The sequence below is a fragment of the Paraburkholderia sp. genome (assembly GCF_036488795.1).
Lineage (GTDB): Bacteria > Pseudomonadota > Gammaproteobacteria > Burkholderiales > Burkholderiaceae > Paraburkholderia.
In genome coordinates, this window is the sequence record NZ_DASXHA010000096.1 from 1 (window position 1) to 56,507 (window position 56,507).

56 protein-coding genes, 2 tRNA genes and 1 pseudogene (1 of these 59 running past the window's edge) are annotated in these 56,507 nt (G+C 63.7%); 27 read left to right on the forward strand and 32 right to left on the reverse strand.

What is annotated here, in order from left to right; all coding sequences use genetic code 11:
* The coding region (locus VGH41_RS12915) for a hypothetical protein (RefSeq protein WP_331597844.1) at positions 1–814 on the forward strand (814 nt) is incomplete at its 5' end.
* A gap of 83 nt (positions 815–897) precedes the next feature.
* Here VGH41_RS12915 and VGH41_RS12920 read toward each other — a convergent pair.
* Together VGH41_RS12920 and dusA are read right to left on the reverse strand one after the other, a co-directional pair.
* Positions 898–973: transfer RNA gene (locus VGH41_RS12920), tRNA-His, on the reverse strand.
* Between the two features lie 88 nt (positions 974–1,061).
* Complete coding sequence (gene dusA / locus VGH41_RS12925) at positions 1,062–2,078, reverse strand: tRNA dihydrouridine(20/20a) synthase DusA (RefSeq protein WP_331597845.1); 1,017 nt, start codon at positions 2,076–2,078, stop codon at positions 1,062–1,064.
* A gap of 388 nt (positions 2,079–2,466) precedes the next feature.
* Here dusA and VGH41_RS12930 point away from each other — a divergent pair, with 388 nt between their 5' ends.
* Entirely contained in the window at positions 2,467–2,724 is a 258-nt protein-coding gene (locus VGH41_RS12930; protein ID WP_331597846.1) for a hypothetical protein, read from the forward strand.
* Between the two features lie 241 nt (positions 2,725–2,965).
* On the opposite strand, the gene VGH41_RS12935 is transcribed toward VGH41_RS12930, so the two are convergent.
* Positions 2,966–3,352, reverse strand: a complete 387-nt coding sequence (locus VGH41_RS12935) for a hypothetical protein (RefSeq protein WP_331597914.1) — start codon at positions 3,350–3,352, stop codon at positions 2,966–2,968.
* A 181-nt stretch (positions 3,353–3,533) separates the two neighbouring features.
* Positions 3,534–3,776: pseudogene (locus VGH41_RS12940) on the reverse strand (SH3 domain-containing protein); the annotation flags it as partial.
* Positions 3,777–4,443: 667 nt separating this feature from the next.
* Between VGH41_RS12940 and VGH41_RS12945 the strand changes: the two are divergent.
* Together VGH41_RS12945 and VGH41_RS12950 are read left to right on the forward strand one after the other, a co-directional pair.
* Complete coding sequence (locus VGH41_RS12945) at positions 4,444–4,836, forward strand: hypothetical protein (protein WP_331597847.1); 393 nt, start codon at positions 4,444–4,446, stop codon at positions 4,834–4,836.
* A 171-nt stretch (positions 4,837–5,007) separates the two neighbouring features.
* Entirely contained in the window at positions 5,008–5,292 is a 285-nt protein-coding gene (locus tag VGH41_RS12950; protein WP_331597848.1) for a hypothetical protein, read from the forward strand.
* 69 nt (positions 5,293–5,361) lie between these two features.
* On the opposite strand, the gene VGH41_RS12955 is transcribed toward VGH41_RS12950, so the two are convergent.
* The 4 genes from VGH41_RS12955 to ssuD form a co-directional block, all read right to left on the reverse strand.
* Positions 5,362–5,577 (reverse strand): molybdopterin-binding protein, encoded by a 216-nt coding sequence (locus VGH41_RS12955; RefSeq protein ID WP_331597849.1) that lies wholly within the window; start codon positions 5,575–5,577, stop codon positions 5,362–5,364.
* A 48-nt stretch (positions 5,578–5,625) separates the two neighbouring features.
* Positions 5,626–6,654 carry an ATP-binding cassette domain-containing protein gene (locus VGH41_RS12960; protein ID WP_331597850.1) on the reverse strand — a complete coding sequence of 343 codons (1,029 nt, stop codon included), beginning with the start codon at positions 6,652–6,654 and terminating at the stop codon, positions 5,626–5,628.
* Positions 6,651–7,457 carry an aliphatic sulfonate ABC transporter permease SsuC gene (gene ssuC / locus VGH41_RS12965; protein WP_331597851.1) on the reverse strand — a complete coding sequence of 269 codons (807 nt, stop codon included), beginning with the start codon at positions 7,455–7,457 and terminating at the stop codon, positions 6,651–6,653. Before ssuC ends, VGH41_RS12960 begins: the two co-directional genes overlap by 4 nt.
* Positions 7,458–7,522: 65 nt before the next feature.
* Entirely contained in the window at positions 7,523–8,686 is a 1,164-nt protein-coding gene (ssuD, locus tag VGH41_RS12970; RefSeq protein WP_331597852.1) for an FMNH2-dependent alkanesulfonate monooxygenase, read from the reverse strand.
* A gap of 516 nt (positions 8,687–9,202) precedes the next feature.
* On the opposite strand from ssuD, the gene VGH41_RS12975 reads away from it, so the two are divergent.
* Positions 9,203–9,628 (forward strand): hypothetical protein, encoded by a 426-nt coding sequence (locus VGH41_RS12975; RefSeq protein WP_331597853.1) that lies wholly within the window; start codon positions 9,203–9,205, stop codon positions 9,626–9,628.
* Between the two features lie 94 nt (positions 9,629–9,722).
* On the opposite strand, the gene VGH41_RS12980 is transcribed toward VGH41_RS12975, so the two are convergent.
* Positions 9,723–10,853, reverse strand: a complete 1,131-nt coding sequence (locus VGH41_RS12980) for an enoyl-CoA hydratase/isomerase family protein (RefSeq protein WP_331597854.1) — start codon at positions 10,851–10,853, stop codon at positions 9,723–9,725.
* A gap of 46 nt (positions 10,854–10,899) precedes the next feature.
* Positions 10,900–11,730, reverse strand: coding sequence for a TetR/AcrR family transcriptional regulator (locus VGH41_RS12985; RefSeq protein ID WP_331597910.1), 831 nt, complete (start codon positions 11,728–11,730; stop codon positions 10,900–10,902).
* A gap of 159 nt (positions 11,731–11,889) precedes the next feature.
* Between VGH41_RS12985 and VGH41_RS12990 the strand changes: the two genes are divergently transcribed.
* Complete coding sequence (locus tag VGH41_RS12990; RefSeq protein ID WP_331597855.1) at positions 11,890–12,858, forward strand: NAD-dependent epimerase/dehydratase family protein; 969 nt, start codon at positions 11,890–11,892, stop codon at positions 12,856–12,858.
* 50 nt (positions 12,859–12,908) lie between these two features.
* On the opposite strand, the gene VGH41_RS12995 is transcribed toward VGH41_RS12990, so the two are convergent.
* Positions 12,909–13,196, reverse strand: coding sequence for a DUF1488 domain-containing protein (locus VGH41_RS12995; protein ID WP_331597856.1), 288 nt, complete (start codon positions 13,194–13,196; stop codon positions 12,909–12,911).
* 192 nt (positions 13,197–13,388) lie between these two features.
* On the reverse strand, positions 13,389–13,664 hold the full coding sequence (locus VGH41_RS13000; RefSeq protein ID WP_331597857.1) for a hypothetical protein: 276 nt from the start codon (positions 13,662–13,664) through the stop codon (positions 13,389–13,391).
* Between the two features lie 210 nt (positions 13,665–13,874).
* Here VGH41_RS13000 and VGH41_RS13005 point away from each other — a divergent pair, with 210 nt between their 5' ends.
* Both VGH41_RS13005 and VGH41_RS13010 read left to right on the forward strand, forming a co-directional pair.
* Entirely contained in the window at positions 13,875–14,072 is a 198-nt protein-coding gene (locus tag VGH41_RS13005) for a hypothetical protein (protein ID WP_331597911.1), read from the forward strand.
* Between the two features lie 97 nt (positions 14,073–14,169).
* Complete coding sequence (locus VGH41_RS13010; RefSeq protein WP_331597858.1) at positions 14,170–14,568, forward strand: hypothetical protein; 399 nt, start codon at positions 14,170–14,172, stop codon at positions 14,566–14,568.
* 30 nt (positions 14,569–14,598) lie between these two features.
* Here the strand turns inward: VGH41_RS13010 and VGH41_RS13015 are convergent, their stop codons facing one another.
* Both VGH41_RS13015 and VGH41_RS13020 read right to left on the reverse strand, forming a co-directional pair.
* Positions 14,599–14,931, reverse strand: coding sequence for a DMT family transporter (locus tag VGH41_RS13015; protein WP_414696647.1), 333 nt, complete (start codon positions 14,929–14,931; stop codon positions 14,599–14,601).
* 10 nt (positions 14,932–14,941) lie between these two features.
* A complete protein-coding gene (locus VGH41_RS13020) occupies positions 14,942–15,439 on the reverse strand; it encodes a heme-degrading domain-containing protein (RefSeq protein WP_331597860.1) in 498 nt (165 codons plus the stop codon).
* A gap of 218 nt (positions 15,440–15,657) precedes the next feature.
* Between VGH41_RS13020 and VGH41_RS13025 the strand changes: the two genes are divergently transcribed.
* Positions 15,658–15,734: transfer RNA gene (locus VGH41_RS13025), tRNA-Met, on the forward strand.
* Positions 15,735–15,827: 93 nt separating this feature from the next.
* Here the strand turns inward: VGH41_RS13025 and VGH41_RS13030 are convergent.
* Together VGH41_RS13030 and VGH41_RS13035 are read right to left on the reverse strand one after the other, a co-directional pair.
* On the reverse strand, positions 15,828–16,151 hold the full coding sequence (locus tag VGH41_RS13030; RefSeq protein ID WP_331597861.1) for a hypothetical protein: 324 nt from the start codon (positions 16,149–16,151) through the stop codon (positions 15,828–15,830).
* Between the two features lie 31 nt (positions 16,152–16,182).
* Positions 16,183–16,356 (reverse strand): hypothetical protein, encoded by a 174-nt coding sequence (locus VGH41_RS13035; protein ID WP_331597862.1) that lies wholly within the window; start codon positions 16,354–16,356, stop codon positions 16,183–16,185.
* Positions 16,357–16,590: 234 nt separating this feature from the next.
* Between VGH41_RS13035 and VGH41_RS13040 the strand changes: the two genes are divergently transcribed.
* The 6 genes from VGH41_RS13040 to VGH41_RS13065 all read left to right on the forward strand — a co-directional run bounded on the left by VGH41_RS13040 (position 16,591) and on the right by VGH41_RS13065 (position 21,753).
* Positions 16,591–17,136 (forward strand): NUDIX hydrolase, encoded by a 546-nt coding sequence (locus tag VGH41_RS13040; RefSeq protein ID WP_331597863.1) that lies wholly within the window; start codon positions 16,591–16,593, stop codon positions 17,134–17,136.
* An 11-nt stretch (positions 17,137–17,147) separates the two neighbouring features.
* Positions 17,148–17,885 carry a leucyl/phenylalanyl-tRNA--protein transferase gene (aat, locus tag VGH41_RS13045; RefSeq protein WP_331597864.1) on the forward strand — a complete coding sequence of 246 codons (738 nt, stop codon included), beginning with the start codon at positions 17,148–17,150 and terminating at the stop codon, positions 17,883–17,885.
* 72 nt (positions 17,886–17,957) lie between these two features.
* The gene (locus tag VGH41_RS13050; protein WP_331597865.1) at positions 17,958–18,782 is read left to right on the forward strand and encodes an arginyltransferase; all 825 of its coding nucleotides are present in this window, start codon (positions 17,958–17,960) and stop codon (positions 18,780–18,782) included.
* A gap of 152 nt (positions 18,783–18,934) precedes the next feature.
* Positions 18,935–19,957, forward strand: a complete 1,023-nt coding sequence (locus VGH41_RS13055; protein WP_331597866.1) for a quinone-dependent dihydroorotate dehydrogenase — start codon at positions 18,935–18,937, stop codon at positions 19,955–19,957.
* A gap of 156 nt (positions 19,958–20,113) precedes the next feature.
* Positions 20,114–20,911, forward strand: coding sequence for a transporter substrate-binding domain-containing protein (locus VGH41_RS13060; protein ID WP_331597867.1), 798 nt, complete (start codon positions 20,114–20,116; stop codon positions 20,909–20,911).
* Between the two features lie 182 nt (positions 20,912–21,093).
* Positions 21,094–21,753 (forward strand): amino acid ABC transporter permease, encoded by a 660-nt coding sequence (locus VGH41_RS13065; protein WP_331597868.1) that lies wholly within the window; start codon positions 21,094–21,096, stop codon positions 21,751–21,753.
* Between the two features lie 85 nt (positions 21,754–21,838).
* Here VGH41_RS13065 and lepB read toward each other — a convergent pair whose 3' ends face one another.
* The 6 genes from lepB to VGH41_RS13095 all read right to left on the reverse strand — a co-directional run bounded on the left by lepB (position 21,839) and on the right by VGH41_RS13095 (position 28,366).
* Positions 21,839–22,531 carry a signal peptidase I gene (gene lepB / locus VGH41_RS13070; protein WP_331597869.1) on the reverse strand — a complete coding sequence of 231 codons (693 nt, stop codon included), beginning with the start codon at positions 22,529–22,531 and terminating at the stop codon, positions 21,839–21,841.
* Positions 22,532–22,687: 156 nt separating this feature from the next.
* Positions 22,688–23,662, reverse strand: coding sequence for a Gfo/Idh/MocA family oxidoreductase (locus VGH41_RS13075; RefSeq protein WP_331597870.1), 975 nt, complete (start codon positions 23,660–23,662; stop codon positions 22,688–22,690).
* Positions 23,663–23,765: 103 nt separating this feature from the next.
* Positions 23,766–24,485 (reverse strand): FadR/GntR family transcriptional regulator, encoded by a 720-nt coding sequence (locus tag VGH41_RS13080; protein ID WP_331597871.1) that lies wholly within the window; start codon positions 24,483–24,485, stop codon positions 23,766–23,768.
* Positions 24,486–24,840: 355 nt separating this feature from the next.
* Positions 24,841–25,410, reverse strand: coding sequence for a flavin reductase family protein (locus VGH41_RS13085; protein ID WP_331597872.1), 570 nt, complete (start codon positions 25,408–25,410; stop codon positions 24,841–24,843).
* A complete protein-coding gene (locus tag VGH41_RS13090) occupies positions 25,382–26,986 on the reverse strand; it encodes a mannose-1-phosphate guanylyltransferase/mannose-6-phosphate isomerase (RefSeq protein ID WP_331597873.1) in 1,605 nt (534 codons plus the stop codon). Before VGH41_RS13090 ends, VGH41_RS13085 begins: the two co-directional genes overlap by 29 nt.
* A gap of 54 nt (positions 26,987–27,040) precedes the next feature.
* Positions 27,041–28,366 carry a hypothetical protein gene (locus VGH41_RS13095; protein ID WP_331597874.1) on the reverse strand — a complete coding sequence of 442 codons (1,326 nt, stop codon included), beginning with the start codon at positions 28,364–28,366 and terminating at the stop codon, positions 27,041–27,043.
* 270 nt (positions 28,367–28,636) lie between these two features.
* Between VGH41_RS13095 and VGH41_RS13100 the strand changes: the two genes are divergently transcribed.
* Positions 28,637–29,401, forward strand: a complete 765-nt coding sequence (locus VGH41_RS13100; protein ID WP_331597875.1) for a hypothetical protein — start codon at positions 28,637–28,639, stop codon at positions 29,399–29,401.
* 83 nt (positions 29,402–29,484) lie between these two features.
* Here VGH41_RS13100 and VGH41_RS13105 read toward each other — a convergent pair whose 3' ends face one another.
* From VGH41_RS13105 to VGH41_RS13135, 7 genes are all read right to left on the reverse strand, one after another.
* Positions 29,485–30,300, reverse strand: a complete 816-nt coding sequence (locus tag VGH41_RS13105) for a class I SAM-dependent methyltransferase (protein WP_331597876.1) — start codon at positions 30,298–30,300, stop codon at positions 29,485–29,487.
* A gap of 2 nt (positions 30,301–30,302) precedes the next feature.
* Positions 30,303–32,222 (reverse strand): alpha/beta hydrolase, encoded by a 1,920-nt coding sequence (locus VGH41_RS13110; RefSeq protein ID WP_331597877.1) that lies wholly within the window; start codon positions 32,220–32,222, stop codon positions 30,303–30,305.
* Between the two features lie 165 nt (positions 32,223–32,387).
* On the reverse strand, positions 32,388–33,905 hold the full coding sequence (locus VGH41_RS13115; protein ID WP_331597878.1) for a flippase: 1,518 nt from the start codon (positions 33,903–33,905) through the stop codon (positions 32,388–32,390).
* Between the two features lie 239 nt (positions 33,906–34,144).
* A complete protein-coding gene (locus VGH41_RS13120) occupies positions 34,145–35,299 on the reverse strand; it encodes a glycosyltransferase family 4 protein (protein WP_331597879.1) in 1,155 nt (384 codons plus the stop codon).
* The gene (locus tag VGH41_RS13125; protein ID WP_331597880.1) at positions 35,296–36,477 is read right to left on the reverse strand and encodes a glycosyltransferase family 4 protein; all 1,182 of its coding nucleotides are present in this window, start codon (positions 36,475–36,477) and stop codon (positions 35,296–35,298) included. The genes VGH41_RS13120 and VGH41_RS13125 overlap by 4 nt, the downstream gene beginning before the upstream one ends.
* On the reverse strand, positions 36,474–38,051 hold the full coding sequence (locus tag VGH41_RS13130; RefSeq protein ID WP_331597881.1) for an O-antigen ligase family protein: 1,578 nt from the start codon (positions 38,049–38,051) through the stop codon (positions 36,474–36,476). The genes VGH41_RS13125 and VGH41_RS13130 overlap by 4 nt, the downstream gene beginning before the upstream one ends.
* A gap of 71 nt (positions 38,052–38,122) precedes the next feature.
* Positions 38,123–38,659, reverse strand: coding sequence for a GNAT family N-acetyltransferase (locus VGH41_RS13135; protein ID WP_331597882.1), 537 nt, complete (start codon positions 38,657–38,659; stop codon positions 38,123–38,125).
* A gap of 248 nt (positions 38,660–38,907) precedes the next feature.
* Between VGH41_RS13135 and VGH41_RS13140 the strand changes: the two genes are divergently transcribed.
* The 10 genes from VGH41_RS13140 (at position 38,908) to VGH41_RS13185 (ending at position 52,592) form a co-directional block, all read left to right on the forward strand.
* Positions 38,908–39,159, forward strand: a complete 252-nt coding sequence (locus VGH41_RS13140) for an acyl carrier protein (RefSeq protein WP_331597883.1) — start codon at positions 38,908–38,910, stop codon at positions 39,157–39,159.
* The gene (locus VGH41_RS13145; protein ID WP_414696645.1) at positions 39,156–40,454 is read left to right on the forward strand and encodes an acyl-CoA dehydrogenase family protein; all 1,299 of its coding nucleotides are present in this window, start codon (positions 39,156–39,158) and stop codon (positions 40,452–40,454) included. Before VGH41_RS13140 ends, VGH41_RS13145 begins: the two co-directional genes overlap by 4 nt.
* Position 40,455: 1 nt before the next feature.
* Positions 40,456–41,487, forward strand: a complete 1,032-nt coding sequence (locus VGH41_RS13150) for an amino acid--[acyl-carrier-protein] ligase (protein ID WP_331597884.1) — start codon at positions 40,456–40,458, stop codon at positions 41,485–41,487.
* Positions 41,488–41,567: 80 nt separating this feature from the next.
* The gene (locus VGH41_RS13155) at positions 41,568–42,560 is read left to right on the forward strand and encodes a DUF1839 family protein (protein ID WP_414696648.1); all 993 of its coding nucleotides are present in this window, start codon (positions 41,568–41,570) and stop codon (positions 42,558–42,560) included.
* Positions 42,561–42,584: 24 nt separating this feature from the next.
* Positions 42,585–45,137 carry a glycoside hydrolase family 2 protein gene (locus VGH41_RS13160; RefSeq protein ID WP_414696646.1) on the forward strand — a complete coding sequence of 851 codons (2,553 nt, stop codon included), beginning with the start codon at positions 42,585–42,587 and terminating at the stop codon, positions 45,135–45,137.
* A gap of 621 nt (positions 45,138–45,758) precedes the next feature.
* Entirely contained in the window at positions 45,759–46,493 is a 735-nt protein-coding gene (locus tag VGH41_RS13165) for a Crp/Fnr family transcriptional regulator (protein WP_331597886.1), read from the forward strand.
* A 28-nt stretch (positions 46,494–46,521) separates the two neighbouring features.
* A complete protein-coding gene (locus tag VGH41_RS13170) occupies positions 46,522–47,907 on the forward strand; it encodes an undecaprenyl-phosphate glucose phosphotransferase (protein ID WP_331597887.1) in 1,386 nt (461 codons plus the stop codon).
* A gap of 22 nt (positions 47,908–47,929) precedes the next feature.
* Positions 47,930–48,862, forward strand: coding sequence for a glycosyltransferase family A protein (locus VGH41_RS13175; RefSeq protein ID WP_331597888.1), 933 nt, complete (start codon positions 47,930–47,932; stop codon positions 48,860–48,862).
* Positions 48,863–48,900: 38 nt separating this feature from the next.
* Positions 48,901–50,163: a polysaccharide biosynthesis/export family protein gene (locus VGH41_RS13180; RefSeq protein WP_331597889.1), complete on the forward strand. Its 1,263-nt coding sequence runs from the start codon at positions 48,901–48,903 to the stop codon at positions 50,161–50,163.
* A gap of 23 nt (positions 50,164–50,186) precedes the next feature.
* Positions 50,187–52,592: a polysaccharide biosynthesis tyrosine autokinase gene (locus tag VGH41_RS13185; protein ID WP_331597890.1), complete on the forward strand. Its 2,406-nt coding sequence runs from the start codon at positions 50,187–50,189 to the stop codon at positions 52,590–52,592.
* Between the two features lie 179 nt (positions 52,593–52,771).
* Here VGH41_RS13185 and VGH41_RS13190 read toward each other — a convergent pair whose 3' ends face one another.
* On the reverse strand, positions 52,772–53,503 hold the full coding sequence (locus VGH41_RS13190) for a class I SAM-dependent methyltransferase (RefSeq protein WP_331597891.1): 732 nt from the start codon (positions 53,501–53,503) through the stop codon (positions 52,772–52,774).
* 352 nt (positions 53,504–53,855) lie between these two features.
* Between VGH41_RS13190 and VGH41_RS13195 the strand changes: the two genes are divergently transcribed.
* Positions 53,856–55,112 (forward strand): glycosyltransferase family 4 protein, encoded by a 1,257-nt coding sequence (locus VGH41_RS13195; protein ID WP_331597892.1) that lies wholly within the window; start codon positions 53,856–53,858, stop codon positions 55,110–55,112.
* A gap of 92 nt (positions 55,113–55,204) precedes the next feature.
* Here VGH41_RS13195 and VGH41_RS13200 read toward each other — a convergent pair whose 3' ends face one another.
* On the reverse strand, positions 55,205–55,627 hold the full coding sequence (locus tag VGH41_RS13200) for a transcriptional regulator (RefSeq protein WP_331597893.1): 423 nt from the start codon (positions 55,625–55,627) through the stop codon (positions 55,205–55,207).
* Positions 55,628–55,827: 200 nt separating this feature from the next.
* Positions 55,828–56,507 carry the 3' portion of a glycosyltransferase family 4 protein gene (locus VGH41_RS13205; RefSeq protein WP_331597894.1) on the reverse strand. 499 nt of this gene lie beyond the right edge of the window, so the window shows 680 of its 1,179 coding nt (coding positions 500–1,179); its start codon lies off the right edge, out of view — the gene reads right to left on this strand; it ends in the stop codon at positions 55,828–55,830.

Genomic DNA, 56,507 nt, shown 5'->3' on the forward strand with positions numbered 1-56,507 from the left:
TCAATACCTCGACGTCCGTGCAAAGGCCGGCGCACCGATCGGCGCAAACAAGGATATGGCGCTGATGCAGACGGTGTGCAATTACGCGGTCCGCTGGGGCGTCGTCAAGAGCAATCCGTTCGTCGGCATGATGCAGAACACGGCCGAGAAGGATGTCCGGACGGTCGAGCGAGGACAGGTGGTCAAGTTCTATCTATGGGCGCTCCGGCAGGATCAGGCATACCGGACGATGGGCCTCGCCGCGATGTTCTGCTATCTCACGGGTTTTCGTGCGGCCGAAATCCGCCCATTTCATCTCTCTGGCATCACCGACGCTGGCGTGCGTGTCGCGAGCGCGAAGCGCAAGCGCGGCGAGGCCGAAGTCCAGAAGCTGCGTCAGTGGTCGACGCGTCTGCGCGTGGTTGTCGAGCGCGCGAAGCGCGATCGCAAGGTGGCCAGCCTCTTCCTATTCCCCAATCGACGCGGGCAGCCTTATTCGAAAAGCGGCTGGGGATCGGTTTGGCAGGACGCCATGTATGCCTACATCGGGGCATTCGATAAGGCGATTGCTCGCGAGTTCGAAGCGAAGAAGATGCGCGAGGCCGCGCAGCGGATTGCGAACCGAGTGAACAGTCCGATCCGCGGTGGTATGGAGCTGCAGATCACGAACCATCCGGCTTATTTTTCTTTGCTCGATATCAGGCCGACGGCGATCACGGCGAAGCTCGAGCAACGCGATGAAGATGCCTACGATTTTGCAGCTCACGCAAACCCGTCGACTACCCACGCGCACTACGATCGACGCAAGGTCAAGGTCGCGAAAGCTACCGAGTAAATTCCGAAATTGGATTTTCCGTTCCGAATATCGCTATATGGAATCTAGCGGGAAACGTAAGAGACTGAAGGGGAAGGTTTTTTTGGGGTGGCTGATGGGACTCGAACCCACGACGACAGGAATCACAATCCTGGACTCTACCAACTGAGCTACAGCCACCACTGGAACATCTGCTTGGCTCACCGAGAACTGGCTTGCCGATCAAGAAGCGAGATTATACAAACATGATTTGCATTTGCCTAGCCCTTTATTCAAAGATTTCGGCTGGCTCACGCAAGACTGCCTCGCGCAGATGCTGTCTTGCTTCATCAAAAATGGCGAGATCGCGCGCAGCGAGTTTCTTGTTGTCCGACAGCACACGACGCCATCCACGCGCGCCCGCCACACCGCGATAAAGACCCAGCGCATGACGCGTGATCGCGCCAAGGAACGTACCGCGCGCGAGCTCCGCCGCACAGTATTCGATCAGTTTCGCTTCGGCCTGCTCGCGCGTGAGCGCCGGCTCGGCGGACCCATAGAAGCGCGCGTCGACGCCGGCCAGCACATACGGATTGTGATAGGCCTCGCGGCCGAGCATCACGCCGTCGACGTGCTGCAGATGCTGCGCCACTTCATCGAGCGTCTTGATACCGCCGTTGATGATGATCTCGAGCTGTGGAAAATCGCGCTTCAGCTGATAGGCGTAGTCATATTTGAGCGGCGGAATCTCGCGATTCTCCTTTGGACTCAAACCTTTCAGGATTGCGTTGCGCGCATGCACGATGAACACGTCGCAACCCGCGTCGGCGATCGTGCCGACGAAATCGCGCACGTAGCCATACTCTTCAACCGCGTCGACGCCGATCCGATGCTTCACCGTCACCGGCACCGAGACCGCATCGCGCATTGCCTTCACGCAGTCGGCCACGAGTTGCGGCTCGTTCATCAGGCATGCGCCGAATGCGCCGCGCTGCACTCGCTCGGAAGGACAGCCGCAGTTCAGATTGATCTCGTCATAGCCCCACTGCTCGCCCAGTTTTGCTGATCGTGCGAGGTCGTCGGGTTCACTGCCGCCGAGTTGCAGCGCGACCGGCGCTTCGTCCGGCGTGAATGCCAGATGACGCGCAACGTCGCCGTGCAGTAACGCGCCCGTGGTCACCATTTCGGTATACAGCCAGGTATGGCGCGACAGCACGCGATGAAGCGAACGACAATGACGGTCGGTCCAGTCCATCATAGGCGCCACGGAAACGCGGCGAGGACTGGGGGGCAGAGCTGGAGACATGGGAAACGGCCGGCGGCATCAATCAAACCGCGATTTTACCGCAAGCTGGCTCGCCGCCTGGTGCTGCGGGCCGGATTGCCCTGGAATCGCAGCATTTGGGCCTCAAATGACGCCGAAGCCGCCTATTAGGACTGCTCGTAGTGGGGTCTTTGCTGCGGCGAACGATGAAATTTTCTTTACACGCGCCGACCTGACCCCCTTGTCGGCCACGCCTTGCAAGGCACCGGATGATTGTTTCAATCCAGAGAATAGTAATTTCGGATTATGGATACAAATATTCGATAGTAAGGGAATACACTTATTCCATCGACGTTACAGATACACCCCTAGCGGTCCATGTCGCGACGTCTTCCTGAACCCGAAGTCCGAAACGTTTACTGGAGTCATCATGAAGAACAAGCTTCTTGCCGCCCTGCTGGTTGTCGCCTCTGCCTCGATCGCTGCTCCCGCTTTTGCTAGCGGCTACGGCCCGGCACCGTTCTATAGCCCGTCCGTCGGCGCGCCCGCTTCGCAACAAGGCCAAAGCGTGCAAACCGTTGCTGCCGAACGTGCTGCTGAAGACAACAACGCGTACGGCGGTGTGAAGAATAACGCATCGCAAAGCGGTGCGCGTCAGTCGGCTTCGCAATCGGTCTCCGGTAACTAATCGGAACGACGCTGGGCGCTTCACAAGAGCGCCGTGCGTGGACGCCAGATGGTGAGGGCATGTTGCCCGAACCCTCTGGCGTTTTCATTTGTGCGGTCACTTTGTCCGTGGATGCGGCGGCTGCGGGGGAATTCAACCTGCACTGTGGCGATGCCGTTTCGCTCGCGTTGTCATCAACGCATAGGGCGAAGACTGGGCGGAGGCCGCCTGATTCGCCGCCCCGCCCGTGTTCCGCTTTCGCTTACGCGCGGCTAATTGTGCTGCTCGTGGTTGTCATGACCACCGCCTCCACCCCCGTGCTGCTCACCGCCGCCATGCCCGGCTGGCGGTGCCGGATGACCGCCTGCGCCGCCCGCACCGGGTGGTGGTCCTTGATGCTGCCCGCCGCCGGGTGGCGGTCCTTGATGTTGACCTCCTCCGCCTCCCGGTGGTGGCGCCATATGCTGGCCGCCCCCGCCTTGAGGCGGACGCTCAGCTCCATGCGTAGGCGGTGGGTTGCCGTGCTGCGGCGGCGGTCCACCGTGCCCGGGCGGCGGCCCACCGTGTCCGGGTGGCGGTCCACCATGTCCAGGCGGCGGTCCTCCGTGTCCGGGCGGCGGTCCTCCGTGTCCGGGCGGCGGTCCACCATGGCCCGGTGGCGGAGGCGGGTGATGGGCCCAATGCGACTCGTTGTTATACCAGGGGCGCCCACGGTAGTGGCTTCCCCAATACGCGCCAATCGAGAATGTCACGATCGGCAGGCCGATCGCCGTCCCGTAGGTCAGCAACGGTACATTACTGCCCTGATAGGGATAGTTGAGACTGCCCGCGTAGACCCAGCCTCGCAGATCCGGCAGCGCTACATCGCACCATGTGTAGCCGCTCACGCAGCCCATCAACGTGACCGGCTGACCGCCAGGCAACTGGGTCACCACAGGGTAATCGTCTGCAGGACCGGCAAACACGTTGACCGGGGCGTTGGTGTAAGCCTGCGACTGCGCGACAGCCACACCCGGTGACGCCAACAGAACCGCGGCTCCGGCTAGCAATCCACTGACAACTCGTTTTCGCATTGATCCTCCGTCTGGCAAAGCGGTCTTTACATTTTTATTCTGTGGGCGCGCTTCATGGCTGCCCCTCACCGCGCTTCAGCAAGATCCGTTCCCCGAAAAAACGCATGTGGACGGTTAGGGGCAACGCGCGGGCTGACCTCTTCGCGTGACGCAAGCGCAGCCGCGATCACAAGCCACTCAGACGGGTTCGCGCTGTGCAGGTCGGGTTTCCATTACTTTGGATTACCTGAACTCGGCCAATGCTACGTACGTGGATTTTCGTCAGCGTCCGATGCACGCACCATTCACTCAGGATTCCTGTTCAATATAAGATCGAGAAACCCTGCTACGTGTCGCACCAAAGCCACTTCAGCGGCGGCATTGCTCGCAGCCAGCCGTGCATCCGTGAACCCGCAAAGACCGGGCAGGCATGAAGTCGCCCTTCGCTGCGATAGACCCGGTAAGACATGTAAGTGCGTCTGAAATCCGAATCGCCGCCCCGCACCGTACACTGAGTCCTCCTCTTTCCCTGAGAGGAATTGTCTCTCGTCAAACTTGTGGCCCACTTCCCCAAGTGGGCCTTTTTTTGCGCACGCAACAGCAAGTCCGATTGCACACGCCAATCTTCGTAGAGCCGCCCGCCTGCCCTACAATGGCGGGTTAAATAATCCGGTGTGAGGTTGCAACAATGCAATTAAAGACGATGGGAACGACGGCGCTGGCTTTGCTTATGGCGTGTTTCGCGCTGAACGCGAACGCCGAAATGACGGCCCAGCAGTACAAACAATGGGCTCACGCGGACAACAACTCGGTATATGCCGCATACATTACCGGCGCGGTGAACGAACTGGGGTGGGCGAACGGCGATCTGGTCGCGAAGAAACGCCCTCCGCTCTACTGTCCGCCGGAGCAGTTGCCGATCGGCGCACAGACGCTATACCCGCTGCTGGATGAGTTTTTCACCAACCACCCGGGCCTCTCCGACGACTTTCCAGTCGGCCTCGCAATCCTTCGCTCGCTGCAAGCTGCATTCCCGTGCCCGACGACGGGCGGCGGAACCGGTAAGAGCAAGGGCAAGTAACGCGGGCATGGTGCAGAGGGTTGCAACCTCTGCAGAGGCCGCGGCGCGTGCGCCACTACGCAGTTGCGGCCAACTGAAAGCGGCACGCAAATGGGTCGATCAAGCGAATTTTCCGAGCGTCACGCGGTCTACGCGAAAGCGGACCTCACCAGGACGACCAAGGAGGATCGGATGAAACGGATCAAACCCGCCCCGCTCACAACGGTGCATGCCCCTTATCCGGCGGCTTATGCAACTCTCGTGCTTGTCGCTCTGGTAGCAAGTGCCGCGACTGCCGTGCCGGCTCGTGCGCAGTCGGCGCCGAAGGATAGCGGCGCCCCCATGGTGAAGGCACCGGACGCGGCCAGCGCGAGCAACCCCGCCAATCCCGACCATATGCCGGTCAAGCGCCCCGACAAGCCGACCAACGACCGGATGACCCACACGCCGCCCGCCAGCGCGGCCAACGCAAAATAGCGCGGCCAGCGCCGGCAGCAGCGCATATCCGAACGGCGCGCATGACGCGCGCCGAGCCGGTCTCAGACCTTAAAGCCGCGCGATCGAAACCTCCGTCGACTTCACGAGCGCGACCACTTCCGAACCGACCGCGAGTTCGAGTTCGTCGACCGAACGCGTCGTGATCACGGACGTGACGATACCGAACGGTGTATCCACGTCCACCTCGGACACAACCGGCCCGCGGATGATTTCCTTGACCTTGCCTTTGAACTGATTACGTACGTTGATAGCGGAAATGCTCATATCGGGTGACTCCAGTGAATCGATAAGAAACGAAAAAGGCAAGGCATGTCAAACAGCCCAACGGACTTCCGTCGGCCGCACGAGGCGGTCGTCGTGATGCGCACCGGCACGAGGCGCCAATGCGTGATGCGCCAACGCGTCGTCGTTCGGCGATGTCTTCAGCACGCGTTGCAACACATGTTCTTCCAGCGCCGCAAAACCCGCGGATGCGCGCGCCCGGGGCCGGGCAAGCGGCACCGGCTGATCGAGCGCAATACGCCCTTCTTCGATCAGCAGAATCCGGTCGCCGAGTGCCACGGCTTCATGCACGTCGTGCGTCACGAGCAGCGCGGTAAAACGATGTTCGCGCCACAGCCGTTCGATCAACGCATGCATTTCGATGCGCGTCAGCGCGTCGAGCGCACCGAGCGGTTCATCGAGCAACAACAATTGCGGCCGGTGCACCAGCGCACGCGCGAGCGCCACCCGCTGACGCTGGCCGCCCGACAACTGTGCGGGCCAGTCGTTGGCGCGTTCCAGCAAGCCCACTTCAGCCAGCACCGCACGCGCATCTTCGCGGGCCCCGCGTCCGAGACCGAGCATCACGTTTTGCAACACGCTCTTCCAGGGCAGCAGGCGCGCGTCCTGAAACATGATGCGGGTATCGAGCGGCTCGCCGTCCTCGGTGCGCTTTTCGAGCACACCGGCGCTCGGCTGTTCGAGTCCGGCCACGAGCCGCAACAAGGTGGACTTGCCGCAGCCGCTGCGTCCGACGATCGCCACGAAACTGCCCCGCTCGATGGACAGATTGAAATCGCTCAGCACCGTGCGGTCGCCGTATTGCTTGCCGACGCCGCGCAACTCGACCGAGTGATCCGCGCTGCGCTGTGCGTCGCGCACTAGCGCGGCGGCGCCCGGCGAACGCGGGTCGCATCCGGCATCGCGCAGTTGCAGCGCAGCGTCGAGCAACGTGGCGTCACGTTCGAGCGACGCGGCTTCGGTAGCGTCGTGATCGAGCGTGCGCGGCTGAGCCAGTTCCGCTTCGAGATCGACGCCAGAGACGCCGCCGAAACTCGTCGACAAGGTTGTCGCACTCATACTTTTGCTCCTCGTTGATAGGCGGGATGCCAGCGCAGCGAGACGCGCTCGAGGCTCTTCGCCAGCAGATCGGCAAGCTTGCCGAGCCCCGCGTACAGCAGGATGCCGACCACCACTACATCGGTTTGCAGGAATTCGCGGGCGTTCATCGTCATATAGCCGATGCCCGACTGCGCAGAGATCGTTTCCGCAACGATCAGCGTGACCCACATCAGCCCGAACGCAAAGCGCACGCCGACCAGAATCGACGGCAACGCGCCCGGCAGAATCACGTCCCAGTACAGGCGAAAGCCCTTGACGCCGTAGCTGCGCGCCATTTCGACCAGATTCGCGTCGACCGAACGGATGCCGTGAAACGTATTCACGTAGATCGGAAAAAACACACCCAGCGCCACCAGAAACACCTTCGCTTCTTCTTCGATCCCGAACCAGAGGATCACGAGCGGGATCATCGCCAGCGCGGGAATATTGCGCACCATCTGCACGGTCGAGTCGAGCGCAACCTCAATGGGCCTGAACAAGCCGGTCGCCAGCCCCAGTACGAGACCGATGCTGCCGCCCACCGCAAACCCCGACACCGCGCGCCAGGTGCTGACCTTGACGTCGGCCGACATTTCGCCCGACTGGATCAGGGACCACGCCGCCTTCACCACCGCGAGCGGTTCGGGCAGCACGCGCGTCGACAGGATGCCGCTGCGCGCGGCGAACTCCCACGCGAGCAGGATTACCAGCGGCGCAATCCACGGCGCAAGGTGGCCGCCGAAACGCCGGATCAAACTTTCGCTTTTACTGGATCGAGCCATGATCGCTTACTCCACTCTTTCTCATTACGTGTGCTGCGGCCGGCGAGGCGCAGGTGCGCGCGCCGTCAGCTTTGACTCACCGCGGCAGCCGGCAACTGATCGACGCCGACGACCTCGCCGAACGGTCCCGACAGCGGCCCACTCGAACTCTTGCGCAAACGGTTCGGCAGCAGCGGAAACACCAGTTCAGCGAAACGGTACGACTCTTCCAGGTGCGGATAGCCGGACAAAATGAACGTCTCGATGCCGAGTTCCTCGTATTCCTTCATCCGTGCAACGATCTGTTCCGGACTCCCGACGAGTGCCGTGCCCGCCCCGCCGCGCACGAGCCCCACGCCGGCCCACAGATTCGGCGACACCTCGAGCTGCTCGCGGCCACCACGCTTGCCGCCATGCAACGCGGACATGCGGCGTTGGCCTTCCGAATCCATCTTCGCGAACGAGGCCTGGGCGCGCTCGACGGTTTCGTCGTCGAGCTTGCTGATCAGCTTGTCGGCGGCGGCCCATGCTTCTTCTTCGGTTTCGCGCACGATCACGTGCAGCCGGATGCCGAACGAAATCTTGCGGCCGTGTTCCGCGGCCCGCGCACGAATGTCGGCCACCTTCTGTGCGACCGCTGCAGGCGGTTCGCCCCACGTGAGATACGTGTCGATGTGTTCGCCGGTGATTTCATGCGCAGCCGGCGAGGAGCCGCCAAACCACAGCGGCGGATGCGGATCTTGCACCGGCGGATACAACACCTTGCCGCCCTTCGAGGTGAGATGCTTGCCCTCGAAATCGATCGAATCCTTGGTGTGCGAGGCCGTCAGCACATCGCGCCAGATGTGCAGGAATTCATCGGTGATTTCGTAGCGCGTGTCGTGATCGACGAACACGCCGTCGCCTTCCAGTTCATTCGGCGCACCGCCCGTCACCACGTTGATCAGGAGGCGGCCGCCCGACAGGCGGTCGAAGGTCGCGGCCATGCGCGCTGCGAGTTGCGGTGACGACAGGCCCGGGCGAATCGCGACCAGGAATTTCAGCCGGCGCGTCACCGCAATCAGCGAAGACGCCACCACCCATGCGTCTTCGCAAGAGCGGCCGGTCGGCAGCAGGACACCGTCGTAGCCGAGCGTGTCGGCGGCGATGGCAACCTGCTGGAAGTAGTCGAAATCGGCTGCGCGTGCGCCTTGGGACGTACCGAGGTAGCGGCTATCGCCGTGAGTCGGGATGAACCAGAACACATTCATTTGCTGCTCCTGCTTGTTCGAGACTGGATTGATGAAGAGGCGCGAAGGCCGGAGCGCGCGCGTCACCACTCCGGCAACGCGGGCACAGCCGCTCAGCCAGGCTTACGGTGACGCACGGACTGCAACACCCGCCCGCCGCACGAATAGATCGGGAAAACGCGTCGTCAGCGTGGACAACAAGGCTGACAGCGCGTGCGCGCCGCAGCGGGGATGGCGAAGATCGGCTTGAAACAGGACATCGCGACAGCTTCCCTTGACGAAACCTGCGCCGCACCGGCGCACGGTAAGTGGGCGACGGCAGCAATGCCGTCTACATGGAGAAACAGTCTATGGATCGGACCCAGGCTTTTGAACGATTTTTTTTAGCTTAGGTTTTCCACTTTCGTGATTAGCCCGACGCTTTAGCATACGACGGGGTGCCGGAAATCGCCCAAGCCGTCTATATAATGACGCGACTTTCGATAATCCGGCCCGGGCAGCACTTGCTGCGCCCCCGTGCCCTTGGCGTTGCATTGCATGCAAAAAATTATTCTGCCGTTCGTGTCAGGCTTTCTGGCGTCCCTGTTTTTTCATGAATCGACGCTCGGGCTGCTGCACGCCGCCGGGCTGATCGACCCGGCGGGATTCTCCACCGCGCCGTTCCTACCGCTGGGACTGCCGGAGTTCATCGCGAATGCAATCTGGGGCGCCGTGTGGGCGGTGCTGATGGCGTGGCTCTTGCGCGTCTCGCCCGAGCGCCGCGCGCCGTGGATTCAGGCATTCGTGTTTGGCGGAATTGCGCTGACGGCGGCCAGCGTGTTCGTGGTCGATCCGCTGCGCGGTATCTGGCCGAGCGGCAACATGTTGCCGCGCCTCGCGGTCGGCTTTGCGGCCAACGCCATGTGGGGCTGGGGCGCCTTGGTGTTCATGCGCGCCTTCATGGCGCTGGATGACGGTGAATAGGCAGCGAATAGCCGGTATGTAGCCGGTATGTAGCCGGCAAACTGGCGGCAGGCAAGCCGGCGGCAGGGGCTTGACCCTGCCCTCGCCCTGGCCTTTAACCCTGCAAGTCGCGCAGCGGGTGTTCCGCGAGCGTCCACGGGCTCTCGAACATTTTCGCCACGTCGTCCGCGCGCACGTCTTCGATACGGGCGAAGCGCCAGTTGGGCGCGTTGTCCTTGTCGATGATCCTTGCGCGAATCCCTTCGACCACGTCGCCGTGCTCGAAGCTCGTGCGCGTCAGATCCAGGTCGCGGCGCAGCACATCTGCCATGGTTGCCTCGGCACGCGTCACGACTTCAAGCGATACCGCCATCGACAGCGGCGAGCGCTCGCGCAGCACGCCGACCGTCTGCTCGGCCCACTCGGCGGCCTCGCAGTCGCGTTCCGCATCGAGCGAAGCCAGAATCTGCGGCATATCCGGCAACGCAAAGTGCCGGTCGATCAGGGCGCGGGTGTCCGCCAGCGAAGACGTATCCGGCGTGGGTACCACCTTGTGCGCCGCGGTCTCGCGCGCGATGCACTCCACCACTTGCGAGCCGCGCTCGAACCCCTCGCGGCGCAGCGTATCGATGAGCGCAGGCAGCGCCGCATCGTCGATGTAGGCATCGGCAAGACCTGCGTACAGCGCATCGGCCGCGCCGATCGTCTCGCCGGTCACTGCCAGGTAACGCCCCAGCGCGCCCGGCGTGCGCGCCAGAAACCAGCCCGCCCCCACGTCGGGAAAGAGCCCGATGCGCGTTTCCGGCATCGCCATGCGGGTCGAACCGGTGACGACTCGCAGACCGCCCGTGCGATGCGCGCCTTGCGAAATGCCCATACCACCGCCCATCACCACGCCGTTCATCAGCGCAATGTAAGGCTTCGGGTACGTGAAGATGGTGTGATTGAGCCGGTATTCCTCAGTGAAAAAGGTGTCCCGTGCCGCCTCGTCGCCACGCTGAACCGACTCGTACAAGAAGCGGATATCGCCGCCCGCGCAAAACGCCCGCGCATGCTGGCTGCGCACCACCACCGCAAGCACGTCGGGGTCTTCGCGCCAGATTTCGAGCGCGGCGTGCATGGCGCGGATCATGCCGGTCGATAACGCGTTCAGCGCTTTGGGCCGCTCCAGTTCAATGAAGCCGATGCGGTTGGCAATGTACGTGTTGATTTCGTCGCTAAGAACTGGCGATGCAGGAGTTGACATGACGGAACGGGTGAAGAAGCGGAGTCGGTTGGAAGGCTGAACGTTATCACGCGCCGGAGGCTTTCGGCTTGCGCTGCGCACGTGAAGGGTGCGCTGAAGGTGCCCCTCCCGGCGCAGATTCAGAAGCGGCTGGCGGCGCCGCTGGGGTGTCCTGCGCCCGACTGCGCGGGCCGAACCATGCGTCCAGAGCAACGTCAACGATCGTGTCGAGCGGTGCCGTGGGAAACACCGGGCAGGTGAGATTGAGCGCCACGATGCCGTGCAGCGTCGCCCAGAAGGCTTCGGCCAGGACCTCGCCTGCCGCTGAAGCCGGCAAACGCCCTTGCGCCTTCAGTTCTTCGAGCGCGCTCACCATCAGACGCATGGCCGCGTCGCCGGACTCGTGACCGGCGGCGGGATTGATGGCGATGGCTTTGCCGGAATGTGCGGTTGAGTTTCCGGCAGCAGCCTCCCCTGAGCCGTGGCCAGCGGTTTCGTCAGCGCTCCCCTCGCTTGCCTCAGCCGAGCCGGCGAGCGCCGCGACCATATAGGTCGGATCTTCCATAAAGATCAGACGATAGGTCTGCGGATGCGCCACGCCAAACGCAACGTACGCCCGAGCCAGCCCCTTCAGCCGCTCAGCCGGATCGGCGATCTGCGCAAGCGGCTCGAAGGTGCTCAAAAGCTGCGCATACCCCTGCGCGCACAGCGCCCGCGCGATCTCGTCGCGGCTCGCAAAGTGCAGATACAGCGTAGCGGGCGAATATTCGATGGCGTCGGCAATCTTGCGCATCGACAGCGCGGCGAATCCTTCGCGCACCACGATACGCCGCGCCGCATCCAGGATGCGTCCGCGCAAGGCCTGCTTCTGGCGAGTCTTTCGTTCAGTAATTCCCATGCCCTGAATTCTCCGGTTGACAAACTGAAAAGTCAAATTAAACTGAACACTGTTTACTGAACAATGTTCATAAAATATTTCGACGTCAGCACCGGAGTTCGCAGAGTCACCCACCAGGCGGCGCGTGCTGCGCCTCTCGTACACATTGAAGGAGTGGTCATGCAAGACACAGGGAAAGTGGGACTGTTCGGCGCCGCCGGCGCGACCGGCCGCAGCATCACCGCCGCGCTGAGCGCCGCCGGGAGGGATTATCGGGTCGTCGGACGCACGCGTGCGCCGCTCGAAGCGTCGTTCGGCGCTGATCCACACGCTGAAATCGTCACGTGGAATCCGGACGACCCCGCCTCCATTGCAGCCGCCGCAAGGGGATTACAGACGGCCGTGTATCTGGTCGGCGTGCCGTACGACCAGTTCCAGACCCACCCGCCGTTGATCGAAAAAACGCTCGCGGGTCTGACCGCTGCGGGGGTCGAAAGACTGATCCTGATCGGCACCGTCTATCCGTACGGCCGCGCGCGTAGCAACCCGGTGACCGAAGCCCATCCACGCGAGCCGCATACGTTCAAAGGCCAGATGCGCCTTGAACAGGAGAGCCGCGTGCTCGACGCGCACGGTCGCCACGGACTTTCCACGCTCGTGCTGCGTCTACCTGATTTCTATGGCCCCAGCATAGAGCGTAGTCTCCTGCACGGCGTATTCGAAGGCGCGGCGCGCGGCACACGTGCGCAGATGATCGGCCCGATCGACGTGCCGCATGAGTTCGTGTTCGTGCCGGATGTCGGGCCGGTGGTCGAAACGCTCACGCGCACGCCCGAGGCGTACGGCCGCTGGCTGCATCTGGCCGGGTCCGGCACGATCACGCAGCGCGAAATCGTCACCAGGGCTTATGCGCTGGCGGGGCGCGAGCCCAAACTGATGGTCGCGGGCAAGCCGATGCTGCGCGTGCTCGGCCTCTTCAATCCGATCGTGCGGGAACTGGTGGAGATGAACTACCTGATGACCGAGCCGCTCGTCCTCGACGATACCGCGCTGCGGGCGCTGATTGGCCCGATCAGGAAGACGTCATATGACGAGGGTATCCGGCAGTCGTTTGCAGCTGCACGGCAGGCGCTGCAGGTAGTGCCGTGAATGAATGAAGGGCTTAGGGCGCCCTCAGGCGCGCCGCCACCCCCCGGCTATCACAAGCCGACGACGTTGCCTGGTGGAAAATGCCCGCTCTTCAGCAGCACAGGGGTGCCATTGCTGATCTGCAGATGTTCGCGGGCAACGGCCTCGATATGTCCGCGCCCGGCGTCGAACGCGCGCATCCAGCCTTCGCGGTCCTCGGAGCAGGCGCCGAAATGATCTTCGAGCGCTTCGACCGAGATGGCGCACGGCACCGTTTCGCCGTCCACCAGCGCCCGGAACACAACTGTCAGATTGGAGTCGCGGTAAGCGGGTGCATCCGCGGGAAACCGAATTTCCATGGTCGCCTCATCAGAAGAATCCGTCGAAGAATCTGCCGCCGGCACGGGGTGGCGCGACGAGATTCCTATCGCGCATATGGTACTCGCGCAGGGGTACGCCGGTCCACCCTGCGGCGTCACCGGTTGTCACGCCGAACGGCGCTCCACGCGCCCACGTATGGGCGGACAAGCAACAGTCGCGACGCGCCACCGTCAGGCGTTCGCGAGCAGCTGGTCGATGTACGCGCGCGCCGCCTGCTCGACGTGTTCGAGCGCGTCATCCTCCGTGGCGAAGCGATGTTCGCTGCCGAGGTCCAGCAACGTCTCGATGCGATGAGGATCGTCAGGCCCGCGCTGCGACAGACTCACCGACCCTACGTAAATGCCATCCGGGCCGCCAGCCTGCGCCGCCGGCTCGTATGTGGCGACAAGACGCGCGGCCGCGCTGATGTAATACCCGCGGTATGGACCGCTCACACGTTCTGCCATGTTCGTTCTCCTCTTGTAACGCGTCTCGCCTCGCGACTATCGGAGCGAGCGCGGCATGCATTCAAACCAGTCGCGTGCCTGACAGGTATAAGTCGCATCCAGAGGCGATAAGTTCGTTTCAAAAAAAACGCACTTGCTACACTCGACGCGGTCGAACTGCGGATCAGGCACGTCCCGTGCATGCGCGAACGCGAACTCGAGGCCTGCAATATGGGAAAATATTTTTTGCAGAACAGCGAAGTACCCGAACCGGATGCGGCCAACGAGTGGTTCGCCTATGCGGGCAACCACGGCATCGATATTCCGCGAGCCATCAGCATCTGGGAAGATGCGGCGACCGCAAATGGTGACGAAAGCCGCCGCATTGTCGGCAATGCCGGAATCAGCATCGACCCGGACCTCTCATAGCCAGGCGGCCTGGGTTGGCCGCAATCTTCCGGTGACCGTGAGGCTACCGCTTGAGCCCCCGCTCTCAAACCCGCTTAAACCAAGCAAAGGAAACACCATGAAGTGTCTTACGTGGCGCTTTCGCCCGCGATCGCAGTCATTCAATCCAGCCGGCGAGGCCGCAGCGACCCATGCGTTCTCACGCGCGATCGCCCGCACAGCCGCCCTGCCCGCCGTTGCGCTGATCGCTGTCGGCTTGAGCGCATGCGCGTCGTCGAATACGACTTCGTTGATCAACCTGCCGAACGGCCAGACCGGTTTCGCGGTGAACTGCAGCGGCGCGGATGCCGGCTCGAGTTGGGCCTCATGCTACGTGCAAGCAGGCAAGGCATGTGGCGCGACGGGCTACGACATCGTCTCGAAGGATAACGACGAAGGCGGTGCTGCAGGCGGTAGCGTGACCAACGTCGTCTCGGCGAACGTAAAGAACCGCTCGATGATCATTCGCTGCAAGTAAGCCTCAGCAGGCCCAGAGTGCGTGACGAAGTCAGTGCGCCTGCATCTTCGAGAACAGGTTGAGCACCACCACGCCTGAGACGATCAACCCCAGCCCGATCACCGCGGGCAGGTCGGGCACCTGGCGATACAGCACGACGGCAACGAGGCTGATCAGCACGATGCCCACGCCCGACCAGATTGCATAGACGATGCCGACCGGAATGCTTCGAAGCGTAAGCGACAGACAGTAGAACGCGATGCCGTAACCCATCACGACGATCAGGGCGGGCCACCACCGCGAGAAGCCCTCCGACGCGCGCAGTGCGGAGGTGGCAATCACTTCGGCAACAATAGCGATGGCGAGTAATGCATACGGAGGCAAACGCATTGCTTCAGGCCTTTGCAAGCGCGAGCTTGCTGTAGTCCTGACCGAGATGCGCGCACAGCGCTTCGACGACGAGTTCGTGGTCGAAGCGTTGCGGCAAACCCGACACCGTAATCGAGCCGATCACGCCTGCGCCAGCCACCGTCAGTGGGAAGGCTCCGCCATGCGAGGCGTATTCGGCAAGTTGCAAGCCGTGTTTTTCCGCGAGCGTGCTGCCAGACTGCTGCATGCGCAGACCGATTGCGTAAGAACTGCGCCGGAAGTGAGCAACAGTGTTGCCCTTGCGGCGCGCCCAATCGACGTTATCCGGCGTGGCGCCAGCGAGCAGGCTGAAGAACAGCGGCTGACCGAAGGTGCGCACGTCGATGGCGATCGCCAGAGCACGGGCCTTGCCGATCTCGTGCAGATACGCACCGATTTGCCATGCGCGGTCCGCATCGAAATGGGGGAATACCAGGGCATTTTCCTGAGCGACAATCGACTGCAGATCGTGAACGATATCCATGGCGGAAGAAGAATCGACGAAGAGAGAAAGGCGCTCCAGCAACCACGAAGATCGCAACGGAGAAGGGATAGCGGATTCTAGCGCAGCGACCCGCAACACCGGCGTATCGACAGACCGACAAGCCCTTACCCGTGCAGGCCTATGCCGCCGATGAAGTCCATTCTTAAAAAGCTATTGCACGCCGACGTGATTCGTCCTATAATCTTTTCTTCGACGGACGCGGGGTGGAGCAGTCTGGCAGCTCGTCGGGCTCATAACCCGAAGGTCGTAGGTTCAAATCCTACCCCCGCAACCAAGTAGCGACAAAGCAACCGGGTTGACGTCGAACACAACATCAAAGGCTTGCCAAACCGGCAGGCCTTTTTTGTTTTTGCCTTGTTTTCGCCACCTAAAAATCCTCCACCACCGAAAAGAGCGCCGAGACGCCCGCCACGCTCAAAATCAAACGGTTACTCGACAGCAGCGCAAACAACAACTGGTCCGAGAACAGAGACGTGGCCAGTCCGCACAGCGGGAAAACGCAGATGCCGATGGAAAAATCCGCCGCGGTCGCCTTGCAAAAAAGTGCCTTCAGCGGATGCACCCTTCTGGCCGAGCGCCTTCCAACCTGCCGGCGCCGTTTGACATAGCGGCCCGCCGACCAGACTACCGCTACAACATAGGAAAAGTCATCGACCCAATTTCCATCAATATGTAGTCCAAACAAATCCATAGCGACTTGGCTGTACGTCCGCTCAGGCTTCTCAGACGATATTGAACACTTTAAGCGAGGCGGCTCCCGCGCCGATCACAGCGCCAATCGTATGCATGTCGACCGACCTGTCGATCCAGCCAAAGAAAATGCTGGCTGTGAGCGCACCGACGCCCGCAAAATTGACGATGATTCGCAGGCGATAGAAGATGTTCTTTTTACGCATGATGTTTTTCTACTCCCGTGCTCCCGTGAAATTTCTCACGAGGTAAATCGAGTAGCAATCCTAACGCAATCGTCCGTGCATCGCTTAGAGAAATCTGCTGAACTGGCTGTTCGGCCAGGCAAACAGCGCCCTTCTCCCACTCACCTCCGGCATGCCCTCGCCTCGGCAGCGCAGCAAGCTCTTCGAAATTCGTCCCGGTGATAAACTTCTGTCACCACTCTTTGTCCCCTTCCTATGAAATTCTGTTCCGTCTGCGGCCACGCGGTCAGCCTGAGCATTCCGCCGGGAGACAATCGCGAGCGTTTCGTCTGCGCCAGTTGCGGTACTGTGCACTATCAGAATCCGCGCAACGTGGTCGGCACCGTTCCGGTCTGGGACGACAAGGTGCTGTTGTGCCGCCGCGCCATCGAACCGCGCTATGGCTACTGGACCCTGCCCGCGGGTTTCATGGAAATGGGTGAAACGACGGCCGAAGCGGCGTCGCGCGAAACGCTGGAGGAAGCCGGCGCGCGCGTCGAAGTGCAGAGTCTGTTCTCGCTGCTCAACGTGCCGCACGTGCATCAGGTCCATCTGTTCTATATGGCACGGCTGCTCGATCTCGACATCGAAGCCGGCGAAGAAAGTCTCGAAGTGCGTCTGTTCGAGGAACATGAGATTCCGTGGGACGACATCGCCTTTCCGACCGTCGGCCAGACCCTGCGGTTTTTCTTCGCGGACCGTCAGTCCGGCAGCTACGGCCTGCATACCGGCGACATCTTCCGTTCGCTGCGCGAAGGCTGAGCGGCGCGCGCATGGTTCCCTGGCTCGGACCCGATGATCCGTTCCCCTCAGTCGAGCGCGCGCTCGGCGCGGCCAGTGGCGCGCCCGGTCTGCTTGCCGCGAGCGCCGACCTGCTGCCGGCGCGCCTGATCGACGCTTACCGGCGCGGCATCTTCCCGTGGTATTCCGACGGCCAGCCGGTGCTCTGGTGGAGCCCCGACCCGCGCATGATCCTGCGCCCTGCCGAATTCAAGGTGGCGCCGTCGCTGCGCAAAACCCTCAAGCGGGTCTTGCGTGACGACGCATGGGAAATCCGCGTCGATCACGACTTCGCCAGCGTGATGCGCGCCTGCGCGCAGGCGCCGCGGCACGGGCAGCGCGGCACCTGGATCACCGCCGACGTCGTCGAGGCCTATACGTCGCTGCATCGGGCGGGCGATGCGCACAGCATCGAAACATGGTTCGAGGGCGAGCGCGTGGGCGGCTTGTACGGCGTGTCGTTCGGCCGGATGTTCTTCGGCGAATCCATGTTCGCCGATGTCACCGACGCGTCAAAAATCGCGCTGTCCGCGCTCGTCGGACACTTGCGACGTCACAAAATAGAAATGATAGACTGCCAGCAGAACACGTCGCATCTGGCGTCGCTGGGCGGTCGCGAGATAGCGCGCAAGGCGTTCATCGCGCATGTCCGTGCGTCTGTCGATGCCGCGTCCATTCCCTGGCGCTTCGACAAGACAGCCCTGCTCGATGTCGTCGCGCCCGCGGCGTAGCGGGCAAATCCAGGCCCGCTTGTCCGTCGGGCCGGATTTGCCATACCCCAAGACGCTTCGAGAGCTGCCAACGTGACGCACCCCAACGAGCTGCCGCTTTCACCCCTTTCAGCGCTGCAATTCTATGCAACGGCGCCCTATCCCTGCAGTTATCTGGAGGGTCGTGTCGCACGCTCGCAGGTCGCCACCCCCAGTCACCTGATCAACTCCGACGTCTACACCGACCTCGTCAAAGCCGGCTTCCGGCGCTCCGGCGTGTTCACCTACCGCCCTTACTGCGACGGCTGCCGGGCCTGCGTGCCGGTGCGCGTGCCGGTGGACCGGTTCGAGCCGAACCGGACCCAGCGCAAGGTGTGGAAGAAGCACGGCGGCCTGATCGCAACGGTCGCGCCGCTTCACTACGACGAAGAGCATTACGCGCTCTACATGCGCTATCAGTCGGCGCGCCACGCCGGCGGCGGCATGGATCGCGACAGCCGTGACCAGTACGAACAGTTCCTCCTGCAAAGCCGGATCAACTCGCGCCTCGTCGAATTTCGCGAGCCGCTCGCCGGGCATCCGCAGGCGCCAGGCATCCTGCGCATGATCAGCATGATCGACATCCTCGGCGACGGGCTGTCGTCGGTCTATACCTTCTTCGAGCCGGATCTGCCGCACAGCAGCTTCGGGACCTACAACATCTACTGGCAAATCGAGCAGGCGCGCAGCCTGCGGCTACCTTACGTCTATCTGGGCTACTGGATCCGCGAGAGCCAGAAGATGGCGTACAAGGCCAATTTCCGGCCGCTCGAAGGGCTGGTGGACGCGCACTGGAAAGTGCTCGATCTGCAAAACCTCGATCTCACGCCTGTCGACGCCGCCATTCACGGCCGGCGCAGCGCCGTGCGACTGGGGTGACAGCCAGACGCTCGAAGCGCCAGCCGTCTCGCCCCCTCGCCGTCGGGCTCGCGCTCGACCATCCGGCGGACTCCACCCGCCTCCACGCCCTGCCGTCTCGTTAAAGCCGGTAAAATGGCGGGTTCTCATTTTTAGCCGCCGGCTTGCCCTCCGTGTTCAGTTCCCTTTATCCGCTCGTACGCGCCCAACTCTTTCGCATGGACGCGGAAGACGCCCACCATCTGACGCTGCGCCTGCTCGGCGCGGCCGGCCGGACCGGCATCGCGGGCGCGCTTGCGCCGCGCGTGCCCGACGCGCCGCGCACCGTGATGGGGCTGAGCTTCCGCAACCCGGTGGGGCTGGCCGCCGGGCTCGACAAGGACGGCGCGTGCATCGACGGACTGGCGGCGCTCGGCTTCGGCTTTATCGAAGTCGGCACGGTGACGCCGCGCGCGCAACCGGGCAATCCGCGGCCGCGCATGTTCCGGCTGCCGCAGGCGAACGCCGTCATCAACCGGATGGGTTTTAACAACGCCGGGGTCGACCAGTTCGTCAAGAACGTGCAGGCCGCGCGCTATCGCGGCATTCTGGGCCTGAACATCGGCAAGAACGCCGATACGCCGATCGAACGCGCCGCCGAAGACTATCTGTACTGTCTCGAACGGGTGTATCCGTTTGCGAGCTACGTGACGGTCAATATTTCATCGCCGAACACGAAGAATCTGCGTCAGTTGCAAGGCGCCGGCGAACTCGACGCGCTGCTCGCGGCACTCAAGGACAAACAGCAGCGTCTCGCCGACCTGCATGGCAAGCTCGTGCCGCTCGCCCTGAAAATCGCCCCGGACCTCGACGACGAGCAGATCAAGTCGATCGGCGACACGCTGTTGCGCCACCGCTTCGAAGGCGTGATCGCCACCAACACGACACTGTCGCGTACCGCCGTGGCCGGCCTGCCGCACGCCGAAGAAGCCGGCGGCCTGTCGGGCAAGCCGGTCTTCGACGCGTCCAACGAAGTGATTCGCAAGCTGCGCGCCGAACTCGGCGACACCGTGCCGATCATCGGGGTCGGCGGCATCTTTTCAGGCGCGGATGCCCGTGCCAAACTGGCCGCGGGCGCGGCGCTGGTGCAGCTCTATACCGGCTTCATCTACCGCGGCCCGGAGCTGGTGGCCGAATGCGCGCAGGCGCTGACCTGAGCCCCACGGTCGCGAGACAGGCTCAGTTCCCTTTATGCGCCGGGGAATATAGACATAAACAAACAGTATTTAAGTGCTGATAGTCTGCCTTGCTATGCTTCCGGCTATTCAAACCGCCCGTCACGGGCACAACAACAAGCTCGCATAAGGAATACGATGAAATCTGGCTTGCTGAAAAAAATCCTGGTGGCCGGCCTGATCGGCGCTTCGTTCACCGCCGTGGCCGCCCATGCCGACGACCTGCTCGACCAGGTCAAGCAGCGCGGCACGCTGCGTATCGGTCTGGAAGGCACCTTCCCGCCGTTCGATTCGAAGGCGCCTTCGGGTGAACTGGTCGGCTACGACGTGGATATCGCCAAGGCGGTTGCCGCGAAGCTCGGCGTGAAGCCGGAGTTCGTGACGACTGAATGGAGCGGCATCATCGCCGGTCTGCAAGCCGGCAAGTTCGACGTGATCGTCAACCAGGTCGGCATCACCGACGCGCGCAAGCAGGTACTCGATTTCTCGCCCGCCTACACCTACTCGGCGGCACAGCTCATCCAGCGCAAGGACGATTCGCGCCAGTTCAAGTCGCTGGACGATCTGAAGGGCAAGAAGCTCGGCGTCGGTCTGGGCACGAACTACATGGACATGGCGAAGTCGGTGCCGGGGATCGACGTGAAGACCTATCCGGGCGCGCCCGAGTATCTGGCCGATCTGTCCGCCGGACGTCTGGACGCCGCGCTCAACGACCGTCTGATGCTCGCTTATCTGCTGAAGACCTCGCCGCTGCCGCTGCGTACCGGTGCGATCGTCGGTGACGGCAATCCGTCGGGCATTCCGTTCAAGAAGGGCAATCCGAAGTTCGCCAAGGCGATCAGCGACGCCATGACCCAGCTCGAAGCGGACGGCACGTTCACCAAGATCTCCGACCAGTGGTTCGGTATTGACGTGACGAAGCCGATCAGCAAGTAATTCCGCCGGCGGCGTATCGAAAGGCGGCATCGTCACGATGCCGCCTTTTTCTTTTGCCCGGGACCCGTGCGCCATGCCACGGCGCGTCATTCATCACACCACAGCGGGCCGTCCGCTTTTGCGACTCCTGTTTCAGGACCCGTTTATGATGTGCGCTTTGCTGCGCATAACACTCACCGCCCATGTCCACCACCTCCCTGCTCATCCAATCGCTCCCGGTGCTCGCGCAGGGCGCTGCCCTGACGGTCAAGTTTGCGATCCTGTCGATGATCTTCGGCCTGCTCGCAGCCAGCGTGCTCGCCGTGATGGGGATCAGCCACAACCGCGTGCTGAACTGGATCGCGCGTGTCTATGTGAGCCTGATGCGCGGCACGCCGCTGCTGGTGCAGATCTTCGTGATCTATTACGGCTTGCCGAGCCTCGGCGTGTCGCTCAATCCCACGCCCGCGGGAGTGATCGCGCTGTCGGCCAACGTCGCGGCGTATCTGTCGGAGAGCATGCGCGGCGCGATCCTCGGCATCGACAAAGGCCAGTGGCTGGCCGCCTACAGTCTCGGCCTCTCGCGTGCGCAGACGCTGCGTTACGTGATTGCACCGCAGGCACTGCGCATTGCCGTGCCGAGTCTGTCGAACAGTCTCATCAGCCTGATCAAGGACACCTCGCTCGTGTCGGTGATCACGGTGACTGAACTCTTGCGCAGCGCGCAGGAAGTGATTGCGTCCACGTATCAGCCGCTGCCCTTATATCTGGCGGCCGCCGCCGTCTACTGGATTCTGTGCCAGGTGCTCGAATGGGCCCAGCACTGGTACGAACAGCGCCTCTCGCTACCGACCCGGCACTGAGGCATCCGCGGCGCTCAAGGGCGCTCTGCCGGCCGCGCGTCCCTGCGCGGCCGGCGCCCATCACCATCAGCGCAGGAAGTCCCGCTCAGCGTGCCGCCAGCGGCTGATCGAGCCGGGCGCCGAAGCGGTTGAAGCGCGGCTCGTAGAAATGATCCGGGTCCAGCGAAAACGCGACGCGGCGCGTGCGCCCCATCAACTCCTTGCGCGGAAAGAAGCCGAAGTAGCGCGAATCCGCGCTGTTATCGCGATTGTCGCCAAGCATCAGATATTCGTCTTGCGGCACGATCACCGGTCCGAACGAGCTGCGCGGGCTCGGCGACTCCGGCGACAGGCGCACCGTATGCGTGACGCCGTCGAAACGTTCGGTCAGGTAATCGCCCGGCGAAGCGGCATCGTCCGGCAGCGGCCCGATCTTCAACGGCTGATAGTCCGCGCGCCGCCCGTTCACATACAGCACGTTGTCACGCATCGCGACGCTGTCGCCCGGCAGGCCGATCAGCCGCTTGACGATCAGCTCATGCGCGGCGGACGAATCAATCGTCACGATGTCGCCGCGCTGCGGATCGTGCAGATGCGCAATGGCGATATGCGTAAGCGGCACACGCAAGTCATAGGCCATCTTGTCGACGAGGATGCGGTCGCCCTCGCGAATGGTCGGCAGCATCGAGCCGCTCGGCACCACGTTCCAGTCGGCAATCGCGCTGCGAAACAACACCATCAGGAACAGAAAGGCCACGAGACTCTTGTTGTCGCGCCACAATTTTCCAAGTATGCGCATTGAAGAAAGGCTCCTGCAGAAGGTAATCGAAAGCTTGGGCGCCGCCACCATGGCGCGTCCGCGCAGATCGTACCACTCCGCCATGCATCGGACACGGCGTGTGGATGAGCCCTTTTTTCCGTCGCGAGGCGGGTCATGCGGCCCCACGTCCTGCCCTCATTCGCCTTTGAAGCGCAGGCCAAGCGCGGCTCGCGCGGCGTCGGCCATGGCGATCATCTGCACCGAGTGGGAGTGCGGCATCAGCGGACTCTCCCGCTCGCCCGCGCGAATCAGCTCGCAGAAATGCGCGGTCTCATAGTTGAGGCCGCCGCCTTCGAATGGTTCGTCGAGTTCGACGATGCGCCCGTCCGTATAGCGGATCGTCGCGTGCGCCGGGTTCCACCAGTTCTCGCGGATCGTCACATGACCGCCCGGCGCCATCAGCAGCGCGTCGCCCTTGCCATGCAGATCGAGTCCGCAGAACAGTTGCGACACGCCATGCTCGTGCTGGCTGTTGAGACTCGCGAAGGTATCGACGCCGGTTGCACCGAGTCGTCCGAAGGTCTGCACGTCGAGCGGCGCGCCAAGCCAGTCGACGGCGAGAAACATCTCGTAGATGCCGATATCGAGCAATGCACCGCCCGCGTGTTCGAAGGAAAACGACGGATGGTCCGCCGGCACGTTCGCCACCGAACAGCCCGCTCGCACCAGACCGACCTGGCCGATCGGATCCCTCGCGAGATGGGCGCGCAAGGCGCGATAGAGCGGATAGAACGGCGGCTTCATTGCCTCCATGAAGAGGCGTTGCGCGTGGCGCGCGGCCGCCAGCACGCGTTCGAGCTGGGCCTGATTGATGGTGGCCGGCTTCTCGCACAGCACATGCAGACCCGCTTCGAGCGCGGCGCTCGCATAGTCGGCGTGACTGTCCTGATGGGTGGCAATGTAGAGCGCATCGATACCGCTTGCGAGCAGTTCGGCGAAGCTCGCGCAGACCTTGCCACCGAATTCCTGGGTGAACGCCGCAGCCGGTTCGGCACGGCGCGACCACACCGCGTCGAGTTGCGCCGCCGGAACGTGCGCGAGTCCCTGCGCGAAGCGGCGCGCAATCCGGCCGGTGCCCACGATGCCCCAGTGAATGATGGTGTCGCTCATCGTCCGTTCTCTCCAGTCGGTCTCCCGCGCCGCGCGCAAGGCACCCGGCATCAGGGAGACACATCAAAAAGAGAAAGACGATATCACGCAGCCGGCGCAGCCCTCACTCGTGGCCTTGTGGCTCGATCGACAAGGCCCGCTGGATCTCCTCGGCCGTGTAGTCGATCATCGCAATCGAGGCCGCTTCGGCTTCCTTGGGATCGCGCCGCTCGATGGCCTCGACGACCCGGGCATGATTGCGCATCACCGCTTCCCAGCCGCCTTCACGCGCCGTGACGATCGGATTGATCGCCGTCAACGCGCCGCGAATGATCGCCACCATCTGCTGGAAGAACTGATTACCGCTGGCGAGCACGATCCGCGTATGCAACAGCTCGTCACCGGCCTGGTAATTCGCATCTCCAGGCTGGCTCGTGCGGAACATGTCGAACGCCTCGCGAATGCCCGCGATGTCCGCAGCCGTACCCCGCGTCGCAGCCTGGGCGCAGGCACGCGGCTCGATCAACGCACGGAACTCGATGACGTCGCGCAGAAAGTTCGGATCCGGTTTCGCGCGAAAACGCCAGCTCACGACGTCTTCGTCGATCATGCGCCAGTCGCGCATGGCCCTGATACGCGTGCCGATCTTCGGGCGCACATCCAGCATGTGACGCGCGAGCAGCATCGATAACGCTTCGCGCATCACCGTGCGGCTCACGTCGAATTCCTTCGAGAGCACATCCTGCGGCGGCAGCACGGCGCCGTACTTCTCTTCGACGATACCCGTGACCAGCCCGTCCATCACCTTGCTCACGAGTGAGCGATCTTTGTTTCCCTGATCCATGACACATTCTCCCCGCTGCGGTGTTATCCCCCGCGTAGCCTGTTAATCAAACGGCCCTCAGTGTGTGTCTTTTTTGTGCTTTTATCGTTATTAATCGATACGTTGCAAGCTTAGAAACAGATGCGCCAGTTGGGAAACGTCCTAACAGGGTTATCCCTCTGAAGAATTGTTTCGTTCATGTAACGTGCCGTGCAGCCTTGCGTTGCAAGCTTGCGTGATAAGCGTGCGGGAGATGAAAATGTTGCATCGTGCGAAGACGCACGTAACGCGTTGAATTGGCGTATCTGCAACAGGCTTTGTCGGATGGCATGCAAGCTCGGCAACTTTAATCGCCTCCAATGAGAGCGTGAGACTTTCAACAGCGGTCCATCGCAACTGAAGCATAGCGCCCGCCAAAGAAAACGAGAGGCGCCTGTTCGTCGAGCGAGAACACCAGCACCTCGCCAATGAACAGCGTGTGGTCGCCGCACGGATGGCGATCCACTACGCGCGCCGCGAAGCGCGCCACCGCATGCTCGAGCAGCACGACATCAGGCAGTCCGGCCACGCCGGCAAAACGCGGTGCCAACGACGCCTGCTCGTCGCCGGCAAAGTGGCGGCTGTGCGACTCCTGCTCGTCCGACAGCACGCTCACGCCGAACAGGCGGCTCTCCATCAGGCGCTCGTGCATGCGCGCCCGGTGCCCCACCGAGACGACAATCAGCGGCGGCTTGAGCGAGCCGGACATGAAGGCATTCGCCGTCATGGCATGAAGACGCTCGCCGCTGCCGGTGGAGATCACCACGACGCCGGTGGCAAAGCGCCCCAGCGCGCGCCGGAAGCAGCGCTCGTCGAAGACCCCCGCGGCCTCGCCCTGCGCATGCTGTGTCGCGACCGGCGCGGCCGGCGCGGCCGCCTCACTGACTGGAAAGGCCCTGGCATTCATCGCGACTCCCCTGGGTGCGGCCATATTGATCGTCGAAGCGCACGATGTCGTCCTCGCCGAGATAGCCTCCCGATTGAACTTCGATGATTTCGAGCGGCGTCTTGCCCGGATTCTCGAGCCGGTGCGTGACGCCGAGCGGAATGTAGGTCGACTGGTTCTCCGATAGCAAGAAGCTCTCCTCACCACGCGTCACGCGCGCCGTGCCGCGTACCACGACCCAATGCTCGGCGCGATGGTGATGCATCTGCAACGACAGGCGGCCGCCCGGCTTCACGACGATCCGCTTGACCTGGAAGCGCTCGCCGCGGTCAATCGAATCGTAAAAGCCCCACGGACGCTGCACCTTGCGATGCTCCTGCGCCTCCGTGCTGCGCGTCGCCTTGAGCTTGCCGACAATGGCCCTGACATCCTGCACGCGGTCCTTCGCAGCAACCAGCACCGCATCCGCCGTCTCGACCACCACCACGTCCGTCAAGCCGACGCACGCCACCAGGCGGCCCTCCGAATGCGCAAAGCTGCCGGTCGAGCCCTCGAACAGCACGCGTCCGCGCGCCACGTTGCCGGCCGCGTCCTTATCGCAAACCTGCCACACCGAGTCCCACGCGCCGACGTCGGACCAGCCCGCGGCCAGCGGTACCACGACCCCGTGCAAGCCCGCGTCCGGGCCGATGTGTTCCATCACGGCATAGTCGATCGAATCGGACGGACTCGCGGCGAAGGCGGCGCGCTCGAGGTGGAGCGTGCCGTGGCTGCCGGTCGAGGCATCACGAAAGGCCGCTTCGCACGCCGCACTGATGGCCGGCTGCCACAGCGCCACGGCGCGCAGCCAGACCGATGCCCGCACCACAAAAATGCCGCTGTTCCAGCAAAAGTCGCCGCTTGCGACGTAGCGCTCGGCAAGCTCGCGCCCGGGCTTTTCGACGAAGCATTCGATCACGCGCGCGCCCTCGCCTCCGGCAGGCGCACCGGCGCGGATATAGCCAAAGCCGGTTTCGGGGCGTTCGGGCGGCACGCCGAGCGCCACAATCGCGCCCGCCGCAGCGTGAGCGACGGCCTGTTCGAGGGCCTTGACGAACGCGGCGCGGTCCTTGATCACGTGATCAGCGGGCATCACTGCGAGCACCGGGTCGTCGCCCTCGGCCGCGTCCTCACGCGCGGCGAGCGCCGCAATGGTCAGCGCCGGCGCGGTATTGCGCGCGACCGGCTCCAGCACGATGCGGGCGGCTCCGGGGCAACGCTGAAGCTGTTCGACGGTCTGCAGCCGCAATTCCTCACCGCATACGACGAGCGGCGCCGCGCGAACAAAACTGGCGGCGTCGCGCTCTTCGGCAACCTGCGCGAACAATTCCGCACAACGCTGCAAGGTCGCCTCGAGCAGGCTCTCTTCACCCATCAGACCGATCAGCTGCTTCGGGCAGTGCTCGCGCGACAACGGCCATAGCCGCGTGCCCGAACCTCCCGCGAGGATCACCGGGACCACGGTCCGGCAGGCGCGCGAAATGGCCGCAGCGGGCGTCGCGCCCTCGAGCAGCGCGCTTGCCGTCGTCACAGCGGCAGGTAAGACAATATCGTTCATGCATCATTCTCCCGAAGCGGTACAGCGCGCATGTCGCCGCGCCGCGCGAAACAACTACCTGAAGATCTGTTCCAGCACCGGCTTCAACCGGTAAAAAGGACTGCCGAGCGTCATACAGCATTCAGGGGCACGAAACGTCAGGCAGAAAAACAGCGCCAGTAGAAACAGCGCTTTCCTGTGCCGCCCGGTTGAGATCGAAACGCTCTGCGCCACATCCTGTGCAGTGAAGTCGAAGGCGCCCGACACACGCCTGCGCAAGCGCTGCGGCACCAGCTGCAACACGCCAGGCGGACTCACCGACGCGCCGCCGTCGACGAACAACAGCAGCAGATACGAGATCGTCACCGACGACAGCCAGCGGCCCCAGTCGACGCCCAGCAGGTACATCGGGGTCGAAGCGAGGAACAGGAAGCCGAGTTGCGCCATATGCCGGCGCAACATCTCGCTGTCGGCAAGCCCGTAGCCGCGACCGTTCCACAACGTGACCAGCACCAGTACACCGGCGATGCCCGCGCCGGCGAAGCCCCAGATCCAGAACTGCCCCGCGAGGAACATGTGCAGGACGCCGGCCAGATTGAACGAGGTACTCCAGCCGATCGCCGAGATGCCGCCCGTCGGCACGGCCGGCGAATCCGGCGAGATCAGCGAACGATCCGCCGGTGCCAGCGTGTGCCACATCTGGTTGGCGATCTCCGGATTGCCCTTGAACATCGCGCAGACGACGAACATCACGATCTGCACGAGCACCGTGGCCTTCACGATGCGCCCCAGCGCGCGCTGCTGCGGAAACATCGCCGCGACCCGGCGCGCAATCAGCCACGCGGCAGGAAAAGAGATGAAGGCATAGGCTTCGTGCAGGAGCGGCATCAGCACGCTCTGCGCGGCGAACAGCAGGACGAGGACCCAGGCCGCGCGGAGCTTGCGCGCCTCGGCCATGACCGTGGTACGCGCAATCGCGCTATACAGGATGCAGTCGATGCCAAGCGCGATATGAAACACGATCTCTTTGCGAAAGAAGAACGCATTGCCGATCGCCATCTGAAACAGACCGCCCGGCACCAGGATCGCGAGCGCGATGGCGGCCGGGTTACGGGCGCGCGAACGCAGCCACGTCCACATCAGCAGCACGCTCAGGCTCGCATAGTTCGCAAAGACCAGCAGGTTGACCGCGGAGACGTCGCCTTCACCGCCACGCATCGACTGGATCAGCCAGCCGCTCATGCCACGCCGGATAAAACCGGTGTCGTAGTTGATCAGCCAGTCCGAGTAGGCCCACGTGCTCCAGTTCAGATGCGCCGGGTTCGACATCGTCACCGCCCATACCAGCGAGATCGATGCGCCGACCAGCACGAAAATCAGATACGACCAGGTACGCTTCATCCGGTTACACCTCAGCAGGCACTGGCTCGACGCATGGCTCACGCCGGCGTCGTAGGGTCCATGCATACTAGGAGTGCCGCCACGCGCATGCTGTGCGCCAGGGCACACACCGGACATAGCGGCGCGTCATGACGGACATGGCGCAGACGGAAGTGGGCTAACGAACGGAATCCGCTGCGGGTCACCGCTAGATTGGCGGTCAGACAGGCGTTCACGGAATTGGCACGCCTTGCACTCGCCTCCGGGCCCGGATCGGGAAAGGGACACAGCATGAGCGGACATATGGTGCAGCACATCTTGCTGCTGACAGCGACCATCACACCACTACCTGGCATCAACAACCTGAGTTATACCGACCCGCGACAGCGCTTGCGCGATTACGAACGCGCGCTCGAGCACTATCTGCGCTTGCGTCGCCATAACGAGAAGATCGTCTTCTGCGAGAACTCCGGTTCCGACCTGAGCACGTTGCAGGAAGTGGCGCGCAGGATGAACGCAACCGACGCGGTCGAATTCGTGAGCTTTCACGGCAACGACTTCCCGCCTCACTTCGGACGCGGCTACGGCGAGTTCAAGATGGTCGACCACGCGATGTCCACCTCGCGCGTCCTGCTCGCCGCGCGCGAAGACGATGTGATCTGGAAAATCACCGGCCGCTATATCGTCGAGAACCTGCACGCGATCATCGACTCGCGGCCCCGCCATACGCCGCTCTACTGCAACTATCGCGATCACCCGAAAAAAGGCTGGATGGATCTGTACCTGATGGCGTGGACGCCTGCGTGGTATCGGCGCTATCTGGCAGGCGTCTATCCGAAGCTGATCGACGACCCTGACGGGCGCCCGGTGACGGCCGAGCATCTGATGCGCGAGCACCTCACCGAAATCCGTTTCGGCGGCCCCTATCGTTTCAGAAAGACGCCGAAGCTGATCGGTGTGCGCGGCGCTGACGGCGCCGGCTATCATTTGAACGGACGCGGCAAATACCTGCTGCGCAACGCACTGTCGATCGTCGCGCCCTGGATCTGGGTCTAATCTGGGTCTAATGCGGGGAACCGGAGCCGGATGCGCGACGCGCACCCGGCAAGCCTCGTTTTTCACGAGGCCGCGTGCGCCGCTTATTCCGGCTTACGCGCAATGAAATGCAGCCACCATGCGTCGCTCGAGGGCGCATCGTTCGGAATGCGTTGCGCATCCGTACTGCCAAATACCGCTTCGAGTTCGAGACCCAGTTCCTTGATCTGACGGCGCTCGTGAGCAAGCGTCGTATAGACGATCACAATCCCGAAGTTGTGCGCGGCCGCCGTGGCGATCGAATAGCCGTCGAAGTCGCGCGTCAGGCGCGCGTGCCGCAGATAATTGAAGCTGGCAATCGGCAGACGGCGCAGCGTACGCCATGAACGCCATGCGAGCTTGACGGGGTTATACGTGAAGACCGGCAGGATGCGGCTGAGCGGCTCGCGGTAGCCCGGACCTTCGCGATTGTGCGACGAGAACAGGATCAGGCCGCCCGGCCGCGTGACGCGCCGCATCTCCTGCAGGATGCGCATACGGCCTTCGTAGTCGACGCAGTCGATGCCGTTCCAGCTGAACTGCACGAACGCATAGTGATTCGACGGCAACGACGACATGTCGCGTGCATCCATCCAGCGCAGGTCGATGTTGGGGAAGCGGCCGCGGCATAGCTCCAGCAGCTTCTCCGTGTAGTCGACCGCGGTGTAGTCGCTCGACAGCGCCTTCAGCATGGGCACGGTGCGCCCCGCTCCAACACCGATATCGAGAATCGGCTGATCGCGGCAGCGCGCCGCGACCCATTCGATCGCCGCGCGCTCGCCGGGATCGCTCCATCCTTGCGACGAGGTGAACTCGCGCTTGGCGTCGCGCGAGTTCCACGCGTGCTGGTTGACGTTATCGAGTGCCTTGCCCAAATTCATGATCAGACTCCTGGCAGATGCGCCCCGTGAGGCGCGGTGTCGCCCTGACGGCCGGAGCCTGCATCCGGGACCGCAACGGCAGAGATAGCTGAATGAAGCGCGTCGCCGGCCAGCGGCCAGTCCGCGCCCGGTCTCACTGCCGAGGCGCGCTTTGCCTCGACGAGCGGTGCTGCCTCACGCAGTGTCTGCGTGAGCCATGTTTCGGTGTCCCGCATCACCGCCTCGCGCGCGGCGCTGGTGAACAACGCGTGATCGAGTTTCGGCAGCAGCTGCACGCGGATCGTGGGATGGCGGCGCAGCGCGCTGCCCAGCGAACCGAAATGAATTTTCAGTTCCTCGAGCCCGACGTCGAATTCGCCGTACACGAGCCGCACCTGCACCGCTTTCGCAGCCAGATCGCGCATCAGCGCACGGATCGGGTTGGTGTCGCGCGCGCCGCCGTCCACCCGGGACAGCGCATCACCCACGCGCGCCTTCAGAAAACGCAAGCCGCGCTGCGACACCGCACGCGCAGCGCGCATGGGGTTCGCTTTGCCGCGCAGCGCTTCGAGCCATTTGCGCAGGCTGAAAGCGGAGCGCCAATAGAGCCGGCTCTGGGCGAACACCGGCGTGCCCGGCGCGCGCTCCTCGCCGTCCCAGATGAACTTCTGCAGATTCACACTCACGCAGCCGATGATGGCCGGATGCTGGCGAGCCGCATGCAGGCCATTGAATGCCCCGCCGCACACGCCCACGACGGCGACGCGCCGGTAGCCCTGCGCCACCAGCCATTGCGCGCCCGCGGCCACGTCGGTGCCGGATGCGTCCGCATAGATCGTGTCGAGCGTGACCGTCGGGCCCAGCGGCACGCTGTCGCCAAGCCCAGCCAGATCCATTCGCAACGAGGCGATGCCCTGCTGCGCTAGCCGGCGGGCAAACAGCACGAAAATCCGGCCATCGCCGATATGATGACTCGCGCCGGTGTTGCAGAACAGGACGGCGGGCAACTCAGGATCGGGCCGCTCCGGCACGCAGTGGATGCCGAAATAACGGCCGGACTGATAGGCCACGTCGAAACTGACCGGCATCTCGCGCGCCTGCTGCGCCGGCAGACACATCACGTTGCGCGCGGCGGGCGCGCCCTGCTTTGCGGGTGAGCTCGCGCTGCGCAACGAGAGATCCTGCGCGAGCCAGTCCGTCACCTTGCGGAACGCCTCGAGCGGCACTTCGCTATAGAGCGCCTCCTGAAGAAAGCGGTCGCACTCGTCGAAGGCGCCGACTTCCACCACGCTGCCGAGCGCCTCATAACGGCTCGCAAGCGCGCTCACGCGTGTACGGTCCACCGAATCGAGCAGCAGCACGCGCTTCGCAGCCGGCGTCTGAACCTTCGTGAGATCGCACGCGGCGAGTTGCGCCACGTCTGCACCATGTACACCGAAGCCGTACGCTTCCACATAGGTCGCCGATTCCGGCAGCGGCTCGGCACTGAAGCCCGCCGGCGTGGTCAGCCAGCGCTGCCGGTGCGCACGCAATTCGCGCACGTATTGCCGTCCGGAGATCACGGGTGCGAGCAGCACCAGCGCGTCGACACCGCCGCGGCGCTCGGCGACACGTGCCGCCAGCAAGGCGCCAATGCGAAATCCGCACAGCGCGACTTCCGTCACACCAGTCCTCGCCCGCAATGTATCGATCGCAAGGTCGATACTGTCGAGCCACGCGTCGACGCGCCCCGGGTCCTCTTCGATCCCGGCCGAATCGCCCGCGCCCGGATAGTCGAAACGCAAGGTGGGCAAGCCGCGTTGCGCGAGCTGTTCGGCGAGGGTGCGCCAGCCGCGGTGCGTGCACAGCACGTCATAGCCAAACGGGCTGCACATCACGACCCCTCGGGTCCCCTGCGCGCCGTGTAGCCAGCCGAAGCATTCGCCAAAAACAAGTGGTTCCATCGCCCGGTCATTCCCTTGTCGAGCAGCCGCATGCGGCGCAAATATTCCTGTCGGGAAAATTAGAACAGCCAAACGCTTGCGTCTCAGTGCGCGTGCGCACAATGGCGCCGCTGCCCTTGCATCCATGTGTGCGACCCACCGGGTGAGCGTGGCATTCGCGCGTCGTCACAGCGGATCGACATGCGACCAGATACGCCGCCCCCAGCCCGTACGGACCGACTGGCGGCGCACGAAGGCGCGCAATGGCGCCGACAATGCGAACGACATCGCCAGATTCAGCGCCACCAGCACAATGGCCGCGCTCGCCAGCGTCACGTAGCTGCTCGCACGACTCGCGATCGCGAGCGCGGCACCGAGGCACACCGCATGCGGCGCGAGCACGGCGAGCAACGCGCGGCTCCCCAGACGCGACAGCACGATCAGGAGCGCGCCGTCGATCAGCGTCTTGACGAGCACGGCGAAGGCAGCGCCAATCAGACCGAAGGTGCTGATGCCGGCCCACAGCAGCAACGCGAGCACCGGCAGCTGGACCATGCTGATGCGTGCCGCGCGACCCGGATCGGCCTGCGCCTGCAACAACACCCGTACGACGCTCGCCGTACTGCCCACCCAGACCGACAATGCGACGATCCGCCCCGCCGATACACCTTGCAGCGCGATCTCGCTGCCCACCCACCACGTCAGAAACGGCTGCAACGCGCAGATGGCGACGATGGTGGCCGGCGTCAGCACGCCCGCCACCAGCGCGATACCCTGGCGCGCCAGTTCATGCGCATCGACCTGTGACGACGCCGACAGGCGCGGGAACAGCGTGCGCATCACGGCCGTCGGCAAGACCGACAAGCGTCCCACCAGGTTTTGCGGCGTCGCATAGTAGGCGACCGCGCGGGCGCCCAGCATGGTGCCGATGATCACGCGATCGAGGCTCGCCGCGAACATCTCGGCACTCCCGCCGATCACGATCCAGCTGCCGTAATGAAACAGTTCCTTGATGATCGGCCAGCGCGGCCGGCGCCAGCGCGTGAGACCCAGCACACGCCAGGTCGAGATGCCGAACACGATCGCGCCGAAGAAGCGGGTCGCCACCGCGGTCGCGATCACCACCGGCAAGGTGGGTGAGATCCAGTGCGCCGCGGCGAGCGGCAAACACTGAAACGTCGCCATCCCCAGCACCTGGTTCAGGTTGAATACGGCAAAGCGCTCGGCTCCCGTCAGCGAACCGGCCAGCACCCACGTGAGGTTTGCCAGCGGAATCGCGGCGGCGAGCCACGGCAGGCTCGCGCGCACTTCCTGATTGAAGGCCGGCGACAGATGCCCGAACCACGACAGATACGACAGCGACGCGCCCCACAACAGCAGCGCGCCGAACACGCCGGTCATGAAGTTCACGAACAGTGCGCTGAAAAACACCTGTTCGACACGCTCGTTGGAAGGGTCATGCGCGGCTCGCGCGATCGATATTCGGTTTTCGGTGGCGAGGCTGATCCCCATGTCGAGTACACCGAAGTAGCCGATCAGGGTCCACACGAGATTCATGACGCCATAGCGCGCCGCGCCCAGCGTGAAGAGATAGCTTGGCACCGTCACGAGCGATATTGCAATCGGCACCACTGTTCCAAGCAGATTCAGTCCAACGTTGCGTAGAATCCGACCGTCCATCCCATCCCCCAAGGTTGGCAACATTGCCGTCTGTGCGGCACAGTTATCCAGTGTGTGTTGCCGCGGGCTTCGCGTGGCTTGCGCAGCGCTGCAGAGAGCATTAGACCCGCGTCGTGCGGACGACTCGGTGCGTCCGCCCACACAAGTTTGCTGTGCCGCCTGGCCGCCCGAAAGGGTCCGGCAATGAACAGGGGAATGAGCGCGGCAAGGAACGGCACAAGGCGCGCAACCATGACCGGGAAACGGCCTGCGACGGGCTGCGCCTAACCTTGCGCCACCGCTTCGCGATAGACCTCGGCGACCTGCGCCGCCACCACCGAGCGGTCAAAGCGCGTGCGCGCGTAGTCCTGACAGGCCGACGCGTCGGGCAAGGCGCGCCGCCCGAGGAGCGCGTCGACGAGGGCACTGCCAATCGCCTGATAGCCAATCGACGGCATCACCAGATCCGGCGAGAGCGGCGCCACCGCCTCCGGCAAGCCGCCGACGGGCGTGACGAGCACCGGCGTGCCGGCCGCCAGCGATTCGATCGTCGTCAGACCGAAGCCCTCCAGCGTCAGCGTCGGCACGATCGACAGTTCGGCGCTGCGATACCAGAGCGGCAGCGCCTCGTCCGGTACGAAGCCCGCCAGCCTGACGTGGCTTTCCAGCCTGCGCGCGGCAATCTTGGCGCGCAGCGCCGGTTCGAGCGGGCCTTTGCCCGCGATCACCAGCAAGATGTCCGGCATGGACTGCCGCGCGACGTAAATCGCATCGATCAACTCCTCGAGTCCCATGCGCGCGACGAGCCGCCGGATGCAGAACACCACCGGACGATCGTTGGGCAGATCGAGCAAGGCGCGCGCTTCGGCCCGGCTTTGCGCGACCTCGAAGCGCTCCGTCTCGACGCAGCCGGGCACGATACGGATGCTGCTTTCCGGCACACCGTACTGATGCTCCAGAAGCTCGCCGAATGCGCGCGACAACACGATGTGACGGCTCGCATGCCGGTACACCGCGCGCTCGATGGCACGCCGCATCACGTGCGAGAGCCTGCCGCGCCCTTCGACGGCCGACTCGTCCGCCCACGGTCCATGAAAATGCACCACGCGCGGAATGCGTCCGAACACGCCCGCAGTCGGTACGGAATACAGCGCGAAGTGCGTCGCCACGACATCCGGAGCCTGCGCGCGCTTTAGCGAAAGCGAGTGCCTGCGCGCCTGCCACATGCGCGTGTGGAGGCGCTCGCCCGCACCCGCGAAAGCCTCCACGACACCGCCGGAATCGCGCAACACGTCGGCGCTGCCGGCCACCAGACCGCGCACGTTCACGCCCTGGGCCGGCAGCGACTCGACCAGCGCCTTGAACATGCGGTCGAGCCCGCCCGGGCGCTCGCCGAACCAGTGCATGCCGATCTGCAGCGAGTCGAGCGGCGCGCTCATGACAGGACCGTCACGACGTCACCCTCTGCCGGCGTAGCGCGCTGCGGCAATGGCGGGCCCGTCAATACCTCGTAGAGCGACAGATAACGGGCCGCCATCTGTTGCCAGCTCAAGGAGCTGGCCAGCTCGCGGGCCGCTGCGCCCATCGTGCGCGCGCGTTGCGGATCGCGCGCCAGCTGCGCGATCGCGTCCGCAAGCCCAGCAATATCTTCCGGGCTTTCGAGTACCACGCCGCACGTGCTGCCGATCACCTCCGCGCCACCCGCAGTCGCAACCGTGATGACGGGCAACGCGCTGGCGAGCGCCTCGAGCATCACGAGGCTCATTGCTTCGTAGCGCGAAGGAAAAACGAAGGCATCCACCGAGCGCATCAGATCGGGCATCTCGCGCACGAAATCGACGAAATGCACCCGCTCGCTCACCCCCAGTGTCTGGGCCAATGCCACGTAGGGCGTATTACGCAGTCGACCCGCCACCACCAGATGCACGTTCGACGGCGCCGCCATCAGCGCGCGCAGCACCGCATCGAGATTCTTGCGCGGGATGCGCAGATCTCCGGCGAACAGCAACAGGAAGGCGTCCTGCGGCAAGCCGAAACGTTCGCGCTGCGAGTGGCCCGGCGCGAATTCTTCCACGTCGACGCCGTTGTGAATCACCGCGATCCGCGCAGGATCGGCGCCCGCGGACTCCACCTCGCGCGCCACCTTCTGCGACACCGGTACGACGACTCGCGCGCGACGCAAGGCATGCTTTTCGCAGTACACATTCAGCAGCGTATAGGCGATCTGATACATCGCGTAGGCGCCCTGCTTCATCCGGAACGGATAGAAGCCGCAGCGATACCAGCCGTCGTGCACGAAGTGCACGGTGTTGACATCCGAGCGTGCCCACGTGATGAATCCGTTGACGTGAATCACGTCGAACTCGTCGCGATGCGCGCGAATCCATGCGCCGCTGCGCAGCGCGAAGATCTGGTACTTGATGAGACTGGTAGGCAAGCGACTTTCGCGGAGCTGCACGAAACGCAGCCGCGGATGCTCGAGCAAGACCGCGTCGATCCCGGAACCGAGCACCGTCACCTCGTGCCCTGCCGCGAGCGAGGCACGCACGATCTCGTAGTTCACGCGGCCCTGTCCGTCGTGATTACCGACGATATGCGTCACGATCAACAGTTTCATGATACGGCTTCGGAAGTGAGCGTGGCACGCGGCCGCGCGGCCGGCTCAAGGTCGCGGCGTTCCCGCGCAGTGCCGGCGCTGCCTGGCGGCGGCGTCTCGCGCAATGCGTCGGTGCGCTTCTCGCGGGCATAGCGCGCGCCGTTGACCGGCATCAGCACGCCGATGAAATAGAACATGCCGGTCATGCCTGCCAGCGTGTTCGAGAACACCATCATCGAAAGGACCGCAATAGCGACACCCACCCCGCACGCGCCGAAGTGATCTTCGGGCCGCTTGCGGCTCGCCGAAAGCGCCCGCCACAGCAACGTCAAGGTGCCCGAGATGAACAGCAGCGTGCCGGGCCAGCCCATGATGTACGGCACTTCCATGATGCCGCTGTCGAACACCTGGATCACATCCGAGTCGCTGTCCGCAAGCTTGCTGGCTATCCCGGTCGTGCCAAATCCCTGACCGGAGATGTCGGTCAACGCGCGGCTCATGAAGCTCGAATACATCTCGGCGCGCACCTGATAGCTGTTGTCCTGGCTGATGTCCTGAACCGTTTCCATGCGCTCCGTAATGTGGTCGCCTACCCCGTCGAGCATCGTGACCGGCAAGCAGAGCGCGAGACAGGCGAACACCCCGGCAATCAGCCGCATGCGGCTGCGGCCGTCGAGCATCGCAATCGGGTAGATCAGGCCGACCAGCAAGCCGCCCCACGCGCTGCGCACGGAGGTGAACATCAGCGCGGGCAACACCACGCCGGCGGCAAGCCGCAGCTTGCCCTTGCCGGCGAGCGACATCAGGATGCAGACGAGTGCCGTGCTGGCGAATGGCCCGGAGGAATTCATCGTACTGCTCACGCGCATGCCGAACGGCACCGGATGGCCTTCCGAAGTCATGCCCGATGCCAGCAGCCAGAAGGCATCCCACGGCGGCGGACTGATGAACTCCCAGATCCCGTACGCGCCCATGATGATGGCGCCGTAGATGAAGGTCTTGAGCAGGACTCGCTGGTAATCCGGGTGGTGTTCCCACGTGGCGACGAGACGAAAGCCCACCAGGGCAGGAAAGACCGCACCCGTCAGCGCAAAGGTCGCCGCCGAAAAACCGGCCCGCGACATGCCGATCAGCCACGCGTACGCAAGGCCCGCAATGATCATCATGAGCGGCGCCGCGCGGCGCTGTCCGAGCATCCGCGCGTCGGTGATCAAAGCCAGTCCGGACATGGCCGCGCAGCCCAGCGGCGCGACCATGATCGTACTCACCGGGTTGAACGAGCCGGCGAAGAAATCGGCGAGACGCCGCACCTCCGGTGTCAGAAAGAACACCCAGCAGGTAAATCCCAGATATTGGGCAGGATAGACGCGGTAAAGCCACAGCGCGACCAGCAGGCACATGGCCGGATAAAACAGTTCCACGAGCCGCCCCATATGGGCGAAACACAGCACGATCGAGAGCACGAAAACCACCACCGGCACTGTCACCGGCACCGAACTGGCAGACTTAGGCTTATCCGGACTCGCGGGTCTGGCTTGTGCGGCAGGTGCGGCGGAGCGCGGCGGGACCGGCCGCGCCGACAATTTGCGGGGCACCCAATGCACCACTTCACGTGCGCTGCTGCCGCTCCCCCGCTCGTGCGGCGACGGGGCATCCGCGCCGTCCATCACAGCAGTTCGAAGGTACTGACGACCGGCGCGCCGCCGCGCTCACGGCGCAGGCCGCCGAACATCGGCTGACTGTTGCCGCGCGGCTGGCGCCGCAGGCCGATAAAGGGGGTGCCGTGATCGAGAAACGGGCCATCCGTCTTACGAAAGCCGAATTGCTCGTAAAAGCCGCGCAAGCCGACCGGCGCCGTCAGCCGGACCACCCGGCCCGGCCAGCGTTCTGCGATTGCATTGAGGGCTCGTTCGATCAGCACCTCCGCGGTGCCGTCGCCGCGCCGCGTCGGACTCGTCAACACCTTGTCGATGATGACTTCCGGATCCTCGATATCACCCGGCTGGATGCGGGCGTAGGCCATGATGGGCATTGGCCGCGCGATGTCTTCGGTAGCGAAAAGATGAAGGGCGCCGCTGTCATGACCGTCGGCATCGAGATGGACGTGGGACTGTTCGACCACGAACACCGCGCTGCGCGCACGTAGAATCAGATACAACTCGCGTGCAGTGAGCTGCTCGAATTCCAGCGTCTTCCAGTTCATCACGATTCCCCCCGACAGGTCGCGCAACAGGCAGCCCCGTTGCCATGTCGATACATTACGTCTGGAACCCGCGCCCTTCCGTGCGGCATCGCACTGACGCTGAAGCTTGTCAATCCGTTAAATACGTCCAACCGATACACGCCCCGGCCGGTTCCCGGGCGCCGTGGAAGCGGGCCCGGATGCACTGGCGATTCGACCTCATGACCGCGCCGGTGCGATGTGACACCCTTCTGAAGAGGCTGGATTCCATGAAAACGGCACTGCGACGCATTCTTTCCGAGTCAGCACGTCTCGATGTCCCGCCCGAATCGCTGGCGGACGATGCCGATCTTTACGCAGCAGGCCTGTCGTCGCTGGCGACGGTGCACCTGATGCTAGCAATCGAAGACGAGTTCGACATCGAGATTCCCGACCGGATGCTCACGCGCCGGCTCTTTTCGAGCATCGATTCGCTGGCCGCCGCGGTCACCGAATTGCAGCAGGCCAAGGCGGCCGCATGAACGCCCCGCTCATGCACGACGCTGTCCCGCTTGAAGGCGCGCGTGCCGATACGCTGGACGCGGGCAAGCCGGCGGCCTCCGCCTCTGCCGCTGCGCTGACCGCGGTCGAACCCGACTCCGGCTGGCGCGCGGCCGCCCAGCGCGTCGCGCAGATCGCCGCGCAACATGCGGATGCGGTCGATCGCGAGGCCCGTTTTCCAACTGAAGCGTTCGACGCGCTGCGCCGCGAGCGGCTGCTCTCGGTGCTCGTGCCGCAACAGTTCGGCGGGGCGGGTCTGCCGCTCGCGGACGTCGCGACCATCTGCGAAATGCTCGGCCAGGGCTGTTCGTCGACGGCGATGGTGTATGCGATGCACCAGATCCAGGTGGCCTGCATCGAAGCGCACGGCAGCGACTCGCCGTGGCACCGCACGCTGCTCGCGCAGCTGGTGGACAAGCAATGGCTGCTGGCCTCCGCGACTTCGGAGGAGACCATCGGCGGCAACATGCGCACCAGCGCGTGTTCGGTCGAACTGGACGGTCCTCGCCTGCGCATCGAAAAGATGGCGCCGACGATTTCCTATGGCGCCCAGGCCGACGGCATTCTCGTCACGGCACGGCGCACGGCGGAATCCGCGGCGGCCGACCAGGTGATGATCGTCGCACTGCGCGATGAAACCACCCTCGAAAAGCGCGGCAGCTGGGATTCGATGGGGATGCGCGGCACCTGCAGCGAAGGCTTTCGGCTCGTCGCCACCGGCCTCGCCGAACAGATCCTGCCGACGCCCTTCGCCGAAATCGCCGATCAGACCATGCTGCCGGTCTCGCACACGCTGTGGGCCGCCGTCTGGACCGGGATTGCCGGCGATGCGGTGAATCGCGCGAAGGCCTTCTTCCGCGCCCAGGCGCGCGCCAAGCCCGGCTCGGTGCCGCCTGCGGGACTGCGCCTCGCCGAAGCCGTCGGCCTGCTGCAGATGATGCAGGCGCGCCTGAGCGTCGCCCTCGACGCGGCCCGCGCCGCGCATCACGCGAAACGGGGCGAGTGCCAGGCCGACGTGCCGCTGTCCGCATTGCTCGGCTTCGCCTCCGACATGAACACGCTGAAAACCAGCATTTCGACCACCGCGCTGCAAGTGGTGCAGGAAGTGCTGATGATCTGCGGGATGGCCGGTTACAAGAACGGCACCGAGTACAGCGTCGGCCGTCATCTGCGCGATCTGTATTCCGCACCGCTGATGATCAACAACGACCGCATTGCACAAAATACCGCGAGCCTGCTGCTGGCGCAGCGTCCGGCCGCACCGGGGAGAGCTTGAGATGAACACGATGACCGATACCGCTGCAATCGCCACGGCACTCGACGCAACGGCTGCGGCCGCGCCGACCTTTCGCGACGAATTACTCGAAAAAGGCATCCTGATCGACACCGGTGAAAACGGCCTGTACGGCCGCAGTCAGGTGTTCGAAGACGTGGTCGATCGCCTCAACGTGGCCATTACGCATCTGGGCGCCGATCAGGAGCCCGAAGTACTGCGCTTTCCGCCGGCCATGCGCCGCACGGATTTCGAGGACAGCGAGTATCTGAAGAGCTTCCCGAACCTCGCCGGTACCATCCATTCGTTCTGCGGCAACGACATGGGGCATCAGCGCCTGTTGCGCGCCCTCGACAATGCGATGAACGAAAGCGACGACGATCGCAGCGAAGAATGGCTCGCCCAGCAAAAGCCCACGCGTGTGGTGCTCACACCCGCGGCCTGCTATCCGATCTATCCGGTGATGGCGCGGCGCGGCCCGCTGCCCGAGGCAGGCCGCACGATCGACGTGCTGTCGTACTGCTTCCGCCACGAGCCCTCGCTCGATCCGGCACGTATGCAGATGTTCCGTCAGCGCGAATATGTGCGCCTCGGCAATGCCGAGCAGGTGATGGCGTTTCGCCAGATGTGGATCGAGCGCGGCTCGGCGCTGGTGACGATGCTGCAACTGCCGGTCGACGTCGATCTCGCCAACGACCCGTTCTTCGGCCGCGGCGGCAAGATCGTCGCGGACAGCCAGCGTGCCCAGGCGCTCAAGTTCGAGCTGCTGATTCCGGTGGCCAATGCCGACAGCAAGACCGCTTGCCTGTCGTTCAACTACCACATGGAACACTTCGGTGAGATCTGGAAAATCCACTGCGCGGACGGTTCGGTCGCGCACACGGGTTGCGTCGGCTTCGGCATGGAACGCATCACGCTCGCGCTGTTCCGTCATCACGGCCTTGACGTGAACGAATGGCCGGACGACGTGCGCGCGCTGCTGTGGGGCGATACCAGGGCGCGCGTCGCTCACGGCATGGCGGGAGGCGCCGCATGACGCCCCCGCTCACGACTCTCCTCAACGGCGCCCTGAGCAGCCCGATGAACGTGCCGCTCAATGGTCCGCCCGATGGCCCGATGAAGGGCCCGCATGGCGGCCCGGGCGCTGCCCGTTCGATGCGTACGCATCAATCGCACGCGCTGCATCAAGGCGAACGGGTCTGGCAGGAAACCAATTGCTACGTCGACCTGTGGATCGAGCTGCTGCACGGCTTCGGGCTGGATCCGCGCGCCGCCTTCGGGTTCACCGTCACGCAGGACTTCGAAGGCGATCAGTTCACGTTCTTCAAATTCCCGCTGGAAGACCTCGACCGCCTGTACGGCACGCAGGTGCAGGAACTGGCCATCTACGACTCGCTGGAGGATCGCGTCCTCGCCCAGACGCTGCGCGGCCATACGGTGCTCGTCGAGGTGGACGGCTACTATTTGCCGAACACGCGCGCCACGTCGTACCGGCGCGAGCATCCGAAGACCACGGTGGGAGTCGACTTCATCGATCCGGCCGGACGGCGGCTCGGCTACTTCCACAACACGGGCTATCACCTGCTGCAGGACGAAGACTACGACGGCGTGTTTCGCAAGCTGCCGCAGTTCGTCGGGCAGCCGGATCTGTTGTTCCCGTACGTGGAATTCGCCAAGCAGGTGCGCCCGGCGCTGGAAGGAACGGCACTCGCCGAAGCATCGGCGGAGCTCTTGTGCGCGCATCTCGAACGCCGCCCCATGCGCAATCCCATCACGCAATGGCGCGCGGCGTTTCCGGATCAGCTCGACACGCTGCTCGCACGCGGCGAAAAATACTTCCACCTGTACTCATTCAATCTGATGCGGCAACTGGGCGCGAACTTCGAATTCCTCTCCAAGTACCTGCAGTGGCTCGCGGTGCAAGGCTTCGAGATTCCAGCGGATATTCCGGCCTCTGCGCAGAAGATCGCCTCCGAGTCGATGGTGATGCAGTTCCGCCTCGTGCGTGCCATGGCGCGCGGCCGGCGCGACCTGTGCAGCGACTGCTTCGATGTGCTCGAAGACGCGTACGAGCGGACCTTGCCGCCGCTCGCCGCGCTCGCGTTCTGATGCAGCAAGCCGTCCGGAGACCTCGTGCGCGCGCTGCCTGACGCCCCGTCCGAGGTCGCGCTCGAGATCGGCGCGCCGCCGGATGGCGCGGTGCGTACCGAGCCGCGGCCGGATGACGGGTTGGAGCGCGCCGTCTGGCCGCGGCCACTCGACACCGGCTGGCAGTGCGTCAGCACTGCCGCAGGCGCATGCGCCTCGCCCGCTGACTGGCCTGCTGAAGGCTGGCTGACTGCACCCGTACCCGGCACGGTCGCGGCGGCGTGGCGGGCCGCAGGACGCCTCGACGCCGACCGTCCGCCAGCTTTTGCCTTCGACGACCACTGGTATCGCCTGACGCTGACGGGCAGCGGTGCGCAACGCTTGCGCCTGCACGGCCTCGCCACGCTGGCCGAAGTGTGGCTGGACGGCGTGAAGCGGCTCGATTCCGATTCCATGTTCGTCGCGCACGACCTCACGCTCGAACTCGACGGCCCCGCCACGCTCGCGCTCTGCTTCCGCTCGCTCGCGCCGTTGCTCGCCGCGCGCCGCTCACGCGCACGCTGGCGGCCACGGCTCGTCTCGCCGCCGACCTTGCGCAACGTCCGCACCACCCTGCTCGGCCATATGCCGGGCTGGTGCCCTCCGCTCCAGGCTGTGGGGCCGTGGCGTCCCATCGAACTGCTCGGCGACGCCGCCCAGGCGTTCGACACGGTCGACCTGGGCACGCGCATCGACGGTGACGACGGCATCGTCTCGCTCACGCTCAGATTTGTGCACCCGCAGCACGAGTCCTTGCGCGCCGGCTTGAATTGCGCCGACGTGCGTTCGTCTCTTCAATGGAGCGATGCGCAGACGCTCACGGGCGAGTTGCGCATGCCGCATGCCGAGCGCTGGTGGCCGCATACGCATGGCGCGCCGGCACTGCATCTTGTCGCACTGGAACTAGGTGGGCGACGCTTCGAGCTGGGCCGGGTCGGTTTCAGGACCATCGAAGCGGAGCGCGGCACGGATGGCGACGGTTTCGCACTGCGCGTCAACGGTGTGCCGGTGTTCTGCCGTGGCGCCTGCTGGACGAGCGCCGACCTCGTCACGCTGGCGGGCACACCGGCGCAGCTCGAGCGGGCGTTTTCGCTCGCCCGCGACGCCGGCATGAACATGCTGCGCGTCGGCGGCACGATGGTGTACGAGTCCGACACCTTCTACGCCCTTGCCGATCAATACGGAATCCTGATCTGGCAAGACTTCGCGCTGGCCAATTTTGACTATCCGAACGATGCGGCGTTTATTGACTCGGTGAGCCGCGAGGCGCGCCAGTTTCTGGCGCGTACGCGCCGCCATGCCGCGTTGGCCGTGTTATGCGGCGGCAGCGAGGTCGATCAGCAAGCCGCGATGTTCGGCCTGCCGCCTGCGATGCGCGCCCAGCCGCTGTTTACCGAATGCCTGCCCGCCCTCGTCGCCGGGGAACGGCCCGACGTAGCGTATGTGAGCAATTCGCCGACAGGCGGCATCTGGCCGTTTTCGACGCGCACCGGCGTCACCCATTACTACGGAGTCGGCGCGTATCAACGGCCGCTGGAAGACGTGCGGCGCGCCGAGGTGCGCTTCGCGGCGGAGTGTCTGGCCTTCGCCAACGTGCCGGACGACGTGACGCTGCACGACGTGCTCGGGACGGCCCAGCTCCACGATCCGCGCTGGAAAGCCGCTGTGCCGCGCGATCAGGGCGCCGGCTGGGATTTCGACGACGTACGCGACCACTATCTGCAGACGCTCTACGGCGTGGAGCCGCCACGCCTGCGCTATGAGGATGCACCGCGCTATCTGGAGCTTTCGCGGGCCGTCGTCGCGGAACTGATGACCGAGGTCTTCGCCGAATGGCGCCGCACCGGTTCACGGTGCGGCGGCGCGCTCGTCTGGCAGTTGCAGGACCTGCGCCCGGGCGCGGGCTGGGGCGTGATCGACTCCACCGGCCGGCCCAAGAGCGCGTGGTACGCCCTCGCGCAGGTGCTGCGCCCCGTGCAGGTGGTCATGACTGACGAAGGCCTCAACGGCCTCGACATCCATCTGATCAACGACACCGCCGGATCGTTGCAGACGCAACTGGAGCTTGTCTGTTTGCGCGACGGCGCGGTGAAGGTAGCGTCGGCAACCTGCCCGATCGAACTCGCGGCACGCAGCACGCAGCGCCTCGGCGCTGCAGAATGTCTGGGACAGTTCTTCGATTTCACTCATGCGTATCGCTTCGGCCCGCGCGCTCATGACGTAACGATTGCCACGCTGCGCGACGCGAAGAGTGGACACATCCTGTCGCAATCGTTCCACCTGGCCGAACGCCGCGTGCTCGAACGTCATGATGCCGGCCTCACGGCGACACTCGAAGCGACCGGCGCAGGCTGGCAACTGAGCATCGAAGCGAAGCGTTTCGCGCGTTTCGTTCACATCGACGATGCGCATTTCATCGCTTCGGACAACTGGTTTCATCTGCCGCCGAATCAATCGCGAATCATTGCGCTCAAGCCATTTAACGCCAACGAAACAGACGCCGCACCCGCAGGCGAAGTGCGCGCGATCAATTCCAGCACGCCGGTTTTCTACCGCTGAGTCCACCTTCACCTTATGCTGCGCCTCGCGCAAGCGGCGTGAAACCTAGCTGTGGCGCGCGTTTCCCGCGCTGGCAGGCGCGCTTGCACGCGCGCCCCGGCGCAAGCCGACTGCCACCAATAATCGCTTCCGTACGCCAGACCACGCAACCTGTGGAACACATCTGAATCAATTCTGAGCCATTGCGGGCAGCGTGGCTGAGGGCCTGTCCAGCCCGCGTTTCAAGCGCAAACCGGCTGCTTCCGGTTCTGCGAAAACGACACTTATATCCATATAATCAATGACTTGCATCAAATTAAATAATTCGGCCCGAACACCGGAGGCCTAACAGCCGTTGTGCAAAATTGAAACAAAAACGCATCTTTCGCCTCGCAACCGGACACGGCGTTCTTCGCTGCGCCGCACCAGTGCTCGCTTTTCACTCCCTTGGCACAGTCCTCGCTAAATGAGAAGCGCAACACCAGCGCCGACGCCAACAAACAGACAATCGACGGCGCGAAAAGGCCAGACGGGGCCCGCATTGTTCATCCATAGCTGCTCGCCAGGCAGCAAGGCATCGGGATGCAGTGACGGGTAAAAAAATCAGGGAGTCGCGTTCGCGGCTCCATGCGAGGACCGACCATGTTGACGCTTCAATCCGATTTGCACGGCAATCATTTGCTCGGCGCATTGCCCTCCCATGAGTGGCAGGCTTTGGCTCCCCATCTCGAACTCGTCCATCTGCGCACTGAGCAGTTGTTGTGCGACTCGGGACAACGCATCCATCACGTGTACTTTCCCACCACTGCGATCATCTCCATGCTCTCCACGATGGAAGACGGCAGCTCGGTCGAGATCGCCGCGGTCGGACGCGAAGGCATGACGGGCGTACCGGTCCTCACGGGCGGCGAAACCATGCCGAACCGGGTACAGGTGCAAAGCACAGGTTTCGCCTATCGCATGACGGCGCAATGCCTCAAGCAGCAATTCATGCGTTCGGATCTGCTGCGCCGGCTGATGATGCTCTACATGCACGCGCTGCTCACGCAAGTCGCACAGACCGCTGCATGCAACCGGCATCACTCGCTCAACAAGCAACTGTGCCGCTGGCTTCTGATCGAAGTCGACCGCGTCGCGTCGAATGAGCTGACCGTCACGCAGCAACTGATCGCCGACATGCTCGGCGTGCGCCGCGAAGGCATCACCGAAGCGGCCGGCAAGCTGCACGACGAAGGCCTGATCCATCACAGCCGCGGTCACATCAAGATTCTCGATCGTCAAGGCCTCGAATCGCGCGCATGCGAATGCTATGGCCTCGTCAAACGCGAGTTCGACCGGCTGCTGCCGCGCCTGCATCAGGCCGAGGCCGTGAGCTGAGCCCTGCTGGCTCTATAAGGTAGACATCATGTTTCGGCATACCGCGCGCTGCCTGGATGCGCTCTTCGTGATTGCGGGTGCATTGCTCGCTCACTGGACGCGTTTCCCGGCGCCGCTCGAACTCACCGATACCGAGCGGCTCCTGATGGCCTTTAACTGCTTGCTGGTGCTGTTGCTGTTCCCGGTGTTCGGCGTCTACAGGACATGGCGCGGCAAGTCGCTGCCGGAGATGCTGGCGCGCGTCGCGGCCGCCTGGCTGATGGCGGTGGCCACCGGACTGATTCTGGTCTTCACGCTGCACCGGATGGATGCGGTCTCACGTTTGTGGTTCGCCTATTCCACCGTGATTTCAGGTGTGCTTATCGTCGCCACCAAGCTTGCCGTGCACGTGGCGCTGCGCATGGTACGGCGGCGCGGGCTCAACTATCGCACCGTTGCGATCGTCGGTACGCCGGGCTTTACCCGCATGCTGCTCGCGCATCTCGCGCAGGCTCCGCAAGCGGGCTTCCGGCCCGCGTGCGTGTTCGACACCTCGCTCGAGGAGCCGGAGATGGTCAACACCCGCATCGGCCACCTGCCGGTGCTGACCGAGATCGACACCTTTGTAGCGAAGGTTCGCGAAGAGCAGATCAACGAAGTGTGGCTGGCGTTGCCGTTGTCCGAGGAACACGCGATCTATCGCTTCATGCGGGCGTTCCAGCACGATTTCATCACCGTGCGCTTCATTCCGGATACGCGCGGCATGTCGTTGCTGAATCACTCGCTGGTGGACGTGCTCGGCTTGCCGACCATCAACCTGACCGACGCGCCGGTCTCGTCGCCGCAGATGTGGCCGAAGCTGATGTTCGACCGCCTGTTCGCGCTCGCGGTGCTGGTCGTGCTGGCCCCGCTGTTCCTCGCGATCAGCGTGGCCGTGAAAATGAGTTCACCGGGACCGGTGTTCTTCACGCAGAAACGCAAGGGTGTCGACGGCCATACCTTCGACATCTACAAGTTCCGCTCGATGACCGTGCATCAGGAGTCCGCCGGTCACGTGACGCAGGCGACGCCGAACGATGCGCGCGTGACGCGCCTGGGCGCATTTTTGCGCCGCACGAGTCTGGATGAGTTGCCGCAGTTCTTCAACGTGCTGCTGGGTCAGATGTCAGTGGTGGGTCCGCGCCCGCACGCAATCGAGCATGACGATCTCTACAAGGATCTGGTGTACGGCTACATGTACCGCTACCGCATCAAGCCGGGCATCACCGGATGGGCCCAGGTGAACGGCTATCGTGGTGCGACGCGCAAGGTCGAGAAGATGGAGACGCGGGTGAAGTTCGATCTGTTCTATATCCAGAACTGGTCGTTCTGGTTCGACATCAAGATCGTGCTGATTACGCTCACCAAGGGATTTATCGGCCGCAACGCTTATTAATGCTGTTCCTCGGGGATTCGATGTGAACGTTTCCGTGATCGTGCCGACCTATCGGCGTCAAGCCGATCTCGCACGCTGTATCGCCGCGTTGGGCGAGCAGCAGCGGGCTGCCGACGAGATCGTGGTGATCGCGCGTCCCGAAGATCGCGAGGCGATCGAGTGGGTCGAGGCCTACGCAGCCGCCACTGTCGACGCGCGTGTGCGCGTTGCGCTCGTGCATCAGCCAGGCGTGGTGGCGGCATACAACCGCGGCGTCGAATCGGCTACGGGCGACATCCTCTGTTTCGTTGACGACGATGCGGCGCCGCACGCCGACTGGATCGCCCGGATCGTGCATGCGTTCGAACAGGACGCCGCGCTGGGCGGCTTCGGCGGACGCGACATCGTCCACGAGCGTGGCGGCATTCTCGAAGGCAACAAGCTCGTGGTGGGCGTGGTGAGCTGGTATGGGCGCGCGGTGGGCAATCATCACATCGGGCAAGGCGGCGCGCGCAAGGTGCAGATTCTCAAGGCCGTCAACATGGCGTTCCGGCGCGAAGCGATCGGCCCCGTGCGTTTCGATTCGCGCCTGCGCGGCAACGGCGCCCAGGTGCACTGCGAAATGGCCTTCTGTCTCGACATCGTGCGGCGCGGCTGGCCGATCGTGTACGACCCGATGCTGCTGGTCGAACACTACCCGGCGCAACGCGGCGACGAAGATCAACGTTACACGTTCAACGACACCGCGTTTTACAACGCGTCCTTCAATCTGCGACTGATCATGTGCGAGCACCTGCCGACGTTCGGCAAATGGGCGTTCGTGGTGTATTCGTCGCTGATCGGCAACCGCGCAGACCCGGGGCTGGCGCGCGCGTTGTCGCTCGCACTCGGCGGTGAAAACCTCACCGTCGCGATGCGTAAATGGTGGGTGGGCTTACGCGCCATGCGCGGAGCCTGGCAAGAGGCGACGCGCTAAGGGGGCAGGCGCGCCTGCATAAAAAAATGGACCATATCATGAAGATCAAAATAGTGTTCGCCGGTCTGCTGACCATGATGCTGGGCGCCTGCGCGCTCGCACCGGGGCCATACATCGATACCGCGCGGCTGAAGGAGACCGCTCCGGCACAACCGGCAGCCGACGACTATCCGGTGGTGCCGATCGATGTCAATTACTTTGCGCAGGCGCGCGCGATCGCGCTGCCGTCGGTCTGTCCGCTGATCTGTCTCACCTCTGCGTATCGCAAGCAATACGAGTATCGCGTCGGCGTCAATGACCAGTTGACCATCATCGTCTGGGATCACCCGGAGCTGACCGGCGGCGGCGCGGTCATCGGCGCGGCGGGCACACCGCCGCTGCCGCAAGGCAACAACGGCAGTCTGTCGCTCGCCAACCCGGCGACCCCGCAGGGCACCTCCAGCGGCGACGGCGTCGCGGGCGGCCTCGTGGTGCGCGTCGCCAACGACGGCACGATCTTCTTTCCGCGCGTGGGCCGGATCAAGGTGCTCGACCGGAACGTCGAGCAGATCCAGAAGGATCTGACGACCGGTCTGGCGAAGACCATTCGCAATCCGCAGCTCGACGTGCGCGTGTCGGGCTTCAACAGCCAGGTCGTTCAGGTCACTGGCAGCGTGCGCAACCCGGCGGCGGAATCGGTCACCGACTTGCCGCTGTCCGTGATCGACGCGATCAATCGCGCCGGCGGTGCGCAACCCGACGCGGATCTGCAAAACGTCGGCGTGACACGTAACGGCAAGCGCTATGCGGTCGATGTTGCCGCGCTGCTGGAAACCGGCGATCCACAACAGAACGTCGTGCTGCAGGATGGCGACATCATCGACGTGCCGGATCGTTCGAACAGCCGCATCTTCGTGCTGGGCGAAGTGATGCATCCGTCGTCGCTGCCGATGAACCGCGGCAAGCTGACGCTCGCCGACGCACTGACCGGCGCGAGCGGTCTCGATGTCAATACCGGAGACCCGCACTTCATCTATGTGATTCGCGGCGCCGACCGCGTGGTGAGCAAGATCCAGCAGGCCAAGCTCACGCAGACGGGCGCGTCCGCCAAGCCGGTAACGGGAGACCCTGACCTGATGCCTTCGGTATTTCGCCTCGACATGACACAGGTCGACGCGCTGATGCTGATGACCAAATTCGAATTGCAACCACGTGATGTCGTCTACGTACAGGTCGCTGCTTCCGCGCGCTTCAACAGGCTCCTCAACCAGATTGCGCCGACGCTGCAGACGCTGTACTTCGCGAGAGCATTGACCCAATAAGCACACGTACTAGCGAGAAGCACATGAGTACCTACGACATGCTTGACCCCTCGCCCGCTCCGGGGAGCGACGAGGAGGAAGTTGTACGCGATCTGATACGGGTGATCTTCGAACAGATCTGGTGGGTGATCGGGATAGCCGGCGTCATCATCTTCCTGTCGGTGCTGTATGCGAAGACGGCGACGCACATCTATTCGGCCGACGCGCTGATCCAGGTCGAGACGCCGACTTCCAGCACCTCCAGCGCGGCGGCCATTTCGGCGCTTTCGGCGATCGGCGGCAACGCCCCGCACACGGATGCGGAGATCGAAATCATCCGTAGCCGCACCGTCGTCGAACCGGTGGTCGAGCAATTCAAGCTCAACTTCGCGACCGGTGAGAAGACCATGCCGTATCTCGGCAAGATCACCCACCTGTTTGCCAAACCCGGCAAACCGTTGTCGCCGCTGTTCGGGATGGACTCGTATGCGTGGGGCGGCGAGAAATTCGCCGTCGACTCGATTACCGTGCCCAAGGCGCTGGAAGGCGTCACGCTCACGCTGCGCTCGCTCGGCGGCGGCCGCTACGAGCTGCGCGACCCAACCGGCCAGCACCTGTTGAGCGGCACAGCCGGCGCCGTCGCATCCGGCGGCGGCGTGACGATCCTCGTCAAGGAACTCGTCGCGCGCAAAGGCACCCTGTTCTACGTCACGCGCACCAACCAGCTGGACGCGGTGATGGGCCTCGCGGGCGGTCTTCAGGTCACCGAAAAAGGTCACGACACGGGCGTCGTGCAACTGTCGTATACGGGTGTCGATCCGAAGGTCATTACCGCCATCACCAATGCCGTTGCCGAGTCGTATCTGCATCAGCGCACCGAACGGGCACAGGAAGAAGCGAGCAAGATGCTGCTGTTCCTGAACAGCGAACTGCCGCATCTGCGCGCGGAACTGCAACGCTCCGAGACGGCGCTCTCCGAATATCAGGCACGCGTGGGCTCGTTCCAGCCGACTCAGGAAGCGCAGGTGTACATGTCCGGCGGTCTCGAGTACGAGAAGCAGATCGCGGCGTTGAGAATCCAGCGCGCGCAAATGATGCAGCGCTTCACGCCCGATAGCCTGGAAATCCAGACCGTCGACGCGCAGCTTGCGGCAATGGCAAGAGAAAAAGGACTCTTCGAGGAGCGCTTCAAGACCTTGCCTGGATCCGAGCGTCAGGCCATGTCGCTGCAACGCGACGCGAAGGTTGCGGAGGAAGTGTACGTCGCACTGCTCAACCGGATTCAGGAGCTCGCCATCACGCGCGCCGGAACGGTGGGCAATGTGCACATCGTCGACGAAGCACTGGTTCCCTCTGCGCCGATTCGGCCCAAAGCCTCGCTGATCGTCGCGGGCGGCAGCATGCTCGGCATCATCGCCGGCATTGCGTTTGCGATCGTGCGGCGCAAGTTCTTTACCGGCGTCGAAGATCCGGAAGTGGTCGAGCGGCGTTTCCGCCTGCCGGTGCTGGGCTCAGTCTCGTTCAGTTCTGAACAGTCGCGGGTCGACCGGCTCGCCTTCGAACGGCGTCAGGCGCGCATCGCCGCTGCGCATTCGCGCGGCCGGCGGCGCCTCGCCCTGTCGTCCTCGAACGCAACGGGCGGCTTCGCCGGCCTCCTGCGTCTCAAGAGGCCGGGCGCATCCGTCGCCGCACCGGCTCAAGGCGAGACGATCGTGTTGCCGCACGAGCATGCGCCGACCCGGCCGCTGCTCATCAAGACCAATCCGTTCGACGCTTCGGTGGAAGGTCTGCGTGGGTTGCGCTCGGCACTGCAGTTCGGCCTCGTCGATGCGCCGAACCGGATCGTCTGTATCACGAGCCCGGCACCCTCGGATGGCAAGAGCTTCCTGAGCGCCAATCTTGCGGCGCTGCTGAGCGAGTCGGGCCGGCGCGTCTTGCTGATCGATGCCGATCTGCGGCGCGGACGGCTTGCCCAGTACTTCGGCAACTCGCCGGCGGGCGGATTGACCGAACTGCTCACCGGACAGATCGACATCGAAGATGCGGCGCGCTCGACAGGTGTGAACGGACTGCATTTCATCGCGGCGGGCGCGTACCCTCCGAACCCGTCGGAGATTCTCGCCTCGGCGCGCTTTAACTACGTCATCGACCGGCTGGAGCGGGAGTTCGACATTGTCCTGATCGATACGCCGCCGCTGCTTGCCGCCGCAGATGCCGCGGTCGTCGCCAACATGGCAGGCTCGACCCTTCTCGTGATGCGCGCAGGCATTCATAACGAGCGCAATATCAGCGAATCGCTGAAGAAGCTCAAGCGGGCGCGCGCCCGCGTGGTGGGCGGCGTGCTGAACGCAATGCCGCTCAAGCGCGGTGGCCGCTATGGCCCGTACGACTATGCTTACGCGTACGCCTATAAGCCGACCCCGACCGAAACCGGACCGAACCGCACTTGAGGTTCTGGTTAGTTTCGACCGATTGCCGTGCCCGCTTGCGGACACGGCAATTTTCTTTGGGAAGACACTTGCGGCGGCGCGGCTCTGATTTGTGGCGCCCCAATGAAAGCAGCCGCGAGCGCCGGGCTTTAAGCCCAACACACGCGGCCGTCTCTACAGGCGCGCTTATTGAAACAACATCACGAGAGGCACAGATACTGACGATAGCTGTATTTGCGCAGCGAAGGATAGCGCGCCAGGTATTGATCGATACGCGCTGCCTGACTTTGCAGGCGTCCACGCAGCAGATAGGTCGAGGCCATCTGCACATAGACCATCTCGGGAAATTCGGCCGTCACGTCGAAATGCTTGCGCAATTCATTGACTTCACGCGGAGCGAGCGGCGATTCGTCTACGTCGCCATACTTCGGGATCCATAGTTTTCCGATCACGTGATCGCGGAACCACATCATCGTGTCGCTTGCGCCATTGTTCTCCCAGAAGAACGCACGCCCGCCTGGTTTGATCGCGGCGCGCAACGCAGCGCTGAACTGCTCGAACGGTTCGATGTGATGCAGGATCATCGAGCCGAAGACGAAGTCGACCTGCGGTAGCGTGCCGATGTCATGCGCGTTGAGCGCCACCGGCCGGATATTGTCGATACGTTGCTCGGCGCAGTAGCGCTTGAGATTTTCTACCGCGATCGGGCTCAGGTCGACGCTGATCACGTCGGCGCCGAGCGAAGCAAAATATAGCGACGAGGCACCTGCCCCGCTGCCCAGATCGATCAGCGTCTTGCCGTACAACGGGCCGAAATGCTGGACTGCGCGGCGATACACGGGACATTCCCGATCCGGCATATCGACAAGACTCGCGCCCGGTTCGCTGCGGGTTCGAAACAAACCGTCCCAAAACTCCTGAGCCTGTTGCATTAGCGTGCTCCTTGCGTCAACCGCCGGTCTGAGCGGCGGCTTCCGTCGACTGAATGGATACGGCGTGCCGCGACTTCGCATGCACACCGTGTAGGTCGATTATCCTCAGCCCGGGCCGGATCACTGTACGCGGACGCACGTTCCAAAGCCTCGCCACGGCCTTTACGAAGCATCGGGGAAGCGGCCATACGGCGCGCCTTCGACGCGTGAAAACCCCTTCACGCTCATAGCGTGCGCGCGGCCACAGAGAATCCGCCAGCGAACACGAATAATGAAGACGCTGCGTGTATGGCCTGGCACACGCTTCCGGCCGCACCGCCCTCTTCCGATCCCCTTCCTGTGGCACTCGACGATGAATGCTCCTCACCTGACCGGCAGCGCGCTGGCGACCGCACACTCCACGATAGCGACAGCAGATCTCGATCTGCAAGGCGTGTCAGGCGCCCCGACCGTGCTCTTCCTCGATCAGAGCGGCGAGCTGGGGGGCGCCGAGTTCGCGTTGTTGCCGCTCGCGGCAGCGTGCAAGGCGCGCTGTGCCGTGGTCCTGCTCGCGGATGGTCCGTTTCGCACGCGTCTCGAAGCGACTGGGGTGCCGGTCAGCGTGCTGGCCGATGCACAGGTGTCGACCATCCGTCGTGAAGCGCTAGGGCTGGGTACATTGCGAGCCATACCGGGCATCCTCCGGCAGATTCGCGCCGTCGCACGCGAGGCGCGCCGCTACGACGTGATCTTCCTCAATACACAGAAGGCGCTGGTGTTCGGTGCGCTCAGCAGGCCGTTGCATCGCCGGCCGGTGGTCTGGTTTCTGCACGACATCATGACGCGGGCGCATTTCGGCCGCGCCCAACTGCTGATCGTCAAATGGCTGGCGCGTTATGGCGTCGATCGGATCGTCGCCAATTCACAGGCTTCGGCTGAGACCTTGAGCGCCCTGGCCGGCATTCCGCTTGCATCGATCCCGGTGATTCCGAATGGCATCGACGCCGCCGCTTTCGATGCACTCGACCTCCCTCATGCCGACGATCGTGCGGCTTTGCGCCGTCGTTTCGGCTTGCCGGAAGATGCGTGGCTGGCGGGCCTGTTCGGCCGGCTGGCTCACTGGAAAGGGCAGCACGTCGCGCTCGACGCGCTGGTCCGCTTGCCTGATGTTCATCTTGTGCTGGTCGGCTCGCCGCTGTTCGGTGAGGATGCCTATGCAGCCAGCTTGCGCAAGCAGGCCGAAACACTCGGCGTGATGGACCGGGTTCACTTCGCAGGTTTCCAGGACGACATCCCTGCGTGGATGAAAGCGATGGACGTGATCGTGCATACGTCGATCGACCCCGAGCCGCTAGGGCGCGTGGTGATCGAAGGACTGCTCGCGGGACGACCCGTGATTGCGGCCGCGGCAGGCGGCGTGCTGGAGATCATCCGGCATCGCGAGAATGGCTTGCTGGTGCAACCCGGCGATACAGACGGCCTCGTGGACGCAATCGAAGCCTTGCGCCGCGCACCCGATTTCGCCGCACACCTCGCCGCACAGGGCACGCTCGACGCGAAGCGCGAATTCTCGCTGGATGGCTATATCACGCGGATGACCGAGACGATTGCGCGTGCCGCACGCCGCTAAGCCGTGGCGCAACGGCTGCACAAATCAGTGCGCGCCCGGCGCGGCCAGCGCGCGGGCGTCGAAAGCATGCCGGACAAACCTCGACGCAGCTCTCAAAGAAACGCGCCGACGTTGATGTGAAAGCGCGCGGAAAGCGCCTTGGCGACGTTCTTGCTGATTGCGCGCCGGCCGGCGAGAATGTCGCTCACCACCGTGGGCGAAGCAATGTCCGCCAGATCCTTCTGCTTGAGATGATGCGTCTCGAGCAAGTGACGCAATACTTCGCGCGGCTCGGCCTTGGGCACCGCAACGCTGCGAATCTCCCACACCTCGATCAGATCGGAAATGATGCCGTACAGATCGCCGAGCGGATTCTGTGCGTCGTCATTTACATGATGTGCGAGCCCATTCGCAAGCAGCGTCATGTTCTGATAATCCTGCTCGTCACGGATCGGTTTGAGATACACCTTGTGTTGCAAGGCGGCCCATGCTTCGATGATATCGGGGACTTGTCCCGAAAGGCGGTCAGCGTTCATGTTTATAGACTTTTGCTTCTCAAAGGATCGCATCCGGCCCGGATGATTCAACACCGGCCGCAGTACGATGTTATGGTTATCGTTAGTCGCCTCGTTACTCGCAAAACCCAGCTGCCGCTCACATCACGTGCCGCGTTCGATGCGGCGCGAAACTGCGCGACATCACCTCTACAGCAAACCGCAAGGTTTCCTCTCCATCCCTAACGCGGGACCGCATCTCCCGGCCACGCGAGGTCCTGCTGAACACGTTCCACGCGTTGCCGCGAACCCGCTGCGGCGATCGTGCGCGTGACTTCGATCATGAAAGCGTGCCGGAAAGTCGCGGCGGAGAACCGTTCAGCATTGGCGCGGCATGCCGCCGGCGAAAACAGCGTGCGCTGCAGTTCGAAACGCTCGATTGCATCCTGTACGGCCACCACGCTCTGATGCGAGAAGTACACACCCGTGGGTCTCGCCTCCCCTAACGGCACGACGGTCTCAAGCGCTCCGCCCTTGCCGTACGCGACCACCGGCGTGCCGCATGCCTGCGCCTCCAGTGCGACGATGCCAAAATCCTCTTCCGCGGCGAACACGAATGCTTTGGCTCGCTGCATATAATCTTTGAGGATTGCGAATGGTTGATAACCAAGAATCGTCACGTTAGGGCCGGCCTTGGCGCGAATCGCGGCCATCTCCGGACCGTCGCCGATCACGAAGAGTTTGCGGTGCGGCATGGTCGCAAACGCCTCCACGATCAGATCAACCCGCTTGTATGGAACGAGACGCGAAGCCGTCAGATAGAAATCTTCCTTGTGCGTGCAGAGTTCGAACTTGTGCACGTCGACCGGCGGCGGAATCACTGCCGCGTCTCGCCGGTAGGTCTTCATCATGCGCCGCGCAA

Coding starts and splice junctions, on each gene's coding strand:
- VGH41_RS13190 (WP_331597891.1), bottom strand. CDS start 53,503: ATGCAACAGGCTCAGGAGTTTTGGGACGGTTTGTTTCGAACCCGCAGC.
- ssuD (WP_331597852.1), bottom strand. CDS start 8,686: ATGAATGTGTTCTGGTTCATCCCGACTCACGGCGATAGCCGCTACCTC.
- VGH41_RS13020 (WP_331597860.1), bottom strand. CDS start 15,439: ATGGATATCGTTCACGATCTGCAGTCGATTGTCGCTCAGGAAAATGCC.
- VGH41_RS13115 (WP_331597878.1), bottom strand. CDS start 33,905: ATGTTGCCAACCTTGGGGGATGGGATGGACGGTCGGATTCTACGCAAC.
- VGH41_RS12985 (WP_331597910.1), bottom strand. CDS start 11,730: ATGGGAATTACTGAACGAAAGACTCGCCAGAAGCAGGCCTTGCGCGGA.
- VGH41_RS13075 (WP_331597870.1), bottom strand. CDS start 23,662: ATGAGCGACACCATCATTCACTGGGGCATCGTGGGCACCGGCCGGATT.
- VGH41_RS13200 (WP_331597893.1), bottom strand. CDS start 55,627: ATGAACGCTGACCGCCTTTCGGGACAAGTCCCCGATATCATCGAAGCA.
- VGH41_RS13000 (WP_331597857.1), bottom strand. CDS start 13,664: ATGGCAGAACGTGTGAGCGGTCCATACCGCGGGTATTACATCAGCGCG.
- VGH41_RS13140 (WP_331597883.1), top strand. CDS start 38,908: ATGAAAACGGCACTGCGACGCATTCTTTCCGAGTCAGCACGTCTCGAT.
- VGH41_RS13080 (WP_331597871.1), bottom strand. CDS start 24,485: ATGGATCAGGGAAACAAAGATCGCTCACTCGTGAGCAAGGTGATGGAC.
- VGH41_RS13085 (WP_331597872.1), bottom strand. CDS start 25,410: ATGAATGCCAGGGCCTTTCCAGTCAGTGAGGCGGCCGCGCCGGCCGCG.
- aat (WP_331597864.1), top strand. CDS start 17,148: ATGGTTCCCTGGCTCGGACCCGATGATCCGTTCCCCTCAGTCGAGCGC.
- VGH41_RS12955 (WP_331597849.1), bottom strand. CDS start 5,577: ATGAGCATTTCCGCTATCAACGTACGTAATCAGTTCAAAGGCAAGGTC.
- VGH41_RS13010 (WP_331597858.1), top strand. CDS start 14,170: ATGAAGTGTCTTACGTGGCGCTTTCGCCCGCGATCGCAGTCATTCAAT.
- VGH41_RS12945 (WP_331597847.1), top strand. CDS start 4,444: ATGCAATTAAAGACGATGGGAACGACGGCGCTGGCTTTGCTTATGGCG.
- VGH41_RS13090 (WP_331597873.1), bottom strand. CDS start 26,986: ATGAACGATATTGTCTTACCTGCCGCTGTGACGACGGCAAGCGCGCTG.
- VGH41_RS13180 (WP_331597889.1), top strand. CDS start 48,901: ATGAAGATCAAAATAGTGTTCGCCGGTCTGCTGACCATGATGCTGGGC.
- VGH41_RS12960 (WP_331597850.1), bottom strand. CDS start 6,654: ATGAGTGCGACAACCTTGTCGACGAGTTTCGGCGGCGTCTCTGGCGTC.
- VGH41_RS13110 (WP_331597877.1), bottom strand. CDS start 32,222: ATGGAACCACTTGTTTTTGGCGAATGCTTCGGCTGGCTACACGGCGCG.
- VGH41_RS13185 (WP_331597890.1), top strand. CDS start 50,187: ATGAGTACCTACGACATGCTTGACCCCTCGCCCGCTCCGGGGAGCGAC.
- VGH41_RS12995 (WP_331597856.1), bottom strand. CDS start 13,196: ATGGAAATTCGGTTTCCCGCGGATGCACCCGCTTACCGCGACTCCAAT.
- VGH41_RS13125 (WP_331597880.1), bottom strand. CDS start 36,477: ATGAAACTGTTGATCGTGACGCATATCGTCGGTAATCACGACGGACAG.
- VGH41_RS12950 (WP_331597848.1), top strand. CDS start 5,008: ATGAAACGGATCAAACCCGCCCCGCTCACAACGGTGCATGCCCCTTAT.
- VGH41_RS13030 (WP_331597861.1), bottom strand. CDS start 16,151: ATGGATTTGTTTGGACTACATATTGATGGAAATTGGGTCGATGACTTT.
- lepB (WP_331597869.1), bottom strand. CDS start 22,531: ATGCGCATACTTGGAAAATTGTGGCGCGACAACAAGAGTCTCGTGGCC.
- VGH41_RS13155 (WP_414696648.1), top strand. CDS start 41,568: ATGAAGGGCCCGCATGGCGGCCCGGGCGCTGCCCGTTCGATGCGTACG.
- VGH41_RS12975 (WP_331597853.1), top strand. CDS start 9,203: ATGCAAAAAATTATTCTGCCGTTCGTGTCAGGCTTTCTGGCGTCCCTG.
- VGH41_RS13065 (WP_331597868.1), top strand. CDS start 21,094: ATGTCCACCACCTCCCTGCTCATCCAATCGCTCCCGGTGCTCGCGCAG.
- VGH41_RS12990 (WP_331597855.1), top strand. CDS start 11,890: ATGCAAGACACAGGGAAAGTGGGACTGTTCGGCGCCGCCGGCGCGACC.
- VGH41_RS12930 (WP_331597846.1), top strand. CDS start 2,467: ATGAAGAACAAGCTTCTTGCCGCCCTGCTGGTTGTCGCCTCTGCCTCG.
- VGH41_RS13120 (WP_331597879.1), bottom strand. CDS start 35,299: ATGAGCGCGCCGCTCGACTCGCTGCAGATCGGCATGCACTGGTTCGGC.
- VGH41_RS12980 (WP_331597854.1), bottom strand. CDS start 10,853: ATGTCAACTCCTGCATCGCCAGTTCTTAGCGACGAAATCAACACGTAC.
- VGH41_RS13145 (WP_414696645.1), top strand. CDS start 39,156: ATGAACGCCCCGCTCATGCACGACGCTGTCCCGCTTGAAGGCGCGCGT.
- VGH41_RS13165 (WP_331597886.1), top strand. CDS start 45,759: ATGTTGACGCTTCAATCCGATTTGCACGGCAATCATTTGCTCGGCGCA.
- ssuC (WP_331597851.1), bottom strand. CDS start 7,457: ATGGCTCGATCCAGTAAAAGCGAAAGTTTGATCCGGCGTTTCGGCGGC.
- VGH41_RS13035 (WP_331597862.1), bottom strand. CDS start 16,356: ATGCGTAAAAAGAACATCTTCTATCGCCTGCGAATCATCGTCAATTTT.
- VGH41_RS13040 (WP_331597863.1), top strand. CDS start 16,591: ATGAAATTCTGTTCCGTCTGCGGCCACGCGGTCAGCCTGAGCATTCCG.
- VGH41_RS13105 (WP_331597876.1), bottom strand. CDS start 30,300: ATGAATTTGGGCAAGGCACTCGATAACGTCAACCAGCACGCGTGGAAC.
- VGH41_RS13135 (WP_331597882.1), bottom strand. CDS start 38,659: ATGAACTGGAAGACGCTGGAATTCGAGCAGCTCACTGCACGCGAGTTG.
- VGH41_RS12935 (WP_331597914.1), bottom strand. CDS start 3,352: ATGGTGGACCGCCGCCCGGACACGGAGGACCGCCGCCCGGACACGGAG.
- VGH41_RS13100 (WP_331597875.1), top strand. CDS start 28,637: ATGAGCGGACATATGGTGCAGCACATCTTGCTGCTGACAGCGACCATC.
- dusA (WP_331597845.1), bottom strand. CDS start 2,078: ATGTCTCCAGCTCTGCCCCCCAGTCCTCGCCGCGTTTCCGTGGCGCCT.
- VGH41_RS13170 (WP_331597887.1), top strand. CDS start 46,522: ATGTTTCGGCATACCGCGCGCTGCCTGGATGCGCTCTTCGTGATTGCG.
- VGH41_RS13195 (WP_331597892.1), top strand. CDS start 53,856: ATGAATGCTCCTCACCTGACCGGCAGCGCGCTGGCGACCGCACACTCC.
- VGH41_RS13060 (WP_331597867.1), top strand. CDS start 20,114: ATGAAATCTGGCTTGCTGAAAAAAATCCTGGTGGCCGGCCTGATCGGC.
- VGH41_RS13095 (WP_331597874.1), bottom strand. CDS start 28,366: ATGAAGCGTACCTGGTCGTATCTGATTTTCGTGCTGGTCGGCGCATCG.
- VGH41_RS13150 (WP_331597884.1), top strand. CDS start 40,456: ATGAACACGATGACCGATACCGCTGCAATCGCCACGGCACTCGACGCA.
- VGH41_RS13005 (WP_331597911.1), top strand. CDS start 13,875: ATGGGAAAATATTTTTTGCAGAACAGCGAAGTACCCGAACCGGATGCG.